The organism is Pseudohongiella sp., from assembly GCF_011050365.1.
Lineage (GTDB): Bacteria > Pseudomonadota > Gammaproteobacteria > Pseudomonadales > Pseudohongiellaceae > Pseudohongiella.
In genome coordinates this window covers 230,687-288,357 of record NZ_DRFV01000001.1, presented here as the reverse complement: position 1 = coordinate 288,357, position 57,671 = coordinate 230,687, and the positions used below count along the sequence as shown (strand labels likewise).

At 56.2% G+C, this 57,671-nt stretch carries 53 protein-coding genes (1 of these 53 cut by a window edge); 24 read left to right on the top strand and 29 right to left on the bottom strand.

Annotated features, from left to right (window positions below; genetic code table 11):
* On the top strand, window positions 1-764 hold the final stretch of the coding sequence (locus tag ENH71_RS01315; RefSeq protein WP_294133760.1) for an AbgT family transporter. It extends 805 nt beyond the left edge of the window; only the last 764 of its 1,569 coding nucleotides appear in the window; its start codon lies off the left edge, out of view; its stop codon occupies window positions 762-764.
* A gap of 380 nt (window positions 765-1,144) precedes the next feature.
* On the opposite strand, the gene ENH71_RS01310 is transcribed toward ENH71_RS01315, so the two are convergent.
* Window positions 1,145-2,887 (bottom strand): thioredoxin domain-containing protein, encoded by a 1,743-nt coding sequence (locus ENH71_RS01310; protein WP_294133758.1) that lies wholly within the window; start codon window positions 2,885-2,887, stop codon window positions 1,145-1,147.
* A 408-nt stretch (window positions 2,888-3,295) separates the two neighbouring features.
* Here ENH71_RS01310 and ENH71_RS01305 point away from each other — a divergent pair, with 408 nt between their 5' ends.
* Window positions 3,296-4,477, top strand: a complete 1,182-nt coding sequence (locus ENH71_RS01305; RefSeq protein WP_294133756.1) for an acetyl-CoA C-acyltransferase — start codon at window positions 3,296-3,298, stop codon at window positions 4,475-4,477.
* Between the two features lie 179 nt (window positions 4,478-4,656).
* Here ENH71_RS01305 and ENH71_RS01300 read toward each other — a convergent pair whose 3' ends face one another.
* The 4 genes from ENH71_RS01300 to arfB form a co-directional block, all read right to left on the bottom strand.
* Window positions 4,657-5,223: an outer membrane beta-barrel protein gene (locus tag ENH71_RS01300; protein WP_294133755.1), complete on the bottom strand. Its 567-nt coding sequence runs from the start codon at window positions 5,221-5,223 to the stop codon at window positions 4,657-4,659.
* 270 nt (window positions 5,224-5,493) lie between these two features.
* Complete coding sequence (locus tag ENH71_RS01295; RefSeq protein WP_294133753.1) at window positions 5,494-6,627, bottom strand: DmpA family aminopeptidase; 1,134 nt, start codon at window positions 6,625-6,627, stop codon at window positions 5,494-5,496.
* A 57-nt stretch (window positions 6,628-6,684) separates the two neighbouring features.
* Entirely contained in the window at window positions 6,685-7,125 is a 441-nt protein-coding gene (locus ENH71_RS01290; protein WP_294133752.1) for a VOC family protein, read from the bottom strand.
* Between the two features lie 34 nt (window positions 7,126-7,159).
* Window positions 7,160-7,564, bottom strand: coding sequence for an alternative ribosome rescue aminoacyl-tRNA hydrolase ArfB (arfB, locus tag ENH71_RS01285; RefSeq protein ID WP_294133749.1), 405 nt, complete (start codon window positions 7,562-7,564; stop codon window positions 7,160-7,162).
* Window positions 7,565-7,999: 435 nt separating this feature from the next.
* Here arfB and ENH71_RS01280 point away from each other — a divergent pair, with 435 nt between their 5' ends.
* From ENH71_RS01280 to ENH71_RS01270, 3 genes are read left to right on the top strand one after another with little or no spacing between them, the layout of a single operon-like run.
* Entirely contained in the window at window positions 8,000-9,001 is a 1,002-nt protein-coding gene (locus ENH71_RS01280; protein ID WP_294133746.1) for a S1/P1 nuclease, read from the top strand.
* Window positions 8,998-9,882, top strand: a complete 885-nt coding sequence (locus ENH71_RS01275) for a MipA/OmpV family protein (protein ID WP_294133743.1) — start codon at window positions 8,998-9,000, stop codon at window positions 9,880-9,882. The genes ENH71_RS01280 and ENH71_RS01275 overlap by 4 nt, the downstream gene beginning before the upstream one ends.
* A gap of 18 nt (window positions 9,883-9,900) precedes the next feature.
* Window positions 9,901-11,049: a DNA alkylation repair protein gene (locus tag ENH71_RS01270; RefSeq protein WP_294133741.1), complete on the top strand. Its 1,149-nt coding sequence runs from the start codon at window positions 9,901-9,903 to the stop codon at window positions 11,047-11,049.
* 8 nt (window positions 11,050-11,057) lie between these two features.
* On the opposite strand, the gene ENH71_RS01265 is transcribed toward ENH71_RS01270, so the two are convergent.
* Window positions 11,058-12,176 carry an FAD-dependent oxidoreductase gene (locus ENH71_RS01265; RefSeq protein WP_294137360.1) on the bottom strand — a complete coding sequence of 373 codons (1,119 nt, stop codon included), beginning with the start codon at window positions 12,174-12,176 and terminating at the stop codon, window positions 11,058-11,060.
* Between the two features lie 186 nt (window positions 12,177-12,362).
* Between ENH71_RS01265 and ltaE the strand changes: the two genes are divergently transcribed.
* Together ltaE and ENH71_RS01255 are read left to right on the top strand one after the other, a co-directional pair.
* The gene (gene ltaE, locus ENH71_RS01260; RefSeq protein WP_294133736.1) at window positions 12,363-13,406 is read left to right on the top strand and encodes a low-specificity L-threonine aldolase; all 1,044 of its coding nucleotides are present in this window, start codon (window positions 12,363-12,365) and stop codon (window positions 13,404-13,406) included.
* The gene (locus tag ENH71_RS01255; protein WP_294133734.1) at window positions 13,403-14,209 is read left to right on the top strand and encodes a carboxylesterase family protein; all 807 of its coding nucleotides are present in this window, start codon (window positions 13,403-13,405) and stop codon (window positions 14,207-14,209) included. The genes ltaE and ENH71_RS01255 overlap by 4 nt, the downstream gene beginning before the upstream one ends.
* Window positions 14,210-14,329: 120 nt before the next feature.
* Here the strand turns inward: ENH71_RS01255 and hslO are convergent, their stop codons facing one another.
* Window positions 14,330-15,229, bottom strand: a complete 900-nt coding sequence (gene hslO, locus ENH71_RS01250) for an Hsp33 family molecular chaperone HslO (RefSeq protein ID WP_294133732.1) — start codon at window positions 15,227-15,229, stop codon at window positions 14,330-14,332.
* Window positions 15,230-15,411: 182 nt separating this feature from the next.
* On the opposite strand from hslO, the gene ENH71_RS01245 reads away from it, so the two are divergent.
* A complete protein-coding gene (locus tag ENH71_RS01245; protein WP_294133729.1) occupies window positions 15,412-16,494 on the top strand; it encodes a HupE/UreJ family protein in 1,083 nt (360 codons plus the stop codon).
* Here ENH71_RS01245 and ENH71_RS01240 read toward each other — a convergent pair.
* From ENH71_RS01240 to ENH71_RS01230, 3 genes are all read right to left on the bottom strand, one after another.
* Complete coding sequence (locus tag ENH71_RS01240; protein ID WP_294133726.1) at window positions 16,438-18,741, bottom strand: anthranilate synthase component I; 2,304 nt, start codon at window positions 18,739-18,741, stop codon at window positions 16,438-16,440. The two genes, ENH71_RS01245 and ENH71_RS01240, sit on opposite strands and share 57 nt — an antisense overlap.
* Before the next feature lie 304 nt (window positions 18,742-19,045).
* A complete protein-coding gene (locus ENH71_RS01235; RefSeq protein WP_294133723.1) occupies window positions 19,046-20,197 on the bottom strand; it encodes a pyridoxal phosphate-dependent aminotransferase in 1,152 nt (383 codons plus the stop codon).
* Window positions 20,198-20,318: 121 nt separating this feature from the next.
* Window positions 20,319-21,011: an SDR family oxidoreductase gene (locus ENH71_RS01230; protein ID WP_294133720.1), complete on the bottom strand. Its 693-nt coding sequence runs from the start codon at window positions 21,009-21,011 to the stop codon at window positions 20,319-20,321.
* Window positions 21,012-21,221: 210 nt separating this feature from the next.
* Between ENH71_RS01230 and ENH71_RS01225 the strand changes: the two genes are divergently transcribed.
* Window positions 21,222-22,514 (top strand): serine hydrolase domain-containing protein, encoded by a 1,293-nt coding sequence (locus tag ENH71_RS01225; RefSeq protein ID WP_294133717.1) that lies wholly within the window; start codon window positions 21,222-21,224, stop codon window positions 22,512-22,514.
* Window positions 22,515-22,665: 151 nt separating this feature from the next.
* Here the strand turns inward: ENH71_RS01225 and ENH71_RS01220 are convergent, their stop codons facing one another.
* The 11 genes from ENH71_RS01220 to ENH71_RS01170 all read right to left on the bottom strand — a co-directional run bounded on the left by ENH71_RS01220 (window position 22,666) and on the right by ENH71_RS01170 (window position 36,080).
* Entirely contained in the window at window positions 22,666-23,625 is a 960-nt protein-coding gene (locus ENH71_RS01220) for a TolB family protein (RefSeq protein WP_294133714.1), read from the bottom strand.
* Between the two features lie 52 nt (window positions 23,626-23,677).
* A complete protein-coding gene (locus ENH71_RS01215; RefSeq protein ID WP_294133711.1) occupies window positions 23,678-24,364 on the bottom strand; it encodes a zinc metallopeptidase in 687 nt (228 codons plus the stop codon).
* A 2-nt stretch (window positions 24,365-24,366) separates the two neighbouring features.
* On the bottom strand, window positions 24,367-25,512 hold the full coding sequence (locus ENH71_RS01210; protein WP_294133708.1) for an acyl-CoA dehydrogenase family protein: 1,146 nt from the start codon (window positions 25,510-25,512) through the stop codon (window positions 24,367-24,369).
* A gap of 4 nt (window positions 25,513-25,516) precedes the next feature.
* Window positions 25,517-26,815, bottom strand: coding sequence for an acyl-CoA dehydrogenase family protein (locus tag ENH71_RS01205; protein ID WP_294133705.1), 1,299 nt, complete (start codon window positions 26,813-26,815; stop codon window positions 25,517-25,519).
* 141 nt (window positions 26,816-26,956) lie between these two features.
* Entirely contained in the window at window positions 26,957-27,844 is an 888-nt protein-coding gene (locus ENH71_RS01200) for a DMT family transporter (protein WP_294133702.1), read from the bottom strand.
* 288 nt (window positions 27,845-28,132) lie between these two features.
* Window positions 28,133-28,315: a hypothetical protein gene (locus tag ENH71_RS01195; protein WP_294133700.1), complete on the bottom strand. Its 183-nt coding sequence runs from the start codon at window positions 28,313-28,315 to the stop codon at window positions 28,133-28,135.
* 286 nt (window positions 28,316-28,601) lie between these two features.
* Window positions 28,602-29,867, bottom strand: coding sequence for a serine hydrolase domain-containing protein (locus ENH71_RS01190; protein ID WP_294133697.1), 1,266 nt, complete (start codon window positions 29,865-29,867; stop codon window positions 28,602-28,604).
* 97 nt (window positions 29,868-29,964) lie between these two features.
* The gene (locus ENH71_RS01185; protein ID WP_294133693.1) at window positions 29,965-31,464 is read right to left on the bottom strand and encodes a GGDEF domain-containing protein; all 1,500 of its coding nucleotides are present in this window, start codon (window positions 31,462-31,464) and stop codon (window positions 29,965-29,967) included.
* Between the two features lie 124 nt (window positions 31,465-31,588).
* On the bottom strand, window positions 31,589-32,626 hold the full coding sequence (locus ENH71_RS01180) for an alcohol dehydrogenase (protein WP_294133692.1): 1,038 nt from the start codon (window positions 32,624-32,626) through the stop codon (window positions 31,589-31,591).
* A 26-nt stretch (window positions 32,627-32,652) separates the two neighbouring features.
* Window positions 32,653-34,758 (bottom strand): 3-hydroxyacyl-CoA dehydrogenase NAD-binding domain-containing protein, encoded by a 2,106-nt coding sequence (locus tag ENH71_RS01175; protein WP_294133689.1) that lies wholly within the window; start codon window positions 34,756-34,758, stop codon window positions 32,653-32,655.
* 107 nt (window positions 34,759-34,865) lie between these two features.
* Window positions 34,866-36,080 (bottom strand): 3-oxoadipyl-CoA thiolase, encoded by a 1,215-nt coding sequence (locus tag ENH71_RS01170; protein WP_294133686.1) that lies wholly within the window; start codon window positions 36,078-36,080, stop codon window positions 34,866-34,868.
* Window positions 36,081-36,241: 161 nt separating this feature from the next.
* On the opposite strand from ENH71_RS01170, the gene ENH71_RS01165 reads away from it, so the two are divergent.
* The 6 genes from ENH71_RS01165 to ENH71_RS01140 all read left to right on the top strand — a co-directional run bounded on the left by ENH71_RS01165 (window position 36,242) and on the right by ENH71_RS01140 (window position 42,615).
* Window positions 36,242-37,390, top strand: a complete 1,149-nt coding sequence (locus ENH71_RS01165) for an acyl-CoA dehydrogenase family protein (RefSeq protein WP_294133684.1) — start codon at window positions 36,242-36,244, stop codon at window positions 37,388-37,390.
* A gap of 494 nt (window positions 37,391-37,884) precedes the next feature.
* Window positions 37,885-38,373 carry an adenosylmethionine decarboxylase gene (gene speD, locus ENH71_RS01160; RefSeq protein ID WP_294133681.1) on the top strand — a complete coding sequence of 163 codons (489 nt, stop codon included), beginning with the start codon at window positions 37,885-37,887 and terminating at the stop codon, window positions 38,371-38,373.
* 100 nt (window positions 38,374-38,473) lie between these two features.
* Window positions 38,474-39,340 carry a polyamine aminopropyltransferase gene (gene speE / locus ENH71_RS01155; RefSeq protein WP_294133679.1) on the top strand — a complete coding sequence of 289 codons (867 nt, stop codon included), beginning with the start codon at window positions 38,474-38,476 and terminating at the stop codon, window positions 39,338-39,340.
* Window positions 39,341-39,434: 94 nt separating this feature from the next.
* Window positions 39,435-40,346, top strand: coding sequence for a universal stress protein (locus tag ENH71_RS01150; RefSeq protein WP_294133677.1), 912 nt, complete (start codon window positions 39,435-39,437; stop codon window positions 40,344-40,346).
* 11 nt (window positions 40,347-40,357) lie between these two features.
* Window positions 40,358-41,104 (top strand): endonuclease/exonuclease/phosphatase family protein, encoded by a 747-nt coding sequence (locus ENH71_RS01145; protein WP_294133674.1) that lies wholly within the window; start codon window positions 40,358-40,360, stop codon window positions 41,102-41,104.
* A gap of 89 nt (window positions 41,105-41,193) precedes the next feature.
* The gene (locus ENH71_RS01140; RefSeq protein WP_294133669.1) at window positions 41,194-42,615 is read left to right on the top strand and encodes a phospholipase D-like domain-containing protein; all 1,422 of its coding nucleotides are present in this window, start codon (window positions 41,194-41,196) and stop codon (window positions 42,613-42,615) included.
* On the opposite strand, the gene ENH71_RS01135 is transcribed toward ENH71_RS01140, so the two are convergent.
* Window positions 42,575-43,495 carry a universal stress protein gene (locus ENH71_RS01135; protein WP_294133667.1) on the bottom strand — a complete coding sequence of 307 codons (921 nt, stop codon included), beginning with the start codon at window positions 43,493-43,495 and terminating at the stop codon, window positions 42,575-42,577. The two genes, ENH71_RS01140 and ENH71_RS01135, sit on opposite strands and share 41 nt — an antisense overlap.
* 176 nt (window positions 43,496-43,671) lie before the next feature.
* Here ENH71_RS01135 and ENH71_RS01130 point away from each other — a divergent pair, with 176 nt between their 5' ends.
* Genes ENH71_RS01130 through ENH71_RS01115 form a run of 4 tightly spaced genes read left to right on the top strand, consistent with a single transcriptional unit; the run spans window position 43,672 to window position 45,843 of the window.
* The gene (locus ENH71_RS01130) at window positions 43,672-44,106 is read left to right on the top strand and encodes a universal stress protein (protein WP_294133664.1); all 435 of its coding nucleotides are present in this window, start codon (window positions 43,672-43,674) and stop codon (window positions 44,104-44,106) included.
* A gap of 8 nt (window positions 44,107-44,114) precedes the next feature.
* Window positions 44,115-44,927: a fumarate/nitrate reduction transcriptional regulator Fnr gene (locus ENH71_RS01125; RefSeq protein ID WP_294133661.1), complete on the top strand. Its 813-nt coding sequence runs from the start codon at window positions 44,115-44,117 to the stop codon at window positions 44,925-44,927.
* Between the two features lie 38 nt (window positions 44,928-44,965).
* Window positions 44,966-45,400, top strand: a complete 435-nt coding sequence (locus ENH71_RS01120; protein ID WP_294133659.1) for a YeeE/YedE family protein — start codon at window positions 44,966-44,968, stop codon at window positions 45,398-45,400.
* A gap of 11 nt (window positions 45,401-45,411) precedes the next feature.
* The gene (locus tag ENH71_RS01115; protein WP_294133657.1) at window positions 45,412-45,843 is read left to right on the top strand and encodes a DUF6691 family protein; all 432 of its coding nucleotides are present in this window, start codon (window positions 45,412-45,414) and stop codon (window positions 45,841-45,843) included.
* A 30-nt stretch (window positions 45,844-45,873) separates the two neighbouring features.
* On the opposite strand, the gene ENH71_RS01110 is transcribed toward ENH71_RS01115, so the two are convergent.
* Window positions 45,874-46,779: a spermidine synthase gene (locus tag ENH71_RS01110; RefSeq protein WP_294133652.1), complete on the bottom strand. Its 906-nt coding sequence runs from the start codon at window positions 46,777-46,779 to the stop codon at window positions 45,874-45,876.
* On the bottom strand, window positions 46,776-47,486 hold the full coding sequence (locus ENH71_RS01105; RefSeq protein ID WP_317622387.1) for a fused MFS/spermidine synthase: 711 nt from the start codon (window positions 47,484-47,486) through the stop codon (window positions 46,776-46,778). Before ENH71_RS01105 ends, ENH71_RS01110 begins: the two co-directional genes overlap by 4 nt.
* 169 nt (window positions 47,487-47,655) lie before the next feature.
* Here ENH71_RS01105 and ENH71_RS01100 point away from each other — a divergent pair, with 169 nt between their 5' ends.
* On the top strand, window positions 47,656-49,005 hold the full coding sequence (locus ENH71_RS01100; protein WP_294133649.1) for an MATE family efflux transporter: 1,350 nt from the start codon (window positions 47,656-47,658) through the stop codon (window positions 49,003-49,005).
* Window positions 49,006-49,935, top strand: a complete 930-nt coding sequence (locus tag ENH71_RS01095; RefSeq protein ID WP_294133647.1) for an AEC family transporter — start codon at window positions 49,006-49,008, stop codon at window positions 49,933-49,935.
* Window positions 49,936-49,947: 12 nt separating this feature from the next.
* Here ENH71_RS01095 and ENH71_RS01090 read toward each other — a convergent pair whose 3' ends face one another.
* The 4 genes from ENH71_RS01090 to ENH71_RS01075 all read right to left on the bottom strand — a co-directional run bounded on the left by ENH71_RS01090 (window position 49,948) and on the right by ENH71_RS01075 (window position 54,264).
* A complete protein-coding gene (locus tag ENH71_RS01090; protein ID WP_294133643.1) occupies window positions 49,948-51,042 on the bottom strand; it encodes a phosphotransferase family protein in 1,095 nt (364 codons plus the stop codon).
* A 33-nt stretch (window positions 51,043-51,075) separates the two neighbouring features.
* Window positions 51,076-51,783 carry a histidine phosphatase family protein gene (locus ENH71_RS01085; protein ID WP_294133640.1) on the bottom strand — a complete coding sequence of 236 codons (708 nt, stop codon included), beginning with the start codon at window positions 51,781-51,783 and terminating at the stop codon, window positions 51,076-51,078.
* A 113-nt stretch (window positions 51,784-51,896) separates the two neighbouring features.
* Window positions 51,897-53,030, bottom strand: coding sequence for an acyl-CoA dehydrogenase family protein (locus ENH71_RS01080; protein WP_294133633.1), 1,134 nt, complete (start codon window positions 53,028-53,030; stop codon window positions 51,897-51,899).
* Between the two features lie 34 nt (window positions 53,031-53,064).
* Entirely contained in the window at window positions 53,065-54,264 is a 1,200-nt protein-coding gene (locus tag ENH71_RS01075) for an acyl-CoA dehydrogenase family protein (RefSeq protein ID WP_294133631.1), read from the bottom strand.
* 45 nt (window positions 54,265-54,309) lie between these two features.
* Here ENH71_RS01075 and ENH71_RS01070 point away from each other — a divergent pair, with 45 nt between their 5' ends.
* The 3 genes from ENH71_RS01070 (at window position 54,310) to ENH71_RS01060 (ending at window position 56,300) form a co-directional block, all read left to right on the top strand.
* Window positions 54,310-54,579: a hypothetical protein gene (locus tag ENH71_RS01070; RefSeq protein WP_294133629.1), complete on the top strand. Its 270-nt coding sequence runs from the start codon at window positions 54,310-54,312 to the stop codon at window positions 54,577-54,579.
* 9 nt (window positions 54,580-54,588) lie between these two features.
* Window positions 54,589-55,419 carry an SDR family NAD(P)-dependent oxidoreductase gene (locus ENH71_RS01065; protein WP_294133627.1) on the top strand — a complete coding sequence of 277 codons (831 nt, stop codon included), beginning with the start codon at window positions 54,589-54,591 and terminating at the stop codon, window positions 55,417-55,419.
* Between the two features lie 83 nt (window positions 55,420-55,502).
* Window positions 55,503-56,300 (top strand): undecaprenyl-diphosphate phosphatase, encoded by a 798-nt coding sequence (locus ENH71_RS01060; RefSeq protein ID WP_294133624.1) that lies wholly within the window; start codon window positions 55,503-55,505, stop codon window positions 56,298-56,300.
* Between the two features lie 22 nt (window positions 56,301-56,322).
* On the opposite strand, the gene ENH71_RS01055 is transcribed toward ENH71_RS01060, so the two are convergent.
* A complete protein-coding gene (locus ENH71_RS01055) occupies window positions 56,323-57,660 on the bottom strand; it encodes a lipoprotein N-acyltransferase Lnb domain-containing protein (RefSeq protein ID WP_294133622.1) in 1,338 nt (445 codons plus the stop codon).
* Window positions 57,661-57,671 lie beyond the last annotated feature (11 nt).

Genomic DNA, 57,671 nt, shown 5'->3' with positions numbered 1-57,671 from the left:
ATGAGCGCAAAGGTATGCGCCGGGCCGGCCTGGCAGCGCTGGTTGTGGTGCTGGCCTGGGTGCTCATGTGTTTTGCACCAGGCACGCCGCTGATCAATGAGGACGCCGGTGCTGCGAGCATGCAGCCATTCTACCAATCACTGGTTGCCGCATTTTTTATTCTGTTCCTGGCCTGTGGCTGGGCCTACGGCAGTGTCACGGGCAGTGTCAGTTCGCACCGCGATGTGGTGCGCATGATGTCCGAGGCAATGGCGGATCTGTCCTATTACCTGGTGCTGGCATTTGCTGCGGCGCATTTTGTTGCCATGTTCAACTGGTCCAATCTGGGCCTGATCTTTGCGATCAATGGCGCTGCCGTTATTCAGGCGACGTCGCTGCCGATGCCGGTTCTGATGGCCCTGATCATTCTGCTGACCGGCATGATCAACCTGTTTATCGGTTCTGCCAGTGCCAAGTGGGCCCTGTTGGCGCCGGTCCTGGTACCCATGCTGATGTTGCTGGGCATCAGCCCGGAAATGGCGACCGCAGCCTACCGTGTCGGTGATGGCGCGACCAACATCATTACGCCGCTGATGCCCTACTTCCCGTTGATACTGGCGTTCTGCCATCGCTGGCAGAAGGACTTCGGCCTGGGCAGTCTGGCGGCGACGATGATTCCCTACAGTATCTGGATGATGATCACGGGCCTGATTCTGACCATGCTGTGGATCTGGCTGGGTTTGCCGCTGGGGCCAGGGGCTGTGTCCGGCTATGAGCTGCTTTAGATGAACAACTCCAGACGGCCGATAGCACGATACCTGGCGGCTGGGGGAACTCCCGAGACACTTCGTTTCGGGAACGCCTGTCGTGACTGGGTGTCACCTTCAGGGGACGCCGTGAACCCATCCGTGGGGGCTCTTATGCGGCTTCCCTGCCGCATAAGCCCCTTCAGTTGACACCCAGCCCCGACCGGCTTGTGCAGGCTTCCCACTTGAGCGGATCCAGGCCGTGGATGTGGAGGGGGTTGTGAGCGAGGGTGTACCCGAGGAACCTCCCCCTCTGCAGCCGCGAGCCGCTAGGCACTGCCCAGACGGCTTATTCGTAACGAAAAAGGGGACGAAGGATTAAATCCCTCCGTCCCCTTTTTTATAACGAGCTTGCGTAATTACTGCGCGGCGACCTGTTCGGCTGCCGGGCCCTGGTCTACGAACTGCCAGGTGACCGCGCCAAAGAACATCTCATCCCAGCTTTGCTGGCCCCAGGGCACCGAACGATCCGGATCCGGATTCGCCGGATTTTGCGCCGAGTTATCGAACGCGCCAGTGGCGACGATTTTGGTGCCCGCTGGAACCAGCTTGGGCTCCCGCAGCTTATAGGCCAGTTGCCAGTTATAGTTGTAGTTGGCGATGTTGATCAACTCTTCACTGCTGCCATCAGGATACTGCGCCTCGAAACGCATGCGCTTGCCGCGGAAATGCATGTGCGGCAGAAAGGTGTGCAAATAGGCGTCACGTGGCACAGTAATGGTTTGCGCCATTTCAAAATCAGGGTCATTCGGTGGGATGTTGGTCCACGTCGGCGTGAAGATACAGGCACATTGACCTGACATGCGCTTCTCCGGCACAAATCCTTCCGGATAGAACCAGATGCCGATCTCGCTGGCATCTACCGTTTCGCGACCCGTGGTGGTGTAATGCAGCTGCAACGCCAATTGTGACCCCGCGCGCAGCAGACCGCCGGTATTTTCCGGTTCGTGATAAGGCTCGGCGCCGGGAATGTAGGCGGTAATGCTGGGCTCATCGGCGTTGCCGCCGCCCAGGAAACTACGACGTCCGTTGGAACCGGGGGGCAGAATGCTGTTCAGGGTGTGGTGGAGAACCGTGCGATCACCGGCAATGTACTGGCTGGCACGAACCCAGCGATCTTCGGTGAGACCTTCAAAGGGCACAACCACATTGATGTAATCCAGCACCCCGGTGGCCGGGATTGACTGCGGCGGCACTTTCACGATCAGATCCGGCTCACCAAATGCCCAGTCAGTCTCAGGCCAGGTCAGTTGCGCCAGTGGGTCCTGCGGGCCATCGAATTGAGAGCCCTGAGCAATCCAGTGCAGGATGGCCTGCTGGTCTTCGACTGCCAGCGTCAGACTGTTGACGAAATCACCGACATGCGGATCGATCTGACCCGGTGGCATACGTTTGGTCATCAGTACTTCACGGATCATCGGTGACCAACCCTGCGCCATGGTGTGGCTGTTCAGGGCAAAGGGTGCGATACCACCCTCACGGTGACAGGAGGCACAGTTTTCCGCCAGGATCGGTGCTACCTCATTGGTATAGGAAACCTCACGGGCCATGTTGCTGTCGCGCGCCGGATATTCGATGGCTTCACCGGTGACGGCGAGCTCGGGTGCCGATACCGCATTGCCGGCATCAATGTCTGCCAATGCCTGGGACAAGCCGCTGACCGGACCACGATAACTCAACGTGAACGTACGCGGATCAAGCACCAGTACCTCACCGGCAGCGCGCACACCCATGGCTTCGGCGATTAACTGGGCATCATCAATCAGGACGGGAATGTCATTATTCTGCTCTGCTGCAACGGCAGACACCAAGTCGCGGGACTCGCCCAGAGGGTTCAGCATGAAAAACTGAAAGTCGTCGGCATGCGCGTCTTTCAATGCCTGAAAAGCTGGCAATGCCTCTGCTGCAGTGCGGCTGTCATTGGTATGCACCAGCAGCACAACTGCCTTGTGATTGTCGTACCAGGCCATGTGATGGAACAGGCCCTGGTGATCCAGCAGGGCAAAATCACCAACACGTTCGTTGGCGAGCAGGCTTGAGCTCAGGGTCAGACCAAGCACAGCCAGGGCTGATAATGACGCGGATAACAAACGCTTCTTCATGACTTCCTCCGGGGTATTAAGGCAACGGGTATAGTTATTTTTCTAAGGCTGAACACTCAATTCGGTGTTCAGACACGGCCCGCAGGGAAGACAACCAGACCGTTCATCCATATATGCTGCCGACGCTAGCACAGCGCACTATAGCGCACAATAGAGGCAGGCCCGGTTGCGGCAGGCTTGCGACAGGACGCGCCAATCGGCAGCCACCGACGGCGCGACAGATTCTGCCCATTGCTATACAAGGTTCTCCATGGCGCTCGTTAAGGGGTTCTGAATTGGGCGCAATTCCGTTACACTTGGCTCCGAACAAACGCTCAGTCACCCATGAAAACGCTCCTGAAAATTGCCATTATTTCAGCGTTTTCAAAATGTTAACAAGAATCAACTGATCAAGACAAAGGACCTATCATGAAAGAAGCTGTCATCGTCGCAACAGCCCGTACGCCTATCGGCAAAGCCTATCGCGGAGCATTCAACAACACCGATGGCCCCACACTGGGTGGACATGCCATCCGGCAAGCCGTCAGCCGCGCAGGTGTTGGCCTGGACGAGATCGACGACGTTGTCATGGGTTGCGCGGTACAACAGGGCACCACGGGCTACAACATTGGTCGCCTGGCGTCAGTCGCTGCCGGCCTGCCCAATACTGTGTCCGGCATGAGCATGGACCGTCAATGCGCTTCCGGCATGATGGCCATCGCCACTGCCGCCAAACAGATCATTTGTGACAATATGCCTATCGTGATCGGCGCCGGCATGGAATCCATCAGCCTGGTGCAGAATGATCACCGCAACAAGTACCGCACGGTTGATGACAACGTCATTGCGCTGTCACAGGATGCCTACATGCCGATGCTGCAAACGGCAGAAGTGGTTGCCAAACGCTACAACATCAGCCGCGAAGCACAGGACGAGTACAGCCTGCAAAGCCAACAGCGCACCGCTGCCGCGCAGGCCGCCGGCAAGTTTGACCAGGAACTGGCCCCCATGGAGTCCACCATGGGCGTCATGGACAAGGAAACCGGCAAGGTCAGCTTCAAACAAGTAACGCTGGGCAAGGATGAAGGTAACCGTCCGGAAACCAATATCGAAGGCCTGTCAGGCCTGAAGCCGGTCATCGAAGGCGGTTGTATCACTGCGGGCAATGCCAGCCAGTTGTCTGACGGCGCATCGGCCAGTGTCCTGATGGACAGCAAGCTTGCCGAACAGAAAGGCCTGACCCCACTCGGCGCTTATCGCGGCATGGCTGTTGCTGGCTGCGATCCTGACGAGATGGGTATTGGTCCGGTGTTTGCCATTCCCAAACTGCTGAAGCGTTTTGGCCTGAAGATGGACGATATTGGTCTGTGGGAACTTAATGAAGCGTTTGCCGTCCAGGTGCTGTATTGCCGTGACAAGCTGGGCATCCCCGACGAACTGCTGAACGTGAACGGCGGCGCGATTTCCATCGGTCACCCTTACGGCATGAGCGGCGCCCGCATGGTCGGTCACGCTCTGATCGAAGGTAAGCGTCGCGGCGCCAAATATGTCGTCTGCACCATGTGCATCGGCGGCGGCATGGGCGCAGCTGGACTGTTCGAAGTTTACTGATGCATCGCCGAAGCGTGTTGAACGCGTGCCGGGGCAATCCCCGTTACGCGTTCAATCGCTTTCGCTAACTTCCGTGTCAACATCCGTGTCAGACAATTTCCTACTTCCTTGCACACATCCGTGTTAACTCTTTTGCCAGCTTCTGGCTAAACCAGCCACTCTGATTCGCCAAACATTTGTCAGAATGTGAATTTCAGGCCTGCTGACAGTACATCGACCCGGGAGTCGAAATCAGCGCCGGCAATCGGACCTATTTCATTGCGGTCCAGATCAACATCCAGTCGATCATAGGCCACCTGCAGAGCCAGACTCTCGGTGATGCTGAATTGCGCCCCGACACCGTAAGTCAGCTCGTTTCCGCTAAACCGATCACTGAAAGAACCGACCCGAACATCACTGTCCCACCAGAATCGCCCCGCTTTGGCTATCAGCGCGAAGCTGTCAGTCAGCGGCAGGCGACCGGTCGCAGCAAGGCTGTAGCCGTCGATGTCAGAACGGGCCAGGTCACCACCGAATTCGCCGAAGTCAGTGTAACCACCCTCAATGCCGAAATAGGGATTGATCTGCCAACCGGCAAACAACCGGGATGCATTGTTGTCATCATCGAATTCACTGTCATCCACGCTGACCAGGCCAAGCGAGCCGCCGACGTACGGACCGGTTTCGTTTGCCAGCAATGCTGTGGAGTAGGTACCTGCGGTCAGGCCTGCGATGACACAAAGGGTTTGGAATGTCGTTCTTTTCATATTCAGCTCCTGCTGTTTTGTATTCCTGATAGTCGTGAGCGCTTCGGCTGGCGCTCATGTGATTGACTGTCAGGGACATTGCAACCGTCATGCCAGAATAAATTATTGTTTATTTTCATGAACTTGAAAAAATACAGCAGGAAATGCCCGGGTGCAGGTGTCTGGTAGCAACAACAGGTCTGACGCGGCTATCCTATGTCATTGATATGGCAGGCACTCACCTGTTGGTTAAACCCAACAGGGGTGTTGAAGCAGTGTGATTCGCGCCAGTCAAGGCACAGTGCGCTGCAGCAAGCGCAGGACCTGCTGGACAGGAATGGCCGGATACTGCCCGTTGTTGATGCCATCAACATCGCTGGCTTTGAACAAGGCGTTATAGACAGCTTCCTCAGTGGCTTCCACAATAGCCTGAAACAACGGCGTCATATTCTCATTCGGCCAGTCTTCCAGGGTATGTAACTGCTCACGTCGAAAGGTGTTGCGCCGGACACCTTCCGCAGTAGAAAAAGCCAGCGCATAATCGCCCGAGCCATTGGACATGGCCGAGCCGGTGCGGCCGATGCCAAGAAACGAGCGTGCCGCCAGACGCTCAAGATTGCGATCGGACAACGGTGCATCGGTCGCGATGATAATCATCACCGAACCGTCCGGGCTGGTGGCAGACGCCACCGGATCGCCGACGACATGTATATCCTGCGGGCGCACGGGTGTGCCCATTATCGTTAACTCACCGCCATAGTTGGTCTGCACCAGTACACCCACGGTAAAGCCACCGTCATTGTCCGGTAGCACCCGCGAGCTGGTGCCGATACCACCTTTCCAGCCAAAACTGACCGTACCCATGCCCGCGCCAACGCTGCCTTCCGCTACCGGTCCCGGTCGTGCTGCCACAATCGCATCCAACGCGTGCTGTGGCTGCACCGCCCGCAAACGGATATTGTTGATACGGCCATCATTGGTCTCACCGACAACAGCGTTCACTGACCGCACCGTTTCGTTGCCGGCTTGTGCCAGCGTCCACGCGATGACACCGGCGGCCGCTTCCGGCACCGAGAGGGTATTGGTCAGCAAAATCGGTGTTTCGACCTCGCCCAATTCCATGATCTGGGTCGTGCCCATCATTTTCCCGTAGCCGTTGCCTTGCGAGAATCCTGCCGGCACCTTGTCCTGATACAGGTTGCCGCCATGTGGCAGAATCGCGGTAACACCCGTGCGCACACCGTCCGCTTCGACAATCGACACATGCCCGACACGAACACCGGCGACGTCAGTAATGGCGTTGTGGGTTCCGGGCTCATATATACCCGGGGCAACCCCTGCCTCGCGTGCGCGCGGATCGTTGTCATTCGCCCACGCAGTGCTGCTGCACAGAAGTAAAAAAAAACACAGCTTCCCGATTCGCATAATTACTCTCATAGTGTCGTGTTTAGCTGGCAAGACCCGTTCCCGGCTGCTGGACGATCAGACGGCAAACAGTTGTGCGTCTATGTCCCTGAACGCCTTGAATTCAAGCGCATTGCCTGTTGGATCAAGGAAAAAAAGAGTCGCCTGTTCGCCGGGCTCGCCCTTAAATCGAATATACGGCTCAATGATGAAGTGGGTGCCTACAGCGCGCAGCTTCTCTGCCAGCGCGCCCCACTCTGTCATCGACAGCACCGCCCCAAAGTGGGGCACAGGCACGCCATGGCCGTCAACATGATTGCTGCTCTGATTTACCTGGCCCTGTTTGCCGATGGCAGGGTTCACATGCACCACCAGTTGGTGGCCAAACAGATTGAAGTCGATCCAGTGATCAGAACTGCGTCCCTGCGGCAAACCCAGAGTATTGCCGTAAAATTCGCGCGCCTCTTCCAGATCGCGCACCTGGATGGCGAGATGAAATGGTTTTAATGTTGACGTCATGCTCTCAGCCTCGTGAAGGTTTGGCGTATTGTAGTCATTCCGGACTCGGTTTGCCTCGCAAAGATTTGGTGGTACTGAGTTTACGCTTACCTTCCAGTCGCTTACGCTTGGCCGAGCGCGGCACGCGAGTGGGCCGCCGTGGGGCATCGGTATGCGCGGCATCCGCAATCAGAGCCTGCAGACGCCGCAGCGCGTCTTCACGATTTTTTTCCTGCGTCCTGAAGCGCTGAGCCTTGATGACAATCACGCCATCACTGGTCATGCGCCGGTCGCGCTGCGCCAGCACCAGGGCCTTGATGTCAGCAGGCAGTGACGAGGCCTGCACGTCGAAGCGTAAATGAATGGCAGTTGACACCTTATTGACATTCTGGCCACCAGAGCCTTGCGCCCTGATGGCTGTCAATTCAACTTCAGCCGGTTGAATTACAAAATTACTCATAAAATATTTCCTGAAACGTAAAACGTGACACTATGCTGTCATTTGCACGGGCGGGCGCGCGCCAAACTGGTGCAAGGATCGCCAAAAAGAGCCAAAAAGCATCGTCAGCCTAAGCGCTGACATGACAAACATCTAGTCTGGACGCCTGCCACCCACCTTTAAAATATTTATTTTCTATTTATATCATATAGATAAAAATTAGTAATAAAAACTGGCATGCACAATGCATTATCTTGGACGTAGCACTGATATTCCCCTATCAGGTGCTAGAAATGGAATCGACTCTCCCCTTTTCCATTGATGGGTGATCTAGCCCCCGTGATGCCAAGGCGTCACGGGGGCATTTTTTTGTCGGCAACAAAGCCGTCGCCTGTCAGTTCTATCTTTGGTTCTGCTACACTTCTGCCTGTCTTTTTATTGCATCCGGGAGTTGTCATGTCAGCCAGATTGTCGCTTGCCGCATGCGTCCGAACGATTGTCCTGCTGACCACCATCGCACTGCCCTCATTGTCACAAGCCTGGGATGCGACAGGACACCGGCTTGCTGCCTACGTTGCCTATCAGACCCTGACCGCGCCCCAGCGCGACTACTGGCTCGACGTCTTGCAACAGCATCCACGCTACGCCCCCGACTTTGCAGACGCCATGCCCCAAGCCATTCGCGCTGCATCGCGTGAGGAACAATCCCGCTGGTTACTGGGTCAGGCGGCGGTATGGCCGGATCTGGCGCGCGGACTACCTGACGCTATCCGTTCCCGTTATAACCAACCCGACTGGCACTGGATAGATGGCGCCTGGGTCCGCGACGACGCGCAAACCCAGGGCAATGTTTATCTTGATACCGCCCCCCAGCCCGATATTCAGGGCGCCCCGGCGAACAACAGCCAGCACGCTTCCCACGCCAGCAATGTCGTGACTGCGCTGGAACGGGCACACTGGCAACTCGCGCACGAAACCGATGCGGCGCAAAGAGCCATAGCGCTGTGCTGGCTGCTCCACCTGATTGGCGATATCCATCAGCCCTTGCACACCGGTGGCCTGGTGTCGTCACAGCTATTCCCCAACGGAGATCGCGGTGGTAATGCCATTCGTACCCGCGGCAGCAATCTCCACGCGGTGTGGGACCAGGCACTGCGCGGTCCCGCTCTCAATAACAGTCTGATGGCACTCAACGCCCTGGCCACCAGTGTGCCCCGGACCCAGGCATTCACGCCCACACAGTGGCTGCACGAGAGTCGCAGTATTCTGCTTCAGAACGTCTACCCCGATTCAATCATTGAAAACGTCAGGCTGAGTGAAAACACCGGCAGCCGTCTGGACAGTGTTACGCTCAGACATCACTATGAGGCTGACATGAAACAGACCGCAGCCATCCGTCTGGCCGAAGCGGGCGTACGAATCAGCAATACTTTAGCCAACATTAGTGGAACACCATGACCGCATCTCATTCTGCCAGCAACACCCTGTTTTTGTTACTCACCATACTTGCACTCATACCCGTGACGGCTCGAGCCGCCGATGAAACAGAACCGGTCTTGGTGGAGAAACCGTTGTGGGAACTTGGCCTGGGCGCGGGCGCGCTGGTTCAGCCACACTACCCGGGCTCTTCCCAACATCAATCCCGCGGCCTGGGCCTGCCATATGTGGTCTATCGAGGCGATGTGTTGCGCATAGGCGACGGGCAGGTGGCACGGGCGGTTGCTGCCGAGAACAGTTTTTATGAGCTGTCCCTGTCTTTTGCCGCCGCCTTTGATGCCGACAGCGACGGCAATGAATTGCGCGACGGCATGCCCGACCTGGACTTTATTTTTGAAATCGGCCCGCAACTGGTATTCGGTCTGGCCGACTTCCAGTTCAGCGACTCCAGTCGCAGTGAAGTTGAGTTATCACTGCAAGCGCGAGCGGCGCTCTCTACCGATTTCGCCGGCGTCGATCACCACGGGTATGTTTTTGAACCCATGTTGCGTTACCGCCACTACGGTTTGTTTGCGCCTCAATTTGAAGGCTCAATCTCGATCCGCCCCGTCTGGGCGACGCGGGATGTCCATGGCTACTTCTACGATGTTGAGTCTGAGTTTGCCAACGCTTCACGTTCCCGGTACCGGGCCGCATCGGGATATTTTGGCACCGGCATCAACCTCTCCGGCACCTGGCACATCAGCGACAAGGCGCGCATGTTTGCCGGCGTGCAAACCAGTTTCCATCACGGCGCAGAGAATCGCGACAGCCCCCTGTTTGAAGATGACTTTACCGCCGGTGTTGCCGTCGGCTTTATCTGGTCGCTGATTGAAAGTAAACGCACGGTTATGCGCCCCTGAGCTCACGGATACACCACGATGGCAGAACCTCTCAAGAACCAATACGGCCCCGATATTCCTCATCGCATCGCGGACATGATTGGCGCCGTCTATCCCGCCTTCAGACGTCAGGCTTTTCTGGATCATGTCTTGCCTGGCTATGACAGTCTGGAGCTGATGCCACGTGGCTGGCATATGGCTGACGGCCTGCATCAAGCATTGCCAGACAAGTACTCAACAGCTGTCGACATTCTGCTGGATTCGTTGCCACCGGCTAAACCTGCAGTCAGCGAAACATCTCCGACACAGGATCGCGAAGGCGGTTCTTTGGCACCCTTTCTGTTCATGCCGCACACATTTTTTGTCGCCCGCTATGGACTGGCAGATTTCGAATCATCCATGCGCGCACAGTATGAATTGACCCAGCGTTTCACAGCAGAGTTCAGTATCCGTCCGTTTCTGCAGCAACACCAACAGGCCACCCTGCAACGGCTGCAGGACTGGATTGATGATCCCAGTGAGCATGTAAGGCGCCTGGTGTCCGAAGGTACCCGGCCCCGCCTGCCGTGGGCATCGAGACTGCCAGAGTTCCAGCGGGATCCAGCGCCGGTGCTGACATTGCTGGATCAGCTCAAGGACGATGACTCACTGTATGTTCGCCGGTCGGTAGCAAATAACCTGAACGATATAGGCAAGGATCACCCGGAAGTGCTACTCGCTACCGCCGAGAACTGGTCCCGGCACGCCAGCGTGCAGCGGCAGTGGATCGTCCGGCATGCCCTGCGCAACATGATCAAGGAAGGACAGCCACGGGCGCTGGCCATTTTCGGATTCAAGGCAGCAACAAACATTGTATTGCACGATATTGATATTCGTCCGGCCGCTGCCGCTGTCGGTGACAGCGTCAGTTTTAACGCAACGCTTACCAATCAGGGCAGGCAACGGCAAGCGCTGCTCATCGACTTTCAGGTGCATTTTGTCAAAGCCAGTGGCAGCACTCGCCCCAAGGTTTTCAAGCTGACACAGACAACCCTGGATGCGGGCGAGTCTATCCAGATTGGCAAGCGCATTTCGCTGGCACCAATGACAACCCGAAAGCTTTATGCCGGTGAACACCGGATAGACCTGCTGATCAATGGTCAATGCCAGCCTCTGGGCTCATTTAAACTGCACATGGCGGCGGGCTGAATCCGGCATTAGTCTGAAACCCGGTGTTTCTCCATGAAACCCTGATCCAGATAGTGCTTCCATTTACCCATCAACTGGCCGCCCAGCGTCCAGCCGGCATAATGCATCAACGCGCCACCGTCTGCTGTGGACAGCAATGCCAGTGCCTGCTTTTGCGGCTGATAGTCGTCCAGTGCGTCACCTGACAGCCAGGCTCTGACATTCTGAGCCAGTACCGCGCCGTGTCGCACAGAATAGACACCTGACTTTTTACTGCCGGCGTGAGCTGCGCAATCGCCGGCCGCAAACACCTCTGGGGACGACGCCGATTGCAGTGTGTCACTGACACAAATAAAGCCCCTGTCATCACACACCAGCCCACTCCCCTGATACCAGTCCAGCGCTGCGGCACCGGTAGCCAGCACCAGAGCTTCGAGCTGCTGTACCGGCCGGCCACCGGCAACAACCTGTCCCTGACGAATCTGATCAATATAGATGCCTTCGTGCAATTCGACGCCACGCGCCAGCAGCAATTTGCGTGCCCGCTGTATCAGTCCGAATGCCTGACCGTGCAGTAATTCTTTGCCACTGAACACATGTAGCTCACTTTCGGGCAGACTTCTGCGCAACGCCAACGCCAGCTCGACCGCCGCCGCACCGCCGCCGAGAATACCCAGCTGGCGTGGTGAAGAGCCTTGATGCCAACGTTGCCAGTCCTGATAAAAAGCGGAGAACGGTTTGGCCGGCACCAGACCAATGCTGCCGTCATTCAATGCCGGCAGCGGTTGCCTCGACCCGGTATTCAACGACAGACACTGATAGGACAGATTACCCGTATGCGCCAGTGTGATGACACGGTTTGCCGCGTCCAGTGCTACCACACTGTCCTCCACCAGCACGATGCCCAGCGCCCGACACCAGGGTGCCAGCGCGATCGCACATTCATCAACCGTATACCGGCCCGCCAGCAGGCCGGGCATCATGCCGGAATACCAGGCCGCCCGGCCGGGGTTGATCAACACGGTGCCAGCCGGCGGCCGGTAGCCGGCATCCAGCCAGCGTCGCATCATGACCAGATGGGCGTGTCCGGCGCCAGCGAGCACCAAAGGCGTACTTGTGTTCGAATCAGCAGAAGTTGAGCAAATCAAAGTTGATATCCAGAATCCGGACGCGAGTCCTTGTGAAAGTGCCAATATTACGCGACAACAAATCAGCCCGACAGGCTTTTTCCCGGGTAAATACTACCGACGGAAACAACAGTCCCCCTGTATTCCAACGCTGAATCAGTTAGGATTATCAGTTAATAACTCCACAACCGCCGGACAGGGGACTGCATGCCCGAAATCAACACACCGCTCTGGGTCGACTTGCGTAGCGACACGGTAACCAAGCCCACTGACGCCATGCGTCAGGCCATGTTCAATGCTGATGTGGGCGATGACGTCTGGGGCGAAGACCCAACCGTCAGACAGCTGGAGCATACCCTTGCCGGTATGGCCGGCATGGAGGCCGGCCTGTTCATGCCCTCAGGCACCCAATCCAATCTGGTGGCGCTGTTGACGCATTGCGGCCGTGGTGATGAGTACATAGTGGGTCAGCAGGCGCATACTTACAAATATGAAGGCGGCGGTGCAGCGGCGCTGGGCGGCATTCAGCCGCAACCATTGCCGATGACCGACTTCGGTGGGCTCAACCTGGACGAGGTTGAAGCCTCGATCAAGCCTGATGACTGCCATTTCGCCCGAAGCCGGCTGTTGTGCCTGGAGAACACGGTGCACGGCAAGGTCCTGCCGCTTGAATACCTGCTACAGGCGAGAACACTGGTTGATGAAACCGAACTGAAACTGCACCTGGACGGTGCCCGCGTTTTTAATGCCGCGATCGCCTTGCAATGTCAGCTGCAGGACATCACCCGGCATTTTGATACTGTTTCCATTTGTTTATCCAAAGGTCTGGGCGCGCCAGTGGGGTCTGTCCTGTTGGGACCCGCCGCCTTCATCGAGCAAGCCAAACGCTGGCGTAAGGTCTGCGGTGGCGGCATGCGTCAGAGCGGCTCGCTGGCGGCCGCCGGACTGCATGCACTGGAACATCACGTCCAGCGGCTGGCTGACGATCATCGCCGTGCCCGGCAGCTGGCACAGCGGCTTGTCAGCGCCGGCTATTCCCTGGAGATGCCACAAACCAACATCCTGTTCGTCAGGGTCGATGGACTGAACCGGGAGCACCTGGCACAGTGGCTGGAACAACACCGAATCAAGGCTGACTGTCTGGGCCGCGACAGCATCAGGCTGGTGACACATCTGGATATTGATGATGCCGGTCTGGAGCGCGCAGCACAGGCGTTTGAAACGTTCATGAGCGAGGGACAAGGAACATGAGAGACATTCTGAAAAGTGTGGTCATGACGCTGGCACTGGTACCCGTGTTGCTGTCCTGTAATGCGGTGCAGGCGGCGCGCGAAGCCGCAGACGACGAAAGCATGATTGACGACCCCCGGGTCCTGCATCGCAGTTATGTTTTTGAACCTACCGGAGAAACCCTGCCCTACGCTGTTTTTATTCCGACCAGTTATAACGCTGACCAGCCAACCCCACTGGTGGTGTCATTGCATGGCCTGGGCCGGACTTATGACTGGTTAATGGGCTACGACGGGTTTCTGGATGACGCTGAAGCGTACGGCTTTATTGTGGTCACTCCGCTGGGCTATATCCGCCGCGGCTGGTACGGGTCACGTGCTACCGACGACGCGGTCATCGCCGAGCGCAGCGAAGCCGATGTCATGAACGTCATTGACCGGGTCAAAAAGGAGTTCAGCGTCGACAGCAACCGCACCTATTTGTGGGGTCACTCCATGGGCGGCGCCGGTACCTACCATATCGCCGTCAATAATCCCGGCATGTTTGCGGCACTGGCTGTCGCGGCGCCGGCACCGCATCCGCAGCAGTCTCCCACCATGCTTTCCGAGATCAGAGACACACCCATCCTGGTATTGCAGGGAACCGACGACGAACTGGTATCGGTGGAGATGACCCGCCGCTGGGTAGCGGCCATGCGCTCAATCGGCATGCCCCATATTTATGTTGAACTTGAGGGCGAAGATCACACCAACTTCATTGCCCGCGACCGGGCGAACATGAGAAAAGTGATCAACTTTTTTGATACCGTTGGCGCCCGGCGCTGACATCCGCAGCCTCAGCACCCGGTCAGCAGTTTGCTGGCGAGACAATACACCCCGGCGGCGGTGATAAACCCCTTCATGTGGATTATCCCCGCCACTTCCTTATGACGTTAACGCGCTATTTCAGTGGAGCAGATCACCCCGGTCCTGAAACAGCAACGCGATTTCAGACGCATCGAAGCGGTAGTCAGTGCCACAAAACTCACAGGCAATACTGACCTCTCCCTGTTCAACAATGATGCTGTCTACCTCTTCCTTGCCAATGGAGACCAGCGCTTTTGCGGTACGCTCACGCGAGCAACTGCACTGATAATGGTACTGCCTGGGGGGAAACAGCTTCACCTCTTCCTGGTGATACAGGCGGTGCAACAGCGCTTCATTGCTGAGCGCCAGTATTTCACTGGTGGTCAGTGTTTGTGCCAGTGTCAGCAGGTGCTGCCAGCGCTCTTCGCGCACGTCGGCATCGCCCGACGCGGCGCCGGGTAATTGTTGCAACAGAAACCCGCAGGCCTGACCTTCATCAACGGCAAAGAAGAACCAGCTCTCCAGCTGCTCGGACTGCTCGAAGTAAGTCTGCAGGGACGCGGCCAGTGACCCGCCTTCCAGTGAGACAATCCCCTGATAGGGATCGGATCGCTGCGAATCCACCGTGATCACCAGCAGACCGTCACCGGTGAGGGCATCAAAATCAACACTCTCGGGCATCTTGTCGAATCGGGCAATGCCACGCACAGCACCGTCACTGGTGCATTCTGACATGATCAGATTCAACTCACCGTCACCGCGTACCTGCAACACCAGTCGCCCATCATATTTAATTGCCGACCCCAGCAGCACCGCCGCGGCCAGGAACTCTCCCAGCAGATTGCTGACTGCCGCCGGATAGGCATGATTATTGACCGTGTCGGTGTAGCTGTGCGTCAACCGGACGATTTCGCCACGCACGTCAGCGTCGGCGAACAAAAACCGCTGACAGATATCAGTTGACGGCGTTTCGGTTGTAGATGAACTTGATTCAGACATATGGTTTCCTGTGCAAACAGAGATGGCCACGGTGGGTCCCGGCAATACTGTTATTTTACGCAGGCTCTGCGCCGAATGCACTGATTACGCGGATTGACCTTATAGCTGATTGAAAACCATGGGGCGTTGCTGCAAGATTGGGCGTTTCGCAGCCAACTCCATCAAACAGGGCCAGCCAGGGCATGACTGACATATCGCGCGACAGTATTTCCCGCACACCGCTAACGGTGCTTGCGATCGCCATAGTGCTTGCCCTGCTGCCGTTGGCCGGCCTGGCGCACGACATGACCGATACCGCGCGTGAGCGCATGGCCTCAGGTGGTTACCTGGAAGTCATGTGGACAGGCGCAGAACATATGCTCAGCGGCTATGATCATCTGCTGTTCCTGCTCGGCGTGATGTTCTTCCTGAGCCGCCTTGTTGATATTCTGAAATTCGTCACCGCCTTCACGCTCGGCCATACCCTCACCCTGATCGCAGCCACCTATGCTGGCATCACCGCCAATCACTATCTGATTGATGCCGTCATCGCAGTCACTGTGGCTTACAAGGGCTTCGAAAACCTGAATGGTTTCCGGCGCTGGCTCGGCGTCAATGCACCAAATCTGCTGTTGATGGTGTTTGTGTTCGGCCTGATCCATGGCTTTGGCCTGTCCGCCCGGCTGCAGGAGGTCACACTGGCCGACGACCCCGCCTTGCTGAGCAAAATTCTGCTGTTCAATGTCGGCGTCGAATTCGGTCAGATTGCTGCCCTGCTGGTGATGACCTTTGCCATTCGTGCCTGGCAACAGGTCAACGGCTGGGCGCTGTTCAGCCGGCTTGCCAACATGGGCCTGATTGCCGCTGGCGCCGGCCTGCTGGTGTTCCAACTGTACGGTTTCGCTCAGGAGCGTAATGCACGGGACATCAGTTTCGACATCTTCAGCGACCGCGAACAGATGATGGGCCAGGTGCGTGATGCCAACGGCATTGGACTGGCTGACACCGCCCTGATGATACGACCGGTCGATGCCAATGCCGCTGATGCCACCGAATTGACCACTGACAATCAGGGCTGGTTTGCGTTCAGTGGCCAAAGCAACCGCACCTATCGTGTGCAGCTGGCTGACGGCAGCGCCGCCACGGATGTTGCCCTGGGCACTGTCGCCGATGCCCATCTGCATGAGCTGCATATACCGTTCTATGTCTATGCAGCCATACTACTGATGCTATCGGTGATTCCCGCCAATGCACTTCGCCGACGTCAAACGCTGGCGCAACACTGACGTCAGCACGACATTGCGGATCAGTTGTTCACCGGCACCGCGAGCAAGCGAGAGCAGGGATTCAGGGTGAAACTGAACGGCACTCCACGGTTTACTGTCATGCTCTATTGCCATGACACAATCATCCTCGTGGCTGCGTGCGCTTACAACGAAGCCCGCAGGGATATGGCCGGCATGAAGTGAGTGATAGCGGCCTGCGCGGAAGGGACTCTCAATGCCTGCAAACAGTCTGCTATCGTCATGAACAATATCGGACGCACTGCCGTGGACCGGACGCGGCAACAAAGCCAGAGACCCACCGGCGTATTCGATCATGGCCTGCAAACCAAGACAGACACCGAATACCGGCACGCCCAATCTGTCGCACAACGCCAGCGTTGCATTGCAATCAAAATCGGCCGGCCGGCCCGGTCCCGGCGACAGAATGACAAGATCAAACGCCTGTGTTGTCAGCGCCTCGCGAGCAGACTGTGGGCGCAATGTCTGCACCTCAACCCCGGTGGCTCTGAAACTTGCCGCCAGCGTGTGCACAAACGAGTCCTGGTGGTCCACCATCAATGCCCGCAACCCTGTGCCGGGCCCGGGCGTCGCTCCGATTGCAGCACCGGACGCCAGTCCCCGCGCTGATTGCGCTGTTTCCGGTTGCAACACCGACAACAGTGCCGACGCCTTCAGCCTGGTTTCCTGCTCTTCCGCTACTGGATCAGAATCCTGCAGCAAAGTGGCCCCCGCTCGGACTTTCGCGACCGACTTGCTGATCTGCACCGTGCGAATAGTCAGACCGGTATCCATGGCACCGTCAAACCCCAGGCGGCCAAATGCACCACCATACCAGCGGCGAGGTGTTTTCTCGTGGTCTTCTATAAACTGCATGGCATGCTGTTTCGGAGCGCCAGTGACAGTAACCGCCCAGGTGTGCGACAGAAAAGCATCCAGCGCATCAAACCCGACCTGCAGTCGACCTTGCACATGGTCCACGGTATGAATCAGTTTTGAATACATTTCCACCTGACGCCTGCCAACAATATTGACACTGCCAGGCACACACACCCGGCTTTTGTCGTTGCGGTCCACGTCGGTACACATCGACAGTTCCGCTTCGTCCTTGGCTGAATTCAGCAACTGACGTATGCGGTCGGCATCCTCCAGAGCATCACTGCCCCTGGCAATAGTGCCGGAGATAGGGCAGGTCTCTACCAGGGCCCCCAGAACCGGATCCGGCTTGACGCGGACAAACATCTCCGGTGATGCGGAAACCAGGTATTCCTGTTCTCCCAGGTTAATAAGGGCTGTGTATGGCGCCGGATTGGTGGCTTTAAGTCTGCGGAAAATGGTGGACGGTCTGCATGTCAGCGCAGCAGAAAATGTCTGACCCGGTACCACCTCAAACAGATCACCGCGCCTGAAGCTGGCTCTGGCTTTTGCTACCACCGCCGCATATTCACCGGGTCGATGATCACTGGTGATGGCCGGCTGCTGCGGGTGAATGTTTGCGACGCTAGCAGTCGCCGTGTTATCGGCCGACGCTTTGCTGGCATCAACCAGATTCGCCGAAACCGGGGCACCCTGCCTGCGCAGACCGCCAGTGGTATGTAAGCTGCCGGCTGCATCGCGACAGACAAAGTCGAACCGGTGTATCACGCCGGCACCGCTTTCGCTGTCCACTGACAGAATTTCATCCGGTAGATACAACACCAGGTCACGCTGTTGCTCAGACCTGACCAGGCGCCGTGTCACCGCCTCGAACTGGAACGCCAGATCGTAGGCAAAGGCACCGTAGAGGCCCGACAGACTGTTTTGTGCACAGGCAAAATGCGCGATAAGTTGTCGCAACACCGAAAACACGCTGGGTTGACGGGTTCGCATTTCTTCGGTGAAAACATCGGACGACGGCGTTACGCGGCAAACGATCTCTGTGGCCGAGACGGTATCCAATCGATAGTCTGCGCTGGCACCCGCCAGCGCGCGCTGACACTCATGCAGCAATAATTCCCCGCGGACATTGAGCGCCTCGACGCGAACTTCATGCTGCCGGGCCACCACCTGCAATGGTGGATTGACGAACGCCAGCTCGTGACGACGGTAGCGTCCGGGATAGTCAACACCGCAGGTCATGACCATGCCTCGCTGGTCATCCAGCATGGACAGGCGCTGCGCCATGGCAGAGGCGCCGTCACAGGTTTGCTGCTGATGCGTCACAATGACGCCACCGGCGGTGGAATATCGGCCCTGATTGATGTGATTCACGCTATTCTCCTCTCGTGTCAGAGAGGCTGCACCCGAAGCTGGGGCGACGTCGGAATCGATAGGGAATCACATGGATGAAGCAGGATTTTTATCAAGACACAGGCCGCCTTCCTTACGGGGGCAGCCTGAAAAAGACTCTGATCAGATGCTCTGATCGTTGTTTTCCTGGCGGCCCTTGTCGGTAAACCACCAGAAATACTGTGTTTGAATGTTCATGGGACGCAATAATGCGCCTGCCATTGCAGGTTTGTCAAGACGCCGTGTAATCGGCTACCCGGCGTCCGCAACACATCATGCATGCACCTCATCCGTACAATGTTTTGTATACCTGAACGAAATACTCCATCTCTTCAGGCCTGGCCATGCTCACCCGCGCCCAGTCGAGCATGGGCGGAAAAGGTCGGCCTATGAGGATGCCCGCTTCGCGCATGGCTGCGCTGACCTCGTTAATGTCACGCCCGGTATGGATAAAGCTGAAATTGGCGTTGGACTTTACATAGCGCAACCCGAGTTCATCACACATGCCCTCTACAATATCCAGCGCCTTGCGGTTCTGGCTTAGTGTGTAGCGCTGAAAATCCAGGTCCCGATAGCTGGCCAATGCTCCCCGTGCACCCGCAATATTTAACTGCCCGGTCATCTTTTTTTGCATGTCGGCAATATGATCGGGATGGGCGTAGGCAAAACCCACCCGGAGTGCAGCCAGACCATGTATTTTTGAAGCCGTGCGCGACACGATGATATTTTTGTGCCCGTCGCGTATCAGCCCAAGCATCGACTCATAGGCCGGATCATCGACAAATTCATGATACGCTTCGTCCACAAATACCATGCGGTCGCGTGATACCTCGAGAACAAAGTCACGCAGCGCATTTTTCTCAATCAGGTTCGGAATCGGGTTATTGGGATTGCACAAGTACACCAGTGAGGTGTCCGGGCGAATGGCGTTGTACATGGCACCCAGATCGGTTTCCATATTGGCGTTCACCGGCACTCTGATCAGCTCAGTGCCAAAGTCATCGGCATAGCTGATAAGGCCGCCAAACGTGGGATCCGGACAAACCACTGAGCCTGGTGTCAGGCTGGCCATCAGACCGCCGACAGCAAGGATTTCGCCGGAACCAGAGCCAACAGCAATACTGTCTTGTGGTATGTCTTCAAGCTCGGAGAGATGGGCGACCAGGTCGCTTGCGTGATTGAGGTATTTGTTGCCATCCACCATGGCATCTGCAATCGCCTGTCGTGCGACGGGGGAGGGGCCATAAGGATTTTCGTTGCTGCTGGCCCGAATCATGGCATCGGGCCGGGGTATGTCTGCCAATGCGCTGTTGAGAAAGCTGAGCGAGGGTGTAAACGGTGTTGCGGGTATGCCTCGCAGCACATTGCCACCCAATCCGGCACCCAGAAATGCCGCGCCGCCCAACAATAGTTTTCGCCTGCTGATGATACCCGTCATATGAGTCGTCTCCGATTCCGATAACCGCCATTGATAGTGATAAAACATTTCACGTTCAGAAACTAAACTTCTGATGCAAATTTCAAACCACCCGGCGGACATCGGCCCGGAAGGCGTCGCTCTACCAGGAAATAGGTGAACCGTCGTAGGCAAAAAAGTGACCGCTATCCACGGGCCGGGCACCGTCAATGACCTTGAGCAGACCCGAAACACTGGTCGTCGAGTCAATCAGCGCATTGGGGCCACCCATGTCTGTCAGCACCCAACCCGGATGCAGACTCAACACAATGAACTGCTCGGGCTGCAGGTCAATCGACAGCGACTTGATGGCCTGATTTAGTGCACATTTGGCCGTCCGGTACAAATATGAACCACCACTGCCATTGTCACTGACCGAGCCCATCTTGGAGCTGAGAAACGCCAGACGGCGCTCGCTGCCCTTGCGCAAATTGGGCAGCAGGGCCTGAGTCAACAGTACTGGCGCTATGACATCGACCAGCATGACGTCGGCCCAGTCACTTTCACGCAGAGAACCCAGGTTGGCATCGCGGGGACCATAGATCCCCGCATTGTTGATCAGTACATCAATGGCGTCCCCGTTGAGCGCATCGACCAGCACCTGTCGGGACTCTGCACTTGCCAGATCCAGCGGCAACACTCGCAATGCACCATTGGTCTGCTGCAGGTCTCGCAATTCAGGAACATTTTCCGGGTTTCGGCAAGTTGCCACGACATCATGGCCCTGCGCTAACACCTGCTTGACAAATTCCAGCCCGATGCCGCGATTGGTGCCCGTGATAAGATACTTCGCCATTAAACTAACCTCTTGATTTTTCGATATTTAAACTGATACGTCAAACTTGGTGATCGGTTCGCCATAAAGTACCACTTTGTCCGCCTGCTGTCAGGTTATCGCGAATAATAACGCACCCGACGCGGCGGCGGCGGCGCCAGTGTGACTTCTGGTAGCGGTGTGTTATAAACTTCCGCGAGGCGTTTTAAAACACATAGATAGAGGCCCACCATGAAAACAATGTCACTGCCCACCCGTCTTGCCAGAGTGCTGCTACTGAGTTCAACACTGGCAACACTGGCTTTTGCCCCATCACTGTACGCACAGGATCGCGACCTCAGTCGCGCCAGCCCGGAAGCGGTGGGACTCAGTGCTGACGGCATCAGCGATCTTGCCGATGCCATGCGCAAGGAAGTCGATGAAGGCAACCTGGCCGGCATTGTCAGCGCCCTGATGCGCAACGGTAAGCTGGTCCATATGGACGCCTACGGATATCAGTCAATTGAAGAACAGAAGCCGGTCTCTGAAGACACCATCTTTCGCATCTTCTCGATGACCAAGCCGGTAACCAGTGTTGCCATGATGATGCTGCTGGAGGAAGGCAAATTCTCTCTGGACGATGCGGTATCACAGTACATTCCTGAACTGGCCAACCTTGAAGTCGCTATTGAAGACGGCCCCGGCGGTTTTCCGGTTACCGAGCCCGCCAGTCACGAAATGACCATTCGTGAACTGATGTCACACACCGGCGGTCTGACCTATGGCCTGTTCTCACGCTCACAGGTCGATTCGCAGTACGTGGCAGCCAACATACTCGATACCGAAGGCACGCTGCAGGACATGATTGATAAACTGGCCGACATTCCTTTGCGCCAGCAGCCCGGTACGCTTTGGCATTACAGCGTGTCGGTTGATGTTCAGGGCCGGCTGGTTGAAGTGCTGTCTGGCATGCCGTTTGATGACTTTTTACAGGAGCGTATTTTTGAACCTCTGGGCATGACCGATACCGGGTTTTACGTTCCCGAAGACAAGCGCGATCGTTTCGCCACCATGTATATGTCCGGCGCCAATGGCCTGGTCGCGCCCAACGACGGCTTTGGTGGCGACTACGTTGCGCCGGTCACCTTCCCCAGTGGCGGTGGTGGTCTCGCATCCACCATCGGGGATTACATGCGCTTCACCCAGATGCTGGCCAATGGCGGCGAGTTCAACGGCGTTCGTCTGCTGAATGAAGCCTCGGTCGAAGCCATGCGCAGCAATCAGTTGCCCGCGGGTATGGACGAAATCCCGGGTTATCCCGGCAATCAGTTCGGCCTGAACTTTGCGCTGGTGACCGACCCGGCCCGCAATGACGGTGTTAGCGAAGGCAGCTACTGGTGGTGGGGCATCGGTGGCACCTGGTTCTGGATTGACCCGGTGGAGGACCTGGTTTTTATCGGTATGATCCAGAATCGTAATCTGGGGTATGCGCGCCAGTTACAGGGGATCAGCAAACGCATGGTTTACGGAGCCATTGAGGACTAATTGCCAGGGAGTTTTCGATGTGGAGATAAGCCGCTTATTGCATGTCGCTAACGACAGTTAAGGCTGCTGATGCAGCGAACAGAAGGGGGTGGTTCTTTTCGCACAGCGAAAAGTAACGCACCCCCTTCTTCTTGGACTGCAGTGACACAACTCATCTGCCCTGTTCGATATTGGCCTTATGGGTCCAGAAAATATCGATATTGCCCAAGCTGTTGTCTTGTCGGGTGGAAAACCATGTAATGGAGTCGCCGCCCGGTGGTAACGCCGGGCACATGTCTGCTGCATCGGTATTGACCAGTGGCCCCAGATTGTAAGCAGTATCCCATTCATTGTCGCCCAGTTGCATGGCGCCCCATATATCCATGCCACCATAACCCCCCGCTCTGGCCGAACTGAAGTAGACCATGCCACTTTTGTCCTGGCTGAAGTGAAACTCTTCTGCCGCAGTATTGATACTGGGACCTTGATTGACCGGCTCCAGCCAGCCACCATTACCATCAGGTTTCGAACACCAGATATCCGAGCCACCATATCCCCCGGCCCGGCGCGACGCAAAGCACAATGTTTCTCCGTCCTGAAGAATGGCGGGACAATGCTCATCACCCTCATTGGTGCTGACCGGGTAACCCACCAACGCCGGCTCAGACCATTCGCCATTGACTTTGCGCGTGACAAACACGTCATTATTATTGCGTGGCGAGGTCGTGGCCAACCGGTCTGATTTGAAATAAATAGTGTTGCCGTCTGCCGTTATCCAGGGCTCGCGGTCATCGCCCAGACGCAGCGGATCAACATTGGTGGCAGGCGCCGCATTTATTGGCAACCCCATATTCACCGGGGTATTCCAGCTACCGGTGTCGGCATTGAAGGTGGCGATATACAGATCCTTGGGGTCACCCGGTGCGACGGCCATGTCTTCCCGCGCGCTGCAATATACCATGGTGCCATCATCGGCAAATGACAACTCACCTTCCGCCCACATGGTATTGATGGGAGCGCCAAAATTATGCACGGCAAGATCTACCCAGCTTTGTCCGGAAGACTGAGCCGCTGCGGTGAACGACAGCACCAACAGAGCAAGACATAGCAGGCTACGGCGAAAATAGTTCATGGTCTGTTCCTTTTGCGTTATTGTGACTTATGGTCTTGGGCAGGTACGCCGCTCAGCGCCGCAGAATCATCAACCAGCGGCCGATATTGAGAATATTCGCCAGCGCACCGGCAAAATAGGTCAAGGCGGCGGCCTTGAGAACTTTCTGTATACCATGGCGCTGATCAGGTGAGATGTACTCGCCATCTACCAGAATGGGCATTGCCTTATTGAAGCTCGCATCCCACTCTTCCGGGAGCACAATCAGGTACGCCAAGGCCCCCAGCAACTGAAAAAGCACGCTGAGCCCGATAACAACACCGATGGCAACCGGTGAGCGCAGCACCAACCCCGCCACCGGTACTGACACCATCAGGGCTACACCGATCTTGCTGAACCTGGCCGCTGTCGGCATATATTTTTTGCGCAATTCAAAAATGGCTTCCCTGCGATGATATTGGATGGCGTGACCGACCTCATGAGCTGCGACCGCGACTGCGGTTATCGACTTTCCGTTATAATTACTCGGACTCAGCCTGACCGCTTGTGCGGCCGGGTCAAAATGGTCCCGGCCTTCCTCTGTGGTTTCAACAATAATGCCATCCAGCTTGAAGCGTGACACCAGATGCTCGGCCAGTTCACCGCCGGTACCCGCCAGGGTCGGGTCTTCGCGGTGATGCTTTTTCATAACATACTGAACCCACATTTGCGGAAAAAACGCCAGTACCGCCAACAACAGGCCAAGCACCAACAGGATCATGGTCAGAAGCCACGCAAGCTGGCATAACGGTCACGATGAAATGCGGCATCCCCGAGGGTTTGTTGAGCCACCCTGGCGCGTTTCAGGAAGAAACCGATATCAAACTCGTCGGTCATGCCGATGCCACCATGCATCTGCACACCTTCATTGGTGACCAGCATATAGATCTCGGACAGCTTGGCTTTGCACATGCTGGCCAGCGCCGGGATGTCCTCTGCCTCTTCACCCCGATCCAGCTCGTAGAGGGCTTTGAGCACCAGTGATTTGCACAACTCGATTTCCGAATACATGATAGCAGCACGATGCTGCAGAGCCTGAAAGGCGCCGATGGGCACACCAAACTGCGTGCGCTGCTTCATGTATTCCACCGTGCGCTCGAACACTTCCTGGACACCACCCAGCATTTCTGCCGCCAGCCCGATGCGACCAATATCCAGTGTGCGTGATAACGCCGCCCAGCCTTTATTTTCCTGGCCCAGCAGCGCCTCTTCGGGAACTTCGACATCTACCAGGCTGATGTTGCCGGCATTACGGCTGTCCACCATGTTCAGTCTCTGCACCTCGACACCCTGACTGGCGGCATCAACCGTAAACAGGCTGATACCGTGTTGATGTCCGCTCTCGCCTTCGGTCCGGGCCACCACGATAAATTGATCAGCAACGTGGGCATCCAGCACAAAGTCCTTGTTGCCATTGAGAATATAGCCCGATCCGGTTTTCACTGCTTTCAACTCAATGTGCAGTGGATTGTGAATCGCAGTCTCCTCCAGCGCCAGCGCCACGACACTGTCACCCCGGGCGATGCCGGGCAGCAATTCCAGCTTCTGCTCTTCATTGCCAGCCAGGTTGATCAGCGTTGCACTCAACAGCACAGTGGATACCAGCGGTGTCGGCACCAGGGTGCGCCCGGTTTCTTCCAATACCAGACCCAATCCGGAATAACCAAATCCAAAACCCTCATAGGCTTCGGGAATGGCCATGCCCGCCCAGCCCAGTTCAACCATGGACTGCCACACTTCGGCGGAATAACCATCCGGGTGTTTACTGTCGCGTAAATGCCGAAGTACGGCAACCGGCGCCTGCTCGCGGCAAAAATCCCGAGCCGATTGCTGCAGCATTGTTTGATCTTCATTCAATACCAATGACATAGGTTCAGGACTCCGTTGCGGTTTTTTCGGCTGCGCTGTTTTGACCAGTTGCGCCTTGCTTGCCAGCCGTGTTGCCAACCATGGCGGTCATGTCCGGCAAACCCAGTACACGCTTGGCTATGACGTTCAATTGCACTTCATAGGTGCCACCCTCAATCGAGTTGCCTTTTGAGCGTAGCCACTGCCGTGCAACCGCCAGCTCCTGCTGGGAAAAGTCGCTATCATCCTCGGTCAGTGACTCCCAGCCCAACGCCTGTGTCCCTGCCGCCTGCAATGCCAGTTCGTACCTGCGCTTGTTGAGTTCACAACCATAATTTTTCAGCACAGATGATGTGGCATTTGGCCCCTTGCTTTGTTTCGCTTCCTGCGCCGAGCGCTGCGAGGTCAGCGTAAAGGCTTCACTGTCGATCCTGAACTGCGCAATCTGGTCGCGCAGCACAGGGTCCGACAACTCCACCACATCGCCGCGATACAACATGGCCGTCTCCGCCAGACTGTCGGCCAGCCCACCACGATTGTTGCGGCCGCTGCTCAGGCCAAAGCCGGAGATCATGGTGCGCTCGTGTTGCAACAGGCGTTTGGCAATGGTCCAGCCATCGTTAAGGCGACCCACCAGATTGCTAACCGGCACCCGAACATCATCGAAAAAGGTTTCACAAAAAACCGAGTTACCGCTGATCAGCTTGATGGGCTTGGTGCTGACGCCGGAGCTGGCCATATCAAACAGAATAAAGCTGATACCGCTGTGTTTGGGGGCCTCGAAATCAGTGCGCACCAGGCAAAAAATCCAGTCCGCCTGGTCTGCATATGAAGTCCAGATCTTGGATCCATTGATGATGTAGTCATCGCCCTGCAGAATTGCCTTGGTACCCAGACCTGCCAGGTCTGAGCCGGCACCCGGCTCACTGTAACCCTGACACCAGCGGATTTCACCGCGGACGATTTTCGGGATGTGCTCCAGCTTCTGCTCATGGGTTGCCATCTCCAGCAACACCGGTCCCAGCATGCTGATACCAAAGCTCACCAGAGGTGGTCGCGCAGCGATACGTTGCATTTCTTCCGCCAGCACCAGGCTGTGCGCCTTGTCCAGGCCACCACCGCCGTACTCCTGCGGCCAGGTTGGTGTCGTCCAGCCTTTGTCGGCCATGCGTTCCAGCCAGAGCTTGCTGTCCGGGTTCCTGAATACCGCATTACGCCCACCCCAGACTACCTCGTCCTCGGGCATGGGTGTACGCATTGAGGCCGGACAGTTGTCCTCCAGCCAGGCGCGGGTTTCCGCGCGAAATGCTTCCAGATCGTGCAAGACACACCTCCGTTTTCGTTTCATAGATCAGTTGAGACCATCCTGAAGTCTAACAAGCGTTATACCGAAACACTATGAAAAAACAGGGGTTAAATCAACGAAATCTATAGCTGACGGGAGACATATACCTGAACGTGATAATCAACGCATCAAACCCAACAATCGTGGCAGTCGCCCGTCAATAAACATAAGGCCGACAAAAATCACCACCATGCCCAGCACATGCGACGGCAATATCACCTCACCCAGAAACACCAGGCCCAGGATGATCGCCGATACCGGCGCTATCAGGGTAGTAGTTGAGAAATTGGTTGCACCTACCAGAGGCAACAAACGATACATGACCTGGAAGGTGAACGCCGTGGAAATCAGCCCGATCGCCAGTGCCGCCATCCATGTTGCCGGTAACACCATACGAGGCACACCCTCTGCCAGCAACGCCACGGGCAGCGAAGCCACTGCCGCCCCGGTCAGCGCAATCGAGGTCAGTGCGGTAGGCTCCACCTTCTGGAAGCTGCGGGCAACGTTCAGCGCCAGCGCATAACACAGCGTCGCCAGCAGACAGGCAGCAATGGCCCACAGCCGGGTATCCCCGCCGGCCTGCAACGCCGGTGACGCCAGAATGGCGACGCCGGTAAACCCGGCAATCACCCCGATCGTCTTGGTCCAGGTAATACGCTCGCCATTGACCCAGAATTGCGATACCAGCACCGTCATGATGGGCGTCAACGCATTGATAATGGCAGCCACACCACTGGCCAGATCAGCCTGCGCCATCGGAAACAGCGCGAACGGGATGGCGTAGTTCAACACCCCCAGCAAACCAAGCTTCAGCCACAGCCCCGGATCCCTGGGGATCGGCTTGCGCATGGCAAACAGGAACAGCCAGCAGCCCAGTGCGCCAATGCTCACCCGCAGCGCAGTAACCCACAATGGACCGAGCTCACGGATCAACAAGGCATTAAAAATAAAGGATCCTCCCCAGACCGCTCCCAGGAATAGAATCCAGAACCACTCACGCAAGGTCATATCGCCGATCTCTATTACGCAGAAAACGGCGCATTATGCGCTTGAATGGGCTGTGTTACAAAGCACCAACCATCCGGACGCCTCAACCGTCGTTTTTTTTATGAATCCAGCAATACTCTATGCAGGTTCCCGCAACAACGAATAACAGCAAAGGAATCAGCGGCACACCCGCTGCATACGCAGCGACTGCCACTATGCCTACCAATATTGTCCCAACCAACTTAAACCTCCTGGATATTGATTTCCAGGCGGCAGAGTATCGCCTCAGCCGCCCGCAAACCATGACCTCTAGCTGTTGTCGTTGATGTAAGATCCAGCACCATAGACCGCGGTCGCCAATCCAACTCTTGCGACAACTGCTCCGGTCAATGTCGTCGCGGTGAACTGTGAATAAACTGCTGCAGCCAATCCGATAAATGGCGCTATGCCGCCACTCACCTGGCCAATTTCCTGCTCATTTAATTCAACCATAACCAAACTCCTTTTGGTGTTAGCTGTTGTGATTTACGGCGCTGGAATTCTCTCCTGAGAAATTGTGGAACGCCTCAGTGAATGTATAGTCAATTAATGAAAGAGATGCAGGAATTTTCCTGACCGGAGCAGGCAGGCTTTTGTATTGCCCCGTTCCTCAACCACCCTATGAGGGCAGGCAGTGGCAGGGTGTTTGCGTCGAGGAACAATCAGGCGCGCAGCGCCGTTCCGAGACCCAAACACCCTGCCACTGCCCGTGAACAAGGAGGCTAAAAAAACCGCAGTATTAATCCACGATCGCCTGATTTACCACATTGTGAAAACCCTCACGTATGCGGATATGCGAATAGGGCCGGATCTGCGTCAATACTATCGCGACCAGTTCTTCAGCCGGATCAATCCAGAACAAGGTCCCGAACGCACCGCCCCACGAGACCGATCCCTCGGAATCGGATGTATGTGCTTCCGCTCGATCCAGCACTACGGAATACCCCAGACCAAAGCCCATGCCCGGGCCGCTCAGCCATAAGGGCAGATCACCCGTATGGTTGGCGAATATCAGCTCCACCGTTTTTGGCCCCAGCAGGCGCACACCATCCAGCTCGCCGCCGTTCAGCATCATCTGCTGGAAACGGATGTAGTCATGTGCTGTAGACACCAGGCCACCTGCACCTGAGAAGAACGTCGTCGGTTCGGCCACATACCGGCTGTTGGCGTCACCCACCTCGGTCAGCATCATGCGATTGTTGTCGTCAGGATTCGGGCCGTACAGCGTCGCGAAACGGTCGACCTTGTGTTCCGGCAGATAAAAATAGGTGTCGCGCATTTGCAGGGGTTCAAAAATGCGCTGATGAAAAAATGTATCTAAATCCAGACCAGATATCACTTCTACCAGACGACCCACCACGCTGGTCGCGGCCGAATACTCCCAGCGCGTGCCCGGCTCGTAACGCAGCGGCAACGTGGCCAGCCGCTCAGTCCAGGTCGCCAGGTCTTCATCACCCCGCACGCGTGATACCTCAGAGTAGCGGGCAACATCGCCACGGTAACTGTTCATCAAACCGGCGGTGTGCGTCAGGATATGGGTAAAACTGATGGGTGTTTGTGCCGGCTCCAGGCGCGTACTGCCATCAGCGTTTTCGACCTCGATCATCATGTTACTGAATTCCGGCAACCAGTCCGAGATCGGGTCATCGAGCTGGAACCAGCCTTCTTCGTACAACATCATCAGTGCCACTGATGCGATCGGCTTGGTCATCGACGCCATGCGGAATATGGTATCCGTCGTCATTTCCTGACCGCGTCCGACATCTTTCATGCCTTGCGCCCTGAAGTGCACGACCTTGCCCTGCCGCGCCACCAAGGTCACTGTGCCGGCAACCATCTCATCGTCAATATAGCGCTGCATGAAGTCATCAATACGTGACAGACGCTGTGCTGACATACCGACACTTTCCGGACTTGCCATTGGCAACCCGGACGCGGGGGTATCAGCTGACGCGGAAAACGACAGACTGAGCAGAATCGGGATCAGGTATTTTTTCGTTATCATAAGGCAGGTCCCCATTAATTATTATTGCTTGAGCAATCAGTATACACGAATGCGACCGTGCCTCTGAGCGCGACACATATGCGCACAAACATCGCTTTCAGGTCAAAGCCGACGAGTGAATAATCCCGTTATCAGTCAACCGGACACAATTTCGACCGCTGTGCTTGGCCGCATAAAGTGCCTTGTCGGCAGCGTGCACCAACTCATCGAGATGTTGCACGCCATCCCATTCCGCCGCGCCCAGGCTGACTGTCACCCGCACGACTTCCTCCTTGTACTGGACCTCAAGGTCGGCAATGGTCTGGCGAATGCGTTCAGCAATACCGGCAGCCTCATTCAGGTCTGCGCCCGGCAACAGAACCAGAAACTCCTCGCCGCCATAGCGGCAAAACAGGTCCAGTGGTCTCAGCACCGATATTACCGGGGCGATAATGTCACGCAACACCTGATCCCCGGCATCGTGCCCCAGAACATCATTAATCTTTTTGAAATGATCCAGATCAAACATGATGGCGGACACCGGTGATTGCTCGCGTTTCATCTGTTGCAGGATGCGCTCACCGTTTTCATCAAAGGCGCGGCGGTTGGCAATGCCGGTCAGAAAATCTGTCGACACCAGCGAGCGCAGCCATTCATTGGTCGCATTGAGCTCTGCGTTGGCCTGCGCCAGAGACGAGGTTCGCTCCTGAATTCGTTTTTCCAGCCCGGCATTCTGTTGGCGAATTTCAGCCAGCAAGACCGACAGCCCGACCGATACAATGGCCACAATCGCCAGGAACTCCTGAACTGCCCAAACGGCCTCCTGGGGACTGCTGCTACCAATGGGGTAGACTTCATTCACCAGATATCTGATCGCCAGTGTCGCGATCACTACCAGTGTCGTGACGGTGACCAGCACCCCAAAACGGATGGCGGCCCAGATGCCCAACGGCAGAATCACGATAGGCGTCAGATTAAAGTCAAAAGCGTCACCGCTCCAGTCTCGAAACGCGACGGGAGCCACCAGCAGCAGCGCTCCCCACAAAGTCCCGAGCTCCAGCAATCGCCAGGGCCTGAAGGCGGGCATCCCGCGACCCATGAACCGCCACAAGGCCACCAGTAATGGCGTCATCAGCAACAGCCCGAGCGCATCTCCGAACCACCACAGACGCCATAACGACCAGTAGCCGCTGATGTCCTGGCCCAGCCAGACATAAACCCAGGCTCCCAACAAACCTGCAAGACAGGACGCCAACACCGGGCCGAACACAAGAAATCGAGTCGCGCTGGCGACCCGGTCAAAATCAAACTCGCCCGCTGTGCTTCGGCGAATCAGCCATGCCGCCAGCGTCACCTCAAAGATATTGATCAGACCGAATGCCAGTGAAGCGCTGACAGGCGTAAACGACAACCCCACCAACACTTCGGCACCAAGCGTCATCAAGGCCATCAACGGCCATTGACGCGGGGGAAAAATGAGGAATGCGGCCAGCAGCACCGCGTTGGCTGGCCACAACACCGATATACCGACATCAACGACGGTATAGGTTGCCCCCAACGTGGCAAAAATATAGTAGCCAATGCCGACAAGAAGCGCACGGGCAATGAGATAAATCATGATGGATCGCTGCGGCCTGAATGGTGATCTAGTCTTCAGGATATCAGGCAACAAGCCTGAAATCAGCTGAATTGACTGTTTTTGCTCATTTCGCCGGCACTGCGAAATGAGCAAAACACGGTTGTCAACCTCTCAGTACCACGCGCCCCTGGACCTGCCCGGCCTTCAGATCAGCCAGGGCCTGACTGGCCTGATCCAGCGGGCGTTCTTCGATCCTGATCGGCGCAATCTTGCCTGCCCGAACCAGTGTCATCAGCTCACCCATCTCCTGCAGACTGCCGACGTAAGTACCCTGAATAATACGGGCATTCATCGGGATAAAGGGCAGCGGAATATTCAGAGCACCGCCATAAAGACCCACAATGATGATCTTGCCGCCTTTGCGCAGACAGCCCAGACCATAATTGACCGAAGCCTCAGCACCGACAAAATCGATCGCGGCAAACGCGCCACCGCCCGTCAGTTTCTTGATCTCTTTCACCGTGGCTCTGTCACCTGAGTTAAAGACGGCCTTGGCACCCAGTGCCCTGGCGGCTTCAAGCTTGCTGTCATCAATATCCACAACGATGGGCTTGATGCCTTGTGCCAACGCGACCTGAAGCGCCATCATGCCAACACCACCGGCGCCGATCAGCACGACTTCATCGCCGTCGGTCAATTCACCCACCTTTTTCAGGGCGCTGTAAGCAGTCAGGCCGGAGCAGGCATAAGTCGATGCCAGCGAGTCGTCGACACTGCCTTTGTCAAACAGGTAACGTGGATGCGGCACCACCACGTGATCCGCGAAACCGCCCTGTGCGACCGTGCCCAGACCGCGACCCGGCGTGCACAGGTGCTCCTCACCACGACGGCAGGAAGCACAGTCGCCACAGCCAATCCAGGGATACACAACACGGCGATCTCCCACCGCGACACCCTGCGCATCAGGGCCGACAGCAACCACTTCGCCGAAGATTTCGTGACCCAGTACCAGTCCGGGACGGCCAACTTCCAGCTTCTTGTCGTTGCCCAGATTAAATTCACCATCGTGCAGGTGGATATCGGAGTGACAAACGCCACAGGCGACCATCTTTACCAGCACTTCGGTGCCTGCCGGGGTCGGTGTTGCCGTCTCTATCCGCTCCAGCGGCGCGCCAGGCGCCGCAGTTTGATAAGCAATCATGCTTGTTCCCCTTGTGCGTTGTCTCTTTACGAGTTCTCTTTGGCCCAGTCGGCAAAGGTTTTTTCTTCGCTGGCCAGTTTGACCAGCAATGGTGCCGGCTTCCAGTAGTCTTCACCCAGAGTTCGGGCAAATTCATTGATGCGCGCCACCACGTTTTTCAGACCCACCTCATCGGCGTAGAACATGGGGCCGCCTTTGGCAGCGGGGAATCCATAACCGTACAGATACACCACGTCGATATCACCCGGACGCTGAGCGATGCCTTCATCCAGAATCAGAGCGCCTTCATTGATCAACGGGAAGAACAGGCGATCGACAATTTCCTGCTTGCTGATTTCACGCTGCTCGATACCCAGCTCCTTGGCTTTCTCACGAATCAGGGCTTCCACTTCCGGGTCATTCTGACGCGCCCGGGTGGCCGCATCATATTTGTAGTACCCGGCACCTGTCTTTTGCCCCATGCGACCCATCTCCACCAGCGCGGTGGCAATACAATGCGTTTTCGGGTCATGCTCAACATCGGTACGTGCCTGGCGCGCCTTGTATCCGATATCCAGGCCAGCCAGATCACCCACTGCCAGCGGGCCCATGGCCATGCCGAATTCTTCGGCCGCCGAATCGACCTGCTCCGGGGTCGCGCCATCGAGCAGCAACATGTGTGCCTGACGACCGTAGCCCTGCAACATGCGGTTGCCGATAAAGCCGTAACAGACGCGTGACAGCGCACAGACCTTGCCGATTTTCTTGCCGATCTGCATGACTGTGGCCAGCACATCGTCCGCGGTCTTGTCAGCGCGCACAACTTCAAGCAACTTCATCACATTGGCCGGGCTGAAGAAGTGCATGCCGACAACATCCTGCGGGCGCTTGGTCGCTTCAGCGATCAGATTCACATCCTGGTAAGAAGTATTGGACGCCAGAATCGCGCCCGGCTTGCAGGCCGCGTCCAGCTTGGTAAATACTTCTTTCTTGATATCCGGATTTTCAAACACGGCCTCAATGGCCAGATCCACATCGCCCAGGTCAGCATAGTCAGTAGTGCCACTGATCAACGCCATGCGCTTGTCCATGTCCTGCTCCGACATGCGACCTTTCTGCACAGTGATGGTGTAGTTTTTGCGGATGATGCCCAGACCGCGCTCCAGCGCTTCATCATTGATCTCAACCATGATCACCGGAATACCAGCGTTGGCAAAACACATGGCAATACCACCACCCATGGTGCCGCCACCGATGATGGCGACCTTTTTGATATCGCGCACCGGCGTGTCCTTCGGCAGTCCCTTGATCTTCGTCGCTTCACGCTCAGCAAAGAAGGCATGACGCATGGCTCGGGACTGTGGCGAAGTAACCAGCTCGGTAAACAGCTCCCGCTCAACCGCCAGACCTTCGTCCATGGACTTGTAGACCGCTGCTTCGACGCAGGACACGATTCTGTCCTGGGCAATCTGACCACGGGCGCGCTTGGCCAACGCCTTGCGGTAGCCGTCGAAAAAGCCCGGCTCAATGCTGGCAGGGTCGATCGTTATGTCGCGCACACGCTTCAGAGGCGCGCCAGACTCAACCAGATCCTGCGCATAGGCCACAGCCGCCGCTTTCAGATCATCGCCACTTAACACTTCGTCAATCAGCCCCATATCGCTGGCCTTGGCTGCTGCAATCGGGTCACCCCTGGTAATCATGTCCAGCGCCGCCTTGACACCCGCAATGCGTGGCACGCGCTGGGTGCCGCCGGCGCCAGGCAACAAGCCCAGCTTCACTTCGGGCAGGCCTACTTTCGCCGACGGTACAGCACATCGGTAGTGGCAGCTCAGTGCGGTTTCAAACCCGCCACCCAGCGCGGTGCCGTGAATGGCAGCGACCACCAGCTTGGAAGAGTTTTCCAGCGCAGTCAGTACATCAGGCAGCGACGGGTCCTTCGGTGGCTTGCCGAATTCAGTGATATCGGCACCTGCAATGAATGTGCGACCTTCGCACATCAACACCAACGCATCGGTGTCATCTTTCTGTGCATTTTGCACGGCAGTCAGAATCCCTTCGCGGACTGCTTGAGACAAAGCGTTGACGGGCGGGCTGTCAACTTTGATGACACCAATATTTTTGACGATTTCGTAACTGACGACACTGGACATGAGTGAATCCTTTACATGATTTTCAGAAAATTTAGTTTCCCGGAACTCAGCATTTATTGGCAATCGTATAACTAAACACTGATTCCGGAATTAAAGTAAAAAGTTGTTCAGTCAAGGCGCTCAATGACGGCAGCAACACCCTGGCCAATACCGATACACAAGCTGACCATTGCATAACGGCCACCGGTTCGCTCGAGCTCACGCAACGTTGTCAGCGCAATGCGGGCGCCTGACGCACCCAGCGGATGGCCCACAGCGATGGCACCGCCGTTGGGGTTAACGCGCGGATCATTAAAGTCCACTTCCAGCATTTTCAGACAGCCCAGGACCTGGGTCGCAAATGCTTCGTTGATTTCAATGATATCCATATCGGACAGTTTCAACCCTGCGCGATCCAACGCTTTGCGCGCAGCAAACACCGGTCCCAGACCCATCACCCGGGGCTCTACGCCAGCAACGGCACCGGCGATAATACGGCCACGCGGTTTGACACCATACTTCTCACCCATCGCGGCATTGCCGATAATCAATGCGGCGGCGCCGTCATTGATACCGGAGGCGTTACCCGCAGTAACCACGCCACCCTCAAACAGCGGTCGCAGCCCTGCAAGCACTTGCGCAGTGGAGTCGGCGCGCGGATGCTCATCGGCATCCACAACTCGCGGCGGCTTCTTGCGGCCCTGCGGCACTTCTACCGGTATTATTTCGTCTTTGAAGAACCCGGCCACGCGGGCAGCTTCGTACTTCGCCTGAGAAGCCGCGGCAAATGCATCACTGTCTTCCCGGCTGATGCCCAGGTCGCTGGCGATATTGTCCGCCGTCTGCGGCATGGTGTCATCACCAAACCCTTTGGAAATCAACGGATTGGTAAATCTCGCCCCCAAAGTACTGTCAGCTATCTGCTGGCCGCGATCAAACGCGGACTGGGCCTTGGACAGAATCAGCGGCGCGCGGCTCATGGACTCGACCCCACCGGCAACAAACAGGCCGCCTTCACCGGCTTTCACACCCCGACTGGCGTCCAGCACTGCGGCCAGGCCGGAACCACACAAACGATTGACAGTCAGACCAGCGACCGAGGTCGGCATACCTGCCAGCAACGCAGCAAAACGGCCCACGTTGCGACAATCCTCGCCGGCCTGATTGGTATTGCCCATGATGACATCCTCATAGGCCTCCGGGCTGAACACATTTCGTCCAACAACCGTTCTGATCACATGAGCGAGCAAATCATCAGGGCGCAAGGGCGACAAGGCACCCCCGTGACGACCAAATGCGGTGCGGCCACCATCATAAATAAAGGCTTCGTGTAATTGACTCATAGGACTGTTCTCTTGTTCCCCATAGCATGCAAAATAAGCAGGGCCGCAATGGTAGCACAAGCAAACATACCGTGGAATTCGACTCGGGACAGGCAATCGCGTTATTATGACGAGCTTTCGTTCTATAGAATTATTGGCAACGTTTACGGCAGAGGCTAAGCATGATACGAGACCAGGAAACGCTTAATCAACTCATTGATATTGTTGACCGTTTTGTTCGCGAGAGGTTGGTTCCCGCTGAGCAGCAGGTGGCAGAAGAATACAAGGTTCCTGACGACATTATTCAGGAAATGAAAGAACTTGGCCTGTTCGGCATGACGATTCCGGAAGAGTACGGCGGCCTGGGCCTGACCATGGAAGAAGAGATTCATGTTGCCATGGCACTGGGTCGCACATCACCCGCCTTCCGCTCGATTCTGGGCACCAATAACGGTATCGGTTCAGCCGCTGTGGTATTTGATGGCACCGAAGAACAGAAACAGAAATTTCTGCCCAAGTATGCCAGTGGCGAGTGGGTAGGCTGCTTCTGCCTGACCGAACCGGATGTGGGCTCCGATGCCGCCGCGCTGAAAACAACAGCCGTGCGCGACGGTGATCATTACATCATCAACGGTACCAAGCGCTACATTACCAATGGCCCGGTTGCCGACACCTTCAATGTGATGGCGCGGACCAATCCAGAAATCAAAGGCGCTCGCGGCATCTCTGCCTTTATTGTGGAAAAAGGTACACCGGGCATAACCCTGGGCGCCATCGACAAGAAAATGGGTCAGGCCGGCTCACTGACCTGTGACGTCATCTTTGAAGATTGCCGTGTGCCCGCCGCCAACCTGATTGGCGAAGAAGGCCAGGGCTTCATCACCGCGATGAAAGTACTCGACCGCGGACGTCTGCACATTGCCGGCTTCAGCGTTGGTATCGCTGAGCGCCTGATTGACGATGCGCTGCATTATGCCATCGAACGTAAGCAGTTCGGCAAAGCGATCGCTGAACATCAGCTCATCCAGGCCATGCTGGCCGACTCCAAAACCGAAAGCTACGCCGCCAAGTGTATGGTGCTGGATGCCGCCCGTATGCGTGACGAAAGCAAAAACATCAGCACCGAATCGGCCGCCTGTAAACTGTTCGCCACCGAAATGGTTGGCCGGGTCGCGGACCGTGCCGTGCAGATCCACGGCGGCGCCGGTTACATCTCTGAATATGCCGTTGAGCGTTTCTACCGCGACGTGCGACTGTTCCGTCTCTATGAGGGCACCAGTCAGATCCAGCAGATCATCATCGCCCGCAACATGATCAAGGACGCTTCCTGATACTCAGACCCGCAGCCAGCCTCCAGGCACTTGCCTCAATCGAGGATTTCGGGAGTAGTGGGACAGCGAGCGACGCTTGCGGAGGAGCGTCACGCTGATTCCGGAAGCCGGCTGCCACTGATCCTTACCTGGTTTTAAGGGGACGGCAGATATAGATGCGGTTTTAGAAACCGCGCTGCGGGAGCGCGTAAAGGGGACGGAGGATATAAGCGCGGCTTTGAAGACCGCCCTGCGTGAAAATATCCTCCGTCCCCTTTCCGAGCAAAATCAGCGCAGGAACGGCAAAAAAACGCAAAATTCACTTGTATTTCAGCCAAAAATCCATAAACTGCGTTCCCTCTGTCACTTCTCGAAATTAAAACTTCGAGCAGTTCGACCGTCATTGATAAATTTACCACGCATGGTGTGGAGGCTTATAGCCCGACGCATACTGTTTAGTCGCAGCAAAACGCAGGTTTATAAGTTCACCGCCATCTTTTTTTGGGGCCCGGATTATGAGCACAATCTCCTCCATTAAAGAGTCTCTCAAACCAACCGACACCAGCGCGAACGAGAGTGAATGGCCTACTTTCACCGGTGCGCCCGCGGACGATGCGAAAGATCACTTTATTCACCGCAATGGACTGGAATTTGCCGGTACGCATTTGCTGATAGACTTCTGGGGCGCTGAGAATCTGACCGACCTCGACACCATGGAAAAAGCCTTCCGCGACTGCGTTGATCACTGCGGCGCCACCCTGCTGCACATTCACATGCATCACTTTACCCCCAACGGCGGCATTTCCGGCGTTGCGGTACTGGCCGAATCACACATCAGTGTGCATACCTGGCCGGAGCGTGGTTATGCCGCATTCGATATCTTTATGTGCGGCGATGCGCAACCGGAAAAGGCGGTTCCTATTCTTAAGGAAGCCTTCCACCCGACGCGCGTAACCGTTGGCGAACAACTTCGCGGTTTGACCCAGCCGGCAACCGAAGAGTAAAGCAGGCCGTCAACACTGCCTGCGTGCCACCCGGCGCGCAGGCACCTCCAGCCCCACCCCTTTCGTCGCAGTACCGCCTTGTCGCCACAGGAGACGCCGGATGTCAGCTCGTCATTGGACAGAAACACTTTATTCGGGCTATGGCCAGTCTTTCACTGTCGACGAAGTCCTGTTTGAACACAAAACCGACCATCAACACCTGATGATTTTCAACAACCGTCAATTTGGTCGCGTCATGGCGCTCGACGGTATCGTCCAGACCACCGAGCGTGACGAGTTCATCTACCACGAGATGCTGACTCACGTGCCGCTGATGGCGCATGGCAACGCCACCCGCGTACTTATTATCGGTGGAGGCGATGGCGGCATTCTGCGTGAAGTCTGCCGGCACCAATCGGTTGCACATGTCACCCAGGTTGAAATCGACCAGGCTGTCATCGACATGGCGCGTGAGTACCTGCCCGCCCACAGCGACGGGGCTTACGACGACCCGCGCGCCAATATCGTCATCGGCGACGGCTTCGATTTTGTGCAAACCACCGATCAGCGTTTTGACGTTATCATCTCCGACTCCACTGATCCGCAAGGGCCCGGCGAAATTCTGTTCACCAAGGATTTTTACGCAGGATGCCAGCGCTGCCTCAATCCCGGTGGCATTCTGGTGACACAGAACGGTGTCGTATTCATGCAAACAGACGAAGTCACCAACACCGCAGGTCGTCTCAATCGCCTGTACCGGGACTGGCACTTCTATGGCGCGGCCGTACCGACCTACGTTGGCGGCATCATGACCTTTGCCTGGGCCAGCGACGAACCTTCTCTGCGCCGCACCGACCTGGCAACGCTACAAAAACGCTGGCAGGCCAGCGCTATCCACAGTCGCTACTACACCCCCGAGCTGCATCACGCCGCCTTTGCCCTGCCACAGTATGTGCTGGACAAACTGGCCCCGCTGAAACACGCCTGACGCCCGCACCAAATCTGCGCGACTTGACAAGCAGAGGGTTGTTTACCCAATATGAGTCGCTGATATGGCGGACCTGGGTGGGGCAAGCAAGATTGTGAAAAACCTGAAAAAACTATTGGTCATTGTCGACCCCGACATCGACAGTGACTTTGTCATTGAAAGAGCCATTCTGCTGGCTTTCTATGGTAAATCGCGCGTCCTGTTGCTGATGAACAAGGCCAATGTACTGCCGCAACCCAGCGACGTGACACCAGGGCTGGCGTCACGGTTCTTTCGCACCCAGAAACAGCTTTTCACCGAACACTATCAATCCCGTCTGACGGCGCTAAAAGCCCGGTTTGAAGCGCAGGGCATTGAAACGGAAACCTATTTTAGCACCGACAAAAATGGCGCTGACGTCATCCTGGGCAAAATACGCGAATTCGAGCCCGACATGACGCTGAAAAGCGTGCAAAAACAGTCAGCACTGTCGCGCATACTGATCACCAACACCGACTGGAAGCTGGTTAAAAGCTGTCCCTCGCCATTGCTGTTAGTGAAGGCCCGGCCCTGGGCCGAAGACGGCGCCATCATGGCCTCTGTTGATCCATTGCACAGCAAGGCGGAACAAAACCAGCTTGATCATTTGCTGCTTGATACCACGGTCACGCTGGCGAAGTCATTGCAACTCAATGCCCGGGTATTCCATTGCTACTTTCCCGACCTGAGCGCCATGTTTCCCAAGGTGGTTGATGCCGAAGACTATGTCCGGGAAGTACGGACCATCCACTGGGGTCGGGTCCACTCACTCATTACTGCGCACGGCCTGACAGACGACCAGGTAACCATGACCCGCGGCGATCTGATCAAGACCCTGCTGCAAACCATTCGCAAGGACCGCGCTAACGTGCTGGTGCTTGGCGCGCTGTCACGCAATGTCGTCGAGAACGCCATCATTGGCAGCACGGCAGAAAAAATCCTCTACGATACCCCTTGCGATGTTTTAATCATGAAACACAACAGGTAACCCCTCCAACCATGTCCGGAACGCATTTGAAAATCCTGACGCTGAACATTCACAAAGGATTTGCGATGGGCCCCCGTCGCCTGGTTCTGTCACACATACGCGAACAGCTGCGCGCCAGCAAGGCGGACCTGGTGTTCCTGCAGGAGGTTGTGGGCGACAACCAGAGACATCGCAAAAAAGTGCACCACTGGCCCGCCGAAACCCAACTTGAATTCCTCGCCGACACTGTGTGGACACATCATGCCTATGGCAAGAACGCCATTTACCAGCACGGCCATCATGGCAACGCCATTCTCAGCGAGAGCCCGTTCCTTAGCTGGGACAATATTGACGCATCGTTCGTTAACTTTTCACATCGTGGTTTTCTGCATGGTGTCATCGCCAACGATATACACCTGATCTGCATTCATTTTGGTTTGTTCGAAAAAGAACGGCGCCTGCAAACTCTGCGGCTGATTGAACACGTCAAGCGATGCATTCCGGCCGATGCCCGCCTGGTCATCGCCGGGGATTTCAATGACTGGCGACAGATTACGCATCGTGCACTGGTAGCCAGCCTCGGCGTTTGTGAAGCGCATGAAGCGACTCACGGCACCTGTGCTAAAACCTTCCCGGCATTCCTGCCGGTTTTGCCCATGGACAGGATTTATCTGCGTGGCTTTGATGTGCATGCCTGCACCACGTTGTCAGGCAATCACTGGCGCGAGTTCTCCGATCATTGTGCCATGATCACAGATATCAGTTTCAGCGCCCCGTGAATCCGGGCCTCCAGCTACAAGTCTTAAACTACAGGTCTTAAACTACAGGTCTTTAACCAACGGTCCTGAAATCAGGAGCAAGAACGATCATGAACGACACTCAGGTCTGGGTCTGGCTGCTACCTCTCGTTTTACTGGCCATAGGATTGGTCACCGCAGGTCATGCACTGCTTCATAAACGTGATCCCAAAGCCGCCTTTGGCTGGATTGCCCTGTGTATCATTCTGCCCCTGGCAGGCCCTGTGCTGTACTACCTGTTTGGCATCAATCGGGTTCGTACCCGTGCCCAAAAGGACTACGACAGCAAACTTAACCGGGACTCCCTGACCACTATCTGTGATCCTCCCGGCACGTCATACCGCCCGCTGTCCACGGTCGGGGAGTCGTTGACACAAAAAGGGCTCAGCGCCTGTACCGAGCTTGAACTACTGGAGAACGGCGAACAGCTCTACCCTGCCATGGTGCAGGCCATAAACGCAGCACAGCACCGGATACTGCTTGCATCGTATATATTTGACCATAACACCAGCGGCCTGCAGCTCGCCGATGCGCTGGCAGCCGCTGTCAGTCGCGGTGTCGAGGTCAAGGTCATTGTCGACGGGCTGGGCGAAATGATGAGCTTCCCGCGCCGCATAGGCCGCGCGCTGAAATCACGCAACATTGAGTTCACCAGATTCAACCCGCTAACACTGATTCCACCGTCGCTGAATATCAATTTGCGCAGCCACCGCAAATTACTGATTATTGATGGCGTGCTGGCATTCACCGGTGGCCAGAATATCGGCGATCGCCACCTGGCTGAGCGTGCAGACAATCCGAACCGGGTGCTGGACATGCATTTTCGTCTGCAGGGCAAGATTGTTGACGACCTGGAGTGGGCTTTCTGGAAAGACTGGTACTACTGTACAAACACAAAACCCGTGCAAGCGTTCACGGGAAGCAACGTCAACGCCGCGGACGCGCAAATCTGGAGCCGGCTGATTCTGGACGGCCCGAACAAACACATCGACAAACTCAACAACCTGATGCTGGGCGTCATTTCTGCAGCCAGATCCCGGGTGTTTATCATGACCCCATATTTCCTGCCCACATTCGACATCATCGGTGCCTTGATCGCGGCACACCTGCGAGGTGTCAACATCCAGATTCTGCTGCCGGGTCACAACAACATAGCGGCGGCGCACTGGGCCATGCAAAATACCATACGACAGTTACTCGAGGCCGGCCTGGACATTCGTTATCAGCCCGCACCGTTTGTCCACAGCAAACTGTTTCTGGTTGATGATTGTTATACCCTGATCGGCTCGGCCAATATCGATCCGCGCAGCCTGCGGCTGAATTACGAACTGGGCGTGGAATTATTCTCGACAGAGGTTAATGCCCGTGTCGGCGCCTATTACGCTCAAAAAGCACAACAGGCAACCCGCATCAAACACCAGGACCTTATCAACCGCAGTTTACCCACGCGACTCAGAGATTCTCTGGCCTGGCTTTTTTCACCGTATCTGTAAAGCCGGCAGGTTTGACCACCAGTACATCCTGATCAACCCGGTCCAACAGCTTTTCCGCCGTACTGCCGACAAAGAACCGGTCAAGCGCAGAGCGCGACACTGCCCCCATGACCAACACACTGGCTTGCTGCTGCTTCAGATAGGCAGGCAATGCCTGCGTGACTATTTCGTCACTGATGCAAAGCGCATCTTCAGGCAATGAAAAGGCAGCCAGCAGGCCCGCCGTTTTCTCCCGGTACAGCGCCTTGTCCACAACCAGCGGATAGACGCCGGATACCGGCGCCTGATAGCAGGAATGGAACAAGCGCACGTCGCCGCCGGTAAGTTTCGCCAGCGAATGCGCAACATCGGTCAGCTGGTGGTCAAGATCCGCCGGTTTGTCATTGCTGTGAACCGGATCAACAGCCGCCACCAATAGCGGATGTTCCGGCCAGGCGAGGTCTTTGACCAGCAATAATGGACATGGGCAGTAGCGTAACAATTGCCAGTCCTGATGGGAGAGCAGCAGGCGTGCGATTTTTTCGTGATGACGCGTACTTTGAATCAACAGGTCAGGCTTGCTGGACAGCACTTTTTCAATCAACTTCTGATACGATGGGTTACCCCAAAGCGCATCCACCGTGACCGCAAAACCCTGCTGTCTGATTACCTTCGCCATGTCTTCCAGCAACAGTCGGTTGCGCTCGACGTGTTCCTGGCGCAACAGGCGGGCCTGCGGCGGGTCGAAGTAAAAACCATCGTCCAGATAGGCATTGTGGTCACAAATCACCAACTCCAGACTGGCACCACTAACCCGCGCCAGACGAATGGCTTTATCCAGCGCGAGCTGATCGTCCTGCTCCGGTTCGATGACAACCAGAATTTTACTGAGCCTGAACATGTTAGCCTCCGGCATGGATTACACAGAACAGCGATAACCGAGAGTATGTCAATCCGCACGACTTATCAATCCGGACAGAGCTGGCCGCTTCTCATTTTGCAGGTACTCAGTTAAACTCCGGACAGCGGATCGTTTTTTGATCTCAATCAATACTATGTACGACGGAGCACATAATCATGAGCTATCAAAGCGTTTTAGTCGCCGTCGATCTGTCCAATGAGTCCACCAGAATAATTGAACGCGCTCTGGAGCTGGCCGGTGGCGAGGTTAGCAGGATTTACCTCACGCACGTCGTTGAGCCAGTCGCGGCGGCCTACCCTATCGATGCCTACGCCATCAACATGACCAAACTGCAGGAAGAAGCGATGGCCATAGCCAGTCAGCGCCTGGCCGGTATTGCTGAAAAACACGGCATCCCGTCGGACAGACAAGTGATTCTGGCAGGTGCAGCGGCGACCGAAATCCGCAGCAAAGCCGAAGAAATCGGTGCTGACCTCATTGTCATCGGCAGCCACGGCACCTCCGGCTGGAAACTGCTGCTAGGCTCCACTGCCAACAAAGTACTGCACGGTGCCAGTTGCGACATCATGACTGTTCGTGTCGGTAAGTGAAGGATTAAATGACCTACCAACCTGTTGACGCCCAGCGCGACCCCCTCGTGCGAGACACTCCCGCGCGCGAGACGATAGGCACCAGCGCCGCCTCTGACAGCTTGCGGGCGAGGCCGTGTCCGCACAACCCCGCCGCCAGTTGCAGCAACTGCCGGCTCAGTGATTTGTGTTTGCCCATCGCACTCAACAAATCCGAGATCCAGCAGCTCGACAACATCATTGAGCGGAACCGTCCGCTTATCAAAGGCGAGCACCTGTATCGACAGCGTGATGAGTTCCGCTCCGTATACGCGGTGCGCAGTGGCAGTTTCAAGTCTTACACTCTCACCAGCGATGGGAAAAGCCGTGTCACCGGCTTTTACATGCCGGGCGAAATTCTGGGTATGGACGGCATTGGCACACGCATCCACGGTGTCTCCACCATGGCGCTTGAGCACGCTTCCATTTGCGAAATACCCTTTTCCCAGCTGGAGAAACTAAGCCATCAACTGCCCAATTTGCAGAGCCGTTTTTTTGCCATCATGGGCAACGAAATCGTCAAGGACCAACACATCCACACCCTGCTCAGCAGTTACACCGCAGAACAGAGACTGGCGTCGTTCCTGCTCAGCCTGTCAACACGGTATGCCCGCTGCCAACTCTCTCCGGACAGATTCCTGCTGCAGATGACGCGTGGCGATATCGGAGAATACCTGGGCCTGACGCTGGAAACAGTCAGCCGGGGCTTCTCAAGCCTGCAGAAAAAGGCAATTATTTCGGTGAAAAGTCGCGAAATTGCGATCACCGATATGGCTGGCCTCAAAGCCATTCTGGGTGACTGACGCGGGGTCGCGCGCAACCAACAGGGGAGTCTGATGACATGACAATTGACTGGGTAGCGTTCAGTCCCTGGGCAGCACTGTCCGGGGGGCTGCTGATCGGCGTAGCAGCAGCGATGTTCATTTTGTTCAACGGCCGCATCGCCGGTATATCCGGCATTGTTGGCGGACTTTTACAGCCCCGGCGCGGCGACACCCTGTGGCGAGTGTTATTTGTCGCCGGCATGTTGCTGGCCCCGCTGGCCTGGCTGGCATTTACGCAGTTGCCAACAATACAGATAGATGCCGGATACCCCATGTTGATAGTCGCTGGTCTGATAGTAGGCATCAGCACCCGTTACGGAGCCGGTTGCACCAGTGGCCACGGAGTCTGCGGTATTTCACGGCTGTCGCCGCGCTCGATTGTGGCAACGCTCGCCTTCATGGGCACCGGTTTCCTTACCGTGTACGTTGTCCGTCATCTGCTGGCGTTCTGAGGATTATCACCTTGAAAACTCATTTCATAACCGCTTTCATCACAGGCCTGGTTTTTGGCCTGGGATTATTGATATCGGGCATGGCGAACCCCGACAAAGTCCTCTCTTTCCTGGACCTGGCAGGCGCCTGGGATCCCTCCCTGGCGCTGGTAATGCTGGGCGCGATTGCGGTCGGTATTATCGCCTTTGGTTTTATCAAAGGCCGCAGCCAATCGTTGCTGGGCGAGCCACTGCGGCTACCCGGCAAAACCACTCTGGACAGTCGGCTCATCACTGGCAGCCTGGGTTTTGGTATTGGCTGGGGTCTGGCCGGCTTCTGCCCGGGACCGGCGCTGGTTGCGCTGGGCGCGGGAGAAGCCAAAGCAGCCGTATTTGTCGCCGCCATGTTGGCAGGCATGGGATTGTTCGAACTGATCGAAAAGCGCAGACCCGCCAGTCGCTAGTCTGCCGTCGCCGGATCCGTGCCAGCAGACTCAGTTGAGCAGGTTGGCCGGTGAATACTGATCGGTCAGTATTCGGGTTGAGGTATCCCAGTCCGGACGCGTGGTCAGACGCGGCGGATACTCCATAAGGTTAACACCATAAGGCGCCAGAGCATCGTACAGGTCCCGTGCCGGCGATCGCAGTTCGCCGGGTGGAGGCAATTCGTTTTTGGTGGCGAGAATCAGACGATTGCCGCTACCGGGCAACTTGAAATTGTAGAATTCACCAAACACAGCCTGATAAGTCACCGACTCATAGTCGTACAGGCGACTGGATGAAAATGTATTGGCCACCACCACCCCATCGGGTGTCAGAATAGCCCTGACCTCCTCCAGAAATTCCTTGCTCAGCAAATGCTCCGGGATGTATTCGCCGGAAAACGCATCCAGAACGATGTAGTCATACTGTTCACCACGCAGACCAGCACGCTTGATGAAAACCCGGGCGTCGACAACGTGAGCAGTCATCGCCTCGTCCTCGCGAAAGCCAAAGAACTCCTGCGCCACGTTCAGCACCGCCTGATCGACCTCAAGCACATCTATGCTGGCATTCGGGAACAGGTCCCGCATCGCCATCGGGATGGTGCCGCCACCCAGCCCGGCGACCAGGATGCGTCTGGGGGCGGGATTGAGCAACAAGCCGGCGAAACTCATTTTGGTATAACTGAACACCAACCGTTTGGGATCGCGTAAATCGATACAGGTCTGGTTCATATCGCCACGATGCACATTAAACAGCATACAACGTTGATCGTTGAATTCTGTCACCACAACATCGCGATACTGCGAACGCTCCTCATGAATGATTTCGCGCTGGGCATGTGTCTGCGTCATGGTCATGACAAACGTCAGCAAGGCGACAATCATTGCGACTGAAATCAATGCGGTTTTTTTCACTGGCCAACCTCCGACGTTACGGCAATAGCGTCCGCATCAGATACCGGTGACGGACTGCGACATGTCAGCATGACCGCACTGGCGCAAAGCAGCAGCGCGGCAACACAACCCCACATGACCGTGTTGATATTGAACCACAGCACAAAATAGAACGATGTTCCCAGCGTACCCAGAGCACTGCCCAGCGTAGAGACAAAATACAGCATGCCGGCAACGCCGCCACTGTGCTCATGTGACGACACCAGCAAACGTACGGAATACGGCGAGACCATTCCCATCACACAGATCGGCAAAAAATACAGCAGCATGGCGGTCAGCAGCGAGCCATAACGTGGGTCTTCGACCGCTACAAAAATGGCTGTCATCACCGCATCCGCCAGAAAAATGATGGGCAGGCATAGCGCTGCTGCCAGCACAAAAAAGGAGGCAAAAACTCTTGGCCCCGGACGGCGCAAAGATAATCGTCCACCCCACAGATAACCCAGCGACAGCGACAGCATGAACACGGCAATAATGCTGCCCCAGACATGCACGCTGCTGCCAAAATAGGGCGCCAGCACCCGACCGCCCAGCAGCTCGATAGACATAATGACAAAGCCGTTGAGAAAAGCCACACACAGGATAACCAGACGCGTGTAGGGCGTGTGTTCAACCGGGCCGGCGCTGACACCGGGGGTTGATTGCGATGACTCCGAAACTGCTGACATCCGGGCTTCCTTGAGCAGGCACAATGGTTAAAACAGAATGTCAGCGAGAGTAACACAGCCGGGCCACCGCGATCAGCCCCGGGACTGCGATATTTGCCAAATAGCGGTCATAGGCGTATTCTCATGCGCCTGATATCCGGCCCCCCTTTGTCTACCCAAGCCAGCACCCATGTCGACGACCACCCCATCTTCGCCCCCCGTGCGCCTGAGCCTGTTCAAACTCGCCGGGCCAACAATTGTTGGCAATCTGTTGCTTTCCGTCGTGCACCTGGCCGCCATCAAGATTGTCGCCGCACTGGGCTCTGATGCTGTCGCCGCCGTCATCGCCGCTGACCGGATCTACATGGCCGTGCAATTGATCATATTTTCCATCACCGCAGGCACCACCGCCATGGTTGCCTATGCCTGGGGCGGCAACAACCCGGATGAGACCGATCGCGTGGTCAAACTGTCAGCAGTCGTTACGCTGATCGCCTCTGGTTTGTTGTGTGTGGTGATGCCCTGGCTGGCGCGCCCGCTGGTTGGCATATTTGGTCTGCAAGGCGAGATGCTGGATCAGTCCGCCCACTACCTGACGCTGCTGATCTTCTTTAATATCTTTTTCTCTTTCCTGGCGGTGATCAGCGCCGCCCTGCGCGCCGCCGGTGATGCCATGACACCGGTCTGGGTCGCTGCCATTGGCAACGTGGTGAATATTGCACTGGCCTATGCACTGGTCTATGGCGTCGGCTTTGTACCCGCTCTGGGCATCAAGGGGGCCGCGTACGCTGCCGGTTTGTCTTATGCACTGGTGGCGGTGATATTTTATTGGCTGTGGCGTCAGCAGAGATTGTTGCTGAAACCCCGGCCGCAGCGGTTTCTGGAGCGCGCGCGACTGCGCAAACTGATGCGCATTGCGTTACCGGCCGGCATTGAACAGTTCATTTTTAATGTCTCCATCATTGCTTTTATGTGGGTGGTCTCACTGTATGGCACGGAGGCCTTCACCGCCTATGGCATCGGCGTCAACATTCTCTCCATTTCCATTGTCATCGGCATGGGTTTCGCGATCGCCACTGCGACCATGACAGGTCAGAATCTGGGCGCCGGCCAACCCGATGAAGCCGAACGCGCGGCCTGGCGTAACCTGAAAATATCCTTTGCCACCATGGCCATTATCGGCCTGGCGCTGGGCGCCAACGCCCGTGTCATCGGCAGCTTCTTCATCAATGATCCGCTGGTGCTCGACTACCTTGTCGCACTGACCATCATGGTTGCGGTGGTGCAGCCCATGATGTCAATCGAGTTTACCCTGGGTGGTGCCCTGCGCGGGGCCGGGGATACCCGTTCGCCGGCGCGTATCATGACAACAGGGTTTCTGTTCGGGCGCGTCATTCTGACGGCGGTGTTCTACTTTATGGAGCTTAGTGTGTACTGGGTTTACGCCGCACTGATTGCCGATTACATAATAAAATCATCCATGTACATACATATTTTCCGCAAAGGGCACTGGAAAACAGCATTTAACGGCGGTCAATAGATGATGATGTTTGAGGGTATCTTTCCGATACTGGCGATTGCACTGGCCGGCTACCTGGCAGCGCGCAGTGGCTACCTCAAGGAAAATGAATACCTGGCGATCGCACGTTTCACCTTTAATCTGATCATCCCCTGCCTGCTGTTCATCAACATGGTTCATGCCGATATACCGGATAATTTCGGCATCGATTTTCTGTTGGCATTTTATGTCGCGGTGCTGTTTGTCTACCTGATCGCGATGCTGCTGGCACGTCATGTTTTCAAGGCAGGCGCCAGCCTGCAGGCGGTCCTGGCGATCAGCGCTACCTACTCAAACACCACCGTGGTGGGCATACCCCTGGTGCTGCAGACTCTGGGCAGCGAAGCCCTGCTGCCACTGTTCATGATCATTGCTACGCAGAACCTGGTGCTGTTCAGTGTGGGCACGGTGTTTGCTGAACGTGAACAATTTGATATCCGGGCGCTCGCTGCCAGCTTAGTGCGGCTGCTGCGGCAACTGTTGAGCAGTCCGTTGACGGCGAGCCTGATCGCAGGCCTGACATTCAACCTGCTGGGCATTGGCTTGTATCAGCCACTGGACGCCAGTTTATCCCTGATGTCAGAGGCAGCAATCCCGACAGCGCTGTTTGTGCTGGGAACGTCACTGCACCAGTACCAGGTGGGTCGCCAGTTGCCCGCCGCCCTGCTGATCACGGCACTGAAATTGATCGTTTTGCCGATACTGGTATGGCTAACCATGTATCAGCTTTTTACTTTTGATCCCCTGTGGGCCAAAACAGCATTGCTGGCTTCAGCGATGCCCGTAGGCATCAGCGCCTATGTCTTCGCCCTCAGGTATCAGACCGGGCAATCGGCGGTGGCAGCGGCATCCGTGATATCGACGCTGCTCAGCCTGATTCCTTTGACGCTGATCCTGATGTGGATTGCCTGACGGCGAACGCATTTACAGCCGCGAACGACTAATCACAAGTTCACACATTTGACGCAGGCTATGGACCTTGTCTATCAGGCGTGCGAAACGCTCATCCTGCGTCAGCCCCTGAGCATAACGATAGTAGATCTGCTGCCCGATCCCTGCCAGCCGGAACAGCCCAAAGCAAAAGTAGAAATCGATATTGTCGACGGCAATGCCGGTGCGTTCGCTAAAGCGGGCGACGATTTCCTCACGGGTGGGGGCACCCGGCGCGTCACTGGGCATCGCCCGATACCGGCGAAAGAAATCCGGATCATCTGCCTGCGCCCAATAACCCAGCGTGCAGCCCAGATCCATCAACGGATCACCCACGGTTGTCATCTCCCAGTCCAGCACACCGATCATCTGCAGCGGATTTTCCGGGGACCAGATCACATTGTCGAGCTTGTAATCATTGTGGATCACGCCCACCACACCGCTTGCTGCGGGCATCTTGTCGCGCAACCAAGCCATGACCGGCGCAAAGTCGGGGGCATCGTCGGTCACGGCAGCCTGATAGCGTTTGCTCCAGCCTTCAACCTGTCGTGTGACATATCCTTCGGGCTTGCCAAAATCCTCCAGCCCGGCAGCTTTCAGATCAACCGAATGCAGTTCGCCGAGCACATCAAACAGGGTAAAAAACTGTTGGCGGACCTGCTCGGGTGAAAGCTGCAAACCAGCCGGATACTCACGCCGGATAACGATGCCCTCAATATAGGACATCAGGTAAAAGTCACAGCCTAATACGCTGTGATCATCACAAAAATGCACCGGCTTGGGTGCATACGGAAAAACCTTGTCCAGCGCCGTCAGTATCCGGAATTCCCGCCCCATATCATGGGCCGACTTGACCTTGCTGCCGAAGGGCGGGCGGCGCAACACCCATTTGTGTTCACCGCTGGCCAACAGGTAGGTCAGATTGGAGTAGCCGCCGGGAAACTGTTTGACACTCAACGTATCAACCAGACCGCCCAGCACAGGGCGCAGGTGTTCCCGCAACACATCCATGTCCAGCTCTTCACCCGGGCGTACCTGTTGTGGCTGGTCTACCAGTTTATGATCTGCCAGTTTAGCGTCCTGAGTCATAAGTCTTCCTTTGTTCAGCGTCTGTTATTGATATTATCTGAAAGTGATGAGGTCACGCCAGGCGGGCACTTCCAGGTGCGACAGGCTATTAAAACAGGCCAGAGATACTTTGCCCCGCCCATAAACCAGTCGGGTAACCGAGCTGTTGTTTACCATCCAGTTGGCGGCGAGGACCTGATTATCAGGCAACTGCACGGCATGCTGCAATGCCAGCGCAATGACCCCGCCGGAGGTGGAGATCAGCACCCGACTGCCACCGGTATGCCGTTGCATCAGCTCATCAAGGGCGCCATGAACCCGGGACTGAAAATCGTGCCAGTGCTCAAAGTCAGTATCTTCCGCGGTGGGCCGCAAGGTCCCGTTGATCCAGTGTGCCGTGGCTGCTTCCAGCACCAGCTGGAAGGTTTTGCGATCTGTTATGGGCAGCCGCAGCCCGGCAGCAAAACCTTCCGATGCCGCATGATCACGCAAATACATCCGGATAATGGGCTCTCCGTTGTACTCATTAAAACCGGAATGCACCCGCGCTTCGCTGTGCCCGGGCACCAGCGAACGCAGGCAGTTCGCGGTCTCGATCTGGCGCATCAGTTCGCCACTGTACAGATGATCAAATTGATCGCCCAGCGTCCGCCAGTACTCAGCCAGAATCTCGACCTGACGAATGCCTTGCGGGCTCAGCTTGTCGTACGATTCGGCGCCAAACGAGGCCTGTCCGTGTCTTACCAGAATGAGTTCACTCAATAGCTGTCTCTCCGTGAAAATATTTGCGTCAGCTTGGTGCCAATGATGAAAAAAAAGGCCGCCTGCAAGTGCAGGTCAGCCTTCTTTGTCATGCTCGCAGTCAAACCGGGCTATTACAGCGCGGCGTAACGCATGGTCTGGTAGTCAGTGTCGCCAAACTGGTGTTCGATGGTTGTCACGCGCTTGAAGTAATGACCCACGTCCAGCTCGTCAGTGACCGCGATGCCACCATGGATCTGCACGGCTTCCTGACCGACCAGGTGCATGGCACGACCAACACGGCTCTTGGCAGCAGCCACGGCCTTGGTTTTTTCGGCAGCACTGGCAGCACTGTCGAGCTTCATCGCCGCCATGATTACAATGGAACGTGCCAGCTCACACTCAACAAACATGTCTGCCATGCGATGCTGAAGTGCCTGGAAGGTGCCAATAGCCACGCCAAACTGTTTACGGGTCTTGGTGTATTCGACAGTTTTCTGCAGCAGGCTGACCAACGCGCCGACAGCCTCGGCACTGACTGCCAGCGTGACACGATCGATAACAACTTCCAGTGCCGCCAGCGCCTTGCCTTCGGCGCCCAGCAAAGCATCAGCAGCAACCTTGACGTCTTTCAGGTGAATTTCTGCAGCCCGGTGGCCATCAACCGCTGTGTACGCGCGCGTGCTGACGCCAGCAGCGCCGGCATCGACCAAGAACACCGAAATGCCGTCACGATCAAACTTGTCGCCCGAGGTACGCGCAACAACCAGCAGTTTGTCTGCCGCAGGGCCGTTAAAGACAACGATCTTGTCTCCGGAAATGACGTAGCCGTCGCCGGACTTGCTGGCAGTAGTAGCGACCGACGCCAGGTTATAACGACTGTCGGCTTCCGCGTAGGCTGTCGCAAGCTGCAGCTTGCCTTCCATAATGGCGCCCAGCATATCCTGCTTTTGCGCATCGCTGCCCAGCTCGCTGATCAGACTTCCGCTGAGTACAGCGGTGGCAAGGAAAGGTTCCACGACCATACCTTTACCGAATTCTTCCATTACCACCATCAGGTCTACCGCCGAACCGCCAAAACCACCGTCCTCTTCTCTGAACGGTACAGTCAGCCAACCCAGCTCGGCAAACAGGTTCCAGTATTCGTCGCTGAACCCCCTGTCGCTTTCAATCAACTTCTTGCGTGTATCAAAGTCATAGCGGCCTTTGACGAATTTCTGCACGCTGTCTTGCAGCATTTGCTGCTCATCACTATAGGAAAAATCCACGATGTATTACCTCTTGAAAATAGTCAGTGTGCAATTACAGGCCGAGTACAGCTTTGCTGATGATATTTTTCTGGATCTCGTTGGATCCACCGTAAATCGACTTCTTACGGTTATTGAAGTAGGTATTGGAACTGGCAGCCGCTGAGCCTTTGCCCACCTGCTCGCCGTCGAAACCTTCGGTGAACTGCTCCGGCACATGCGGCAGACTGTGGTAGGCAGCTACTTCCATATACAGCTCATCAATAAACTGTGTCGCTTCAGTGCCCACAATCTTCAGAATTGATGACTCTGGTCCCGGTGCCTTACCGACGCTGACAGCTGCCAGTGTGCGCAACTCGGCAAATTCCAGCGCCAGCACCTGAATCTCGACTTCAGCAAGCTTGCGCTTGAAAACAGGGTTATCCAACAAGGTGCCGCCGTAACCGTCCGCCGTGTTGGCAGCCAGGCTGCGCAGTTTTTGCAGCTTCAACTTGGAGTTGGGCACCTGGGCAATATTGGTACGTTCGTGCGTCAACAGAACCTTGGCGTAAGTCCAGCCTTTGTTCTCTTCACCGACCAGATTTTCGACAGGCACCTTGACGTTGTCAAAGTGAACTTCGTTGACTTCCGGCTCGCCATCGAGCAGCACAATTGGCGACACCTTAATGCCCGGGGTCTTCATATCAATCAGCAGAAAGCTGATGCCTTCCTGTTTCTTTACCGTGTTATCGGTGCGTACCAGACAGAAAATCCAGTCAGCGTACTGACCCAGTGTGTTCCAGGTCTTGGTGCCGTTAACGATATAGTGATCGCCTTCGCGGACAGCGGTGGTTTTTAGTGACGCGAGATCAGAGCCGGCATTGGGCTCGGAATAGCCTTGGCACCACCACACATTGCTTTGCAGAATATCGGGCAGGAAGCGTTTTTTCTGCTCTTCGTTACCATAGGTATAAATAACCGGCGCTACCATCTTGACGCCAAATGCTACCGGCTCCATGGCGCCATACAGGCCCATTTCCAGCGCAAAGATGTATTTTTGCGTTGGGTTCCAGCCGGTACCACCGTATTCTTCCGGCCAATTGGGGGCTACCCAGCCTTTGTTGTAGAGGATTTTCTGCCAGCGGACAAAGTCATCCTTCTCCAGCTTTATGCCGTTATCCACCTTGTGTTTGATGTCTTGCGGAAATTCCGCTTTTAGAAAGTCATGGACTTCTTTCTGAAACTCTAATTCTTCAGCAGTGAAATCAGCATTCACAGGGAATCTCCCGAAACAATAAAAAATTCAATTGGTTGCATATACATGCAGGCATTCGCAAAACTGCGTTCTTCTACCCACATTACGGCCCTTGGCCGCCGCCAGATCATGGTGATTTACAACAGGAACCGCGCAGCGAGCAAGACTTTAACATTTTTTGGCAGCCCTGAAAACGCATTTTTCGAACAGTTGCTCGATAGTTTGCCGGCGTCAGCGCTGGCCTTCAGCGGCACGGTTTCTATATCATCGCGCGGGGACGCCGAGATGGGGTCAACGCTTACCGGACTCGCGGGACAGACCATTAAAAATCAATAAGGAAACGCCATGACAGACTCGCCAATGGACATCTTTCGCCCGGACCTTTTTCGGGGCAAAACTGCGCTGATAACCGGCGGCGGCCGTGGCATCGGGCTGGCCATCGCGGAAGGGTTTGCGCGCTACGGCGCCAATATCGTGATCGCCGGACGCCATGAGGAAAATCTCAATGCGGCAGCCGAACGCTTCGCGGCGGACGGCACTGAATGCCTGGCTGTGAAAACCAATATCCGCGACACCACCGAAGTGACAGCGCTGGTCGCGGCGGCAACCGAACGCTTCGGTAACATTGATTTCCTGATCAACAACGCCGGCGGACAGTTTCCTGCCCGCCCGTCACAGATCAGCGATGGCGGCTGGCGCGCGGTGGTCGACCTCAACCTGAACGGCACCTGGAACATGTGCAGTCGCGTGGCGCCACTGATGGCGGAACGCGGCTTTGGTGCTATCGTCAATCTGGTGCATGTTTATTCCTTCAACCGCGGTGCACCGCCGTTCGTGCACTCCGGTGCCGCGCGCGCCGGTGTGGTCAGCATGACGCAAAGCATGTCGTATTATCTGGCGCGCAAAGGCGTCACCATCAATGCACTGGCACCCGGCACTATCGATACTCAGGGTGTACATGAAGAAGAGTTCGCCTCGGCAGAGTATCAGGACCTGCCTGAATCAACCTTGCGTGATGTGCCGGCCCATCGCATGGGCACAGTAGCAGAAATGGCAGCCGTTACGCTGTTCCTGTGCTCGCCGGCGGCACGCTACATCAATGGCGCCAGCATCGTCGCCGATGGCGCACAGTTCATGGGCAATTGGGCGCCCATGGTCGACCCCGAGCAGTATTAAGGCAAATCAGGGTTGGCCAGCAGTGCCGGGCTTGATGGATAATGGCGCCGGTTTCATCGAATCACGTTAAAAGAGTAATGCGCATGGATTGGCTGCAAATTCTGGTGCTGTCACTGGTCCAGGGGATCACGGAATTCCTGCCTGTGTCCAGCTCCGCCCACCTGATCCTGGTGCCGGTCCTGACCGGCTGGCAGGATCAGGGGCTGGCGTTTGACGTGGCATTACATGTCGGCAGCCTGTCTGCGGTGCTAACCTATTTCCGCCACGACATACTGACCATGACCCGTAGCTGGGTCCAATCACTGCTTACGCGTCGCCTTGACAGTGAATCCCGGCTGGCCTGGGCCGTCATTCTCGGCACCATCCCGGTGGGTCTGGCAGGCCTGATGTTTAATGACTTCATAGCAGACACCTTGCGCTCTCCCCTCTACATGGTTCCCGGGCTCATTGTCTTTGGACTGGCGCTGGGCTGGGCTGACTGGAAACACCGCGGTCAGCGCGATGAGCGCCAGCTTACCTGGAAGGATGTACTTTTTATCGGCATTGCGCAGGCCATCGCACTGATTCCGGGTACCTCCCGGTCCGGCATTACCATCACCGCAGCGCTGCTGCTGGGATTGAGCCGGGATGCAGCCGCACGCTTTTCGTTCCTGTTATCGATTCCCGTCATCATGATTGCCTGTGGCCTGCAAACGGCCGAGCTGATTCAGTCCGGTATCGACACTGACTGGCCTGCCATGCTCGCAGGCATCGTCATTTCCGGCATCAGCGCGTATTTGTGCATTCACTACTTTCTGGAATTTATCAAACGTATCGGCATGCAGCCGTTTGTCATTTACCGCATTGCGCTGGGGCTGGTGCTGATTCTGGTTTTTGCCTGACCGGAAGTGTGGTTAACGACCATCAGCCAAAACTGATTGATCGCACGCGGTTCATGCCGGCGCTCAGGGTCAATGCCGTGAACACGGCCAGCACCGGTAATACATACAACAGCAAAGAACCCACTCGCTGCCCGGACAGGCCGAACAGCGCAATCACCAGATACACCAATGCCGCCATGACATGAATGATGAAGTAGGTCATCACCCACTGGTGACGGCTACTGCTGACGTTCCATGCACGGCCGGTCAGCAGCCAGCGCAGCGCGACCGCAACACCAAACAGATCGGTCGGCCAGAACAGCAACAGATTCAGATTACCGTGGATATCCTGATGGCTGGAGAACAGCCAGCCCAGACTCATGATCAAACCGTAAATACCGCTGAACAGCGCAATAATCAAACCCATCAGGCCCAACAGACGGTATGTCAGTGCCGGCATGCGCAGGGACAAACCCGGCTGACTGGAGAAAGAGGCGATAGACGCCGGCCTCAGGCACAGCAACAACAACAGACCCGGAATTATCAGCAACGCGGCCAGATAGTAAGGGTTGACGCCGGGCTCTGGCGAAGGGAATTCCATCAATACCTGTTGATCCGTCAACAGACCGGCCCGATTCAGTTGTGCGCGCAGCTCCAGCGGCAAAAACATCTGCTCCCATTGCGTCATACGCCGGTCGATGCGCTCGTTCATCAACACATCCAGTGACAACGATATCACTGGCAGGCTGGCATAGTGTGAGCGTACTTCGTCACGGAACGTTGACTGCGTCAGCGCCCGGCTTTGCTCACTGAGACTGCCACCCAAAGCCTCATCCAGATAGTCACGCACACGGGTTGTGCAATTATCGAAAAAGTAATCATATTCGTAGACCAGATTCTCTTCCCGGATGTTCCACGCCAGGCGCTCGTACAACCGACGCTTCTGGGCGTTGGTCAGAACCAGTTCATCCTGCCACACTGTGCGGGCTTCCTGCTGATAACGCCCCAACTCCCACCCCGGTGGCGTGACGCCCAACTGGTAATCCATGATGCCGCGCGCGAAATTGGCCGCGAACCGGACATATCCGATACTGGCATCAAACAGCCCCCAATTGAAAACCAGATCTGTGTTGGTGGTCTCGTCGACCATGCGCAGAGCGGTGTGCCCGAAGTTGTCCCAGACATTGTCGCCGACATCCACTGTAATCAGATAAAACGTGACCTGATCAAAATCCGATGGCACACGGATCGCAGAACCGTCAATCGGGGGTGCGGTAATCGCCTCAGTTTGTGCCTGCAGATCACGGCTCGTCAGCATCCCGGACATGACAATGCACAGAAACACCAGGCTCAACCAGCCGCCGCGTATGTTACCGGTCATGACCGGTGCGC

Coding starts and splice junctions, on each gene's coding strand:
- ENH71_RS01310 (WP_294133758.1), bottom strand. CDS start 2,887: ATGAAGAAGCGTTTGTTATCCGCGTCATTATCAGCCCTGGCTGTGCTT.
- ENH71_RS01305 (WP_294133756.1), top strand. CDS start 3,296: ATGAAAGAAGCTGTCATCGTCGCAACAGCCCGTACGCCTATCGGCAAA.
- ENH71_RS01300 (WP_294133755.1), bottom strand. CDS start 5,223: ATGAAAAGAACGACATTCCAAACCCTTTGTGTCATCGCAGGCCTGACC.
- ENH71_RS01295 (WP_294133753.1), bottom strand. CDS start 6,627: ATGCGAATCGGGAAGCTGTGTTTTTTTTTACTTCTGTGCAGCAGCACT.
- ENH71_RS01290 (WP_294133752.1), bottom strand. CDS start 7,125: ATGACGTCAACATTAAAACCATTTCATCTCGCCATCCAGGTGCGCGAT.
- arfB (WP_294133749.1), bottom strand. CDS start 7,564: ATGAGTAATTTTGTAATTCAACCGGCTGAAGTTGAATTGACAGCCATC.
- ENH71_RS01280 (WP_294133746.1), top strand. CDS start 8,000: ATGTCAGCCAGATTGTCGCTTGCCGCATGCGTCCGAACGATTGTCCTG.
- ENH71_RS01275 (WP_294133743.1), top strand. CDS start 8,998: ATGACCGCATCTCATTCTGCCAGCAACACCCTGTTTTTGTTACTCACC.
- ENH71_RS01270 (WP_294133741.1), top strand. CDS start 9,901: ATGGCAGAACCTCTCAAGAACCAATACGGCCCCGATATTCCTCATCGC.
- ltaE (WP_294133736.1), top strand. CDS start 12,363: ATGCCCGAAATCAACACACCGCTCTGGGTCGACTTGCGTAGCGACACG.
- ENH71_RS01255 (WP_294133734.1), top strand. CDS start 13,403: ATGAGAGACATTCTGAAAAGTGTGGTCATGACGCTGGCACTGGTACCC.
- hslO (WP_294133732.1), bottom strand. CDS start 15,229: ATGTCTGAATCAAGTTCATCTACAACCGAAACGCCGTCAACTGATATC.
- ENH71_RS01245 (WP_294133729.1), top strand. CDS start 15,412: ATGACTGACATATCGCGCGACAGTATTTCCCGCACACCGCTAACGGTG.
- ENH71_RS01235 (WP_294133723.1), bottom strand. CDS start 20,197: ATGACGGGTATCATCAGCAGGCGAAAACTATTGTTGGGCGGCGCGGCA.
- ENH71_RS01230 (WP_294133720.1), bottom strand. CDS start 21,011: ATGGCGAAGTATCTTATCACGGGCACCAATCGCGGCATCGGGCTGGAA.
- ENH71_RS01225 (WP_294133717.1), top strand. CDS start 21,222: ATGAAAACAATGTCACTGCCCACCCGTCTTGCCAGAGTGCTGCTACTG.
- ENH71_RS01220 (WP_294133714.1), bottom strand. CDS start 23,625: ATGAACTATTTTCGCCGTAGCCTGCTATGTCTTGCTCTGTTGGTGCTG.
- ENH71_RS01215 (WP_294133711.1), bottom strand. CDS start 24,364: ATGATCCTGTTGGTGCTTGGCCTGTTGTTGGCGGTACTGGCGTTTTTT.
- ENH71_RS01210 (WP_294133708.1), bottom strand. CDS start 25,512: ATGTCATTGGTATTGAATGAAGATCAAACAATGCTGCAGCAATCGGCT.
- ENH71_RS01200 (WP_294133702.1), bottom strand. CDS start 27,844: ATGACCTTGCGTGAGTGGTTCTGGATTCTATTCCTGGGAGCGGTCTGG.
- ENH71_RS01195 (WP_294133700.1), bottom strand. CDS start 28,315: ATGGTTGAATTAAATGAGCAGGAAATTGGCCAGGTGAGTGGCGGCATA.
- ENH71_RS01190 (WP_294133697.1), bottom strand. CDS start 29,867: ATGATAACGAAAAAATACCTGATCCCGATTCTGCTCAGTCTGTCGTTT.
- ENH71_RS01185 (WP_294133693.1), bottom strand. CDS start 31,464: ATGATTTATCTCATTGCCCGTGCGCTTCTTGTCGGCATTGGCTACTAT.
- ENH71_RS01180 (WP_294133692.1), bottom strand. CDS start 32,626: ATGATTGCTTATCAAACTGCGGCGCCTGGCGCGCCGCTGGAGCGGATA.
- ENH71_RS01175 (WP_294133689.1), bottom strand. CDS start 34,758: ATGTCCAGTGTCGTCAGTTACGAAATCGTCAAAAATATTGGTGTCATC.
- ENH71_RS01170 (WP_294133686.1), bottom strand. CDS start 36,080: ATGAGTCAATTACACGAAGCCTTTATTTATGATGGTGGCCGCACCGCA.
- ENH71_RS01165 (WP_294133684.1), top strand. CDS start 36,242: ATGATACGAGACCAGGAAACGCTTAATCAACTCATTGATATTGTTGAC.
- speD (WP_294133681.1), top strand. CDS start 37,885: ATGAGCACAATCTCCTCCATTAAAGAGTCTCTCAAACCAACCGACACC.
- speE (WP_294133679.1), top strand. CDS start 38,474: ATGTCAGCTCGTCATTGGACAGAAACACTTTATTCGGGCTATGGCCAG.
- ENH71_RS01145 (WP_294133674.1), top strand. CDS start 40,358: ATGTCCGGAACGCATTTGAAAATCCTGACGCTGAACATTCACAAAGGA.
- ENH71_RS01140 (WP_294133669.1), top strand. CDS start 41,194: ATGAACGACACTCAGGTCTGGGTCTGGCTGCTACCTCTCGTTTTACTG.
- ENH71_RS01135 (WP_294133667.1), bottom strand. CDS start 43,495: ATGTTCAGGCTCAGTAAAATTCTGGTTGTCATCGAACCGGAGCAGGAC.
- ENH71_RS01130 (WP_294133664.1), top strand. CDS start 43,672: ATGAGCTATCAAAGCGTTTTAGTCGCCGTCGATCTGTCCAATGAGTCC.
- ENH71_RS01125 (WP_294133661.1), top strand. CDS start 44,115: ATGACCTACCAACCTGTTGACGCCCAGCGCGACCCCCTCGTGCGAGAC.
- ENH71_RS01120 (WP_294133659.1), top strand. CDS start 44,966: ATGACAATTGACTGGGTAGCGTTCAGTCCCTGGGCAGCACTGTCCGGG.
- ENH71_RS01105 (WP_317622387.1), bottom strand. CDS start 47,486: ATGTCAGCAGTTTCGGAGTCATCGCAATCAACCCCCGGTGTCAGCGCC.
- ENH71_RS01100 (WP_294133649.1), top strand. CDS start 47,656: ATGTCGACGACCACCCCATCTTCGCCCCCCGTGCGCCTGAGCCTGTTC.
- ENH71_RS01095 (WP_294133647.1), top strand. CDS start 49,006: ATGATGATGTTTGAGGGTATCTTTCCGATACTGGCGATTGCACTGGCC.
- ENH71_RS01090 (WP_294133643.1), bottom strand. CDS start 51,042: ATGACTCAGGACGCTAAACTGGCAGATCATAAACTGGTAGACCAGCCA.
- ENH71_RS01070 (WP_294133629.1), top strand. CDS start 54,310: ATGCAGGCATTCGCAAAACTGCGTTCTTCTACCCACATTACGGCCCTT.
- ENH71_RS01065 (WP_294133627.1), top strand. CDS start 54,589: ATGACAGACTCGCCAATGGACATCTTTCGCCCGGACCTTTTTCGGGGC.
- ENH71_RS01060 (WP_294133624.1), top strand. CDS start 55,503: ATGGATTGGCTGCAAATTCTGGTGCTGTCACTGGTCCAGGGGATCACG.
- ENH71_RS01055 (WP_294133622.1), bottom strand. CDS start 57,660: ATGACCGGTAACATACGCGGCGGCTGGTTGAGCCTGGTGTTTCTGTGC.